Annotated in this window: 50 protein-coding genes and 2 tRNA genes; 1 reads left to right on the forward strand and 51 read right to left on the reverse strand. The window is 36.3% G+C overall.

The genetic code is table 11. The features are described 5' to 3' along the window. Nucleotides 1-319: 319 nt before the first annotated feature. The 42 genes from lysS to metG all read right to left on the reverse strand — a co-directional run bounded on the left by lysS (nt 320) and on the right by metG (nt 40,773). On the reverse strand, nt 320-1,819 hold the full coding sequence (gene lysS, locus DM800_RS18300; protein WP_000369672.1) for a lysine--tRNA ligase: 1,500 nt from the start codon (nt 1,817-1,819) through the stop codon (nt 320-322). A 159-nt stretch (nt 1,820-1,978) separates the two neighbouring features. Beyond that, nucleotides 1,979-2,977 (reverse strand): tRNA dihydrouridine synthase DusB, encoded by a 999-nt coding sequence (gene dusB / locus DM800_RS18305; protein ID WP_000912237.1) that lies wholly within the window; start codon nt 2,975-2,977, stop codon nt 1,979-1,981. A 23-nt stretch (nt 2,978-3,000) separates the two neighbouring features. After that, entirely contained in the window at nt 3,001-3,204 is a 204-nt protein-coding gene (locus DM800_RS18310) for a helix-turn-helix domain-containing protein (protein ID WP_000387029.1), read from the reverse strand. Continuing rightward, a complete protein-coding gene (gene folK, locus DM800_RS18315; RefSeq protein ID WP_001059453.1) occupies nt 3,156-3,671 on the reverse strand; it encodes a 2-amino-4-hydroxy-6-hydroxymethyldihydropteridine diphosphokinase in 516 nt (171 codons plus the stop codon). The genes DM800_RS18310 and folK overlap by 49 nt, the downstream gene beginning before the upstream one ends. Further along, nucleotides 3,668-4,030, reverse strand: coding sequence for a dihydroneopterin aldolase (folB, locus tag DM800_RS18320; RefSeq protein WP_000358076.1), 363 nt, complete (start codon nt 4,028-4,030; stop codon nt 3,668-3,670). The genes folK and folB overlap by 4 nt, the downstream gene beginning before the upstream one ends. Next, entirely contained in the window at nt 4,031-4,891 is an 861-nt protein-coding gene (folP, locus tag DM800_RS18325; protein ID WP_048542168.1) for a dihydropteroate synthase, read from the reverse strand. Then, on the reverse strand, nt 4,866-5,738 hold the full coding sequence (gene pabC / locus DM800_RS18330; RefSeq protein WP_147787312.1) for an aminodeoxychorismate lyase: 873 nt from the start codon (nt 5,736-5,738) through the stop codon (nt 4,866-4,868). The genes folP and pabC overlap by 26 nt, the downstream gene beginning before the upstream one ends. Continuing rightward, the gene (gene pabA, locus DM800_RS18335; protein ID WP_000602298.1) at nt 5,732-6,319 is read right to left on the reverse strand and encodes an aminodeoxychorismate/anthranilate synthase component II; all 588 of its coding nucleotides are present in this window, start codon (nt 6,317-6,319) and stop codon (nt 5,732-5,734) included. Before pabA ends, pabC begins: the two co-directional genes overlap by 7 nt. A 5-nt stretch (nt 6,320-6,324) precedes the next feature. Beyond that, nucleotides 6,325-7,722, reverse strand: a complete 1,398-nt coding sequence (pabB, locus tag DM800_RS18340) for an aminodeoxychorismate synthase component I (protein WP_001189683.1) — start codon at nt 7,720-7,722, stop codon at nt 6,325-6,327. Nucleotides 7,723-7,941: 219 nt separating this feature from the next. Then, entirely contained in the window at nt 7,942-8,865 is a 924-nt protein-coding gene (gene cysK, locus DM800_RS18345) for a cysteine synthase A (RefSeq protein ID WP_087983740.1), read from the reverse strand. Nucleotides 8,866-8,977: 112 nt separating this feature from the next. Next, the gene (gene hslO / locus DM800_RS18350; protein WP_147787313.1) at nt 8,978-9,853 is read right to left on the reverse strand and encodes a redox-regulated molecular chaperone HslO; all 876 of its coding nucleotides are present in this window, start codon (nt 9,851-9,853) and stop codon (nt 8,978-8,980) included. A gap of 6 nt (nt 9,854-9,859) precedes the next feature. Next, complete coding sequence (locus DM800_RS18355; RefSeq protein ID WP_000578367.1) at nt 9,860-10,648, reverse strand: type III pantothenate kinase; 789 nt, start codon at nt 10,646-10,648, stop codon at nt 9,860-9,862. Nucleotides 10,649-10,872: 224 nt separating this feature from the next. Then, nucleotides 10,873-12,774 carry an ATP-dependent zinc metalloprotease FtsH gene (gene ftsH, locus DM800_RS18360; RefSeq protein ID WP_001079657.1) on the reverse strand — a complete coding sequence of 634 codons (1,902 nt, stop codon included), beginning with the start codon at nt 12,772-12,774 and terminating at the stop codon, nt 10,873-10,875. An 85-nt stretch (nt 12,775-12,859) separates the two neighbouring features. Continuing rightward, entirely contained in the window at nt 12,860-13,402 is a 543-nt protein-coding gene (gene hpt, locus DM800_RS18365; protein WP_000981845.1) for a hypoxanthine phosphoribosyltransferase, read from the reverse strand. Then, the gene (tilS, locus tag DM800_RS18370; protein ID WP_000655443.1) at nt 13,399-14,829 is read right to left on the reverse strand and encodes a tRNA lysidine(34) synthetase TilS; all 1,431 of its coding nucleotides are present in this window, start codon (nt 14,827-14,829) and stop codon (nt 13,399-13,401) included. The genes hpt and tilS overlap by 4 nt, the downstream gene beginning before the upstream one ends. Before the next feature lie 233 nt (nt 14,830-15,062). Continuing rightward, on the reverse strand, nt 15,063-17,534 hold the full coding sequence (gene spoIIE, locus DM800_RS18375) for a stage II sporulation protein E (protein WP_147787314.1): 2,472 nt from the start codon (nt 17,532-17,534) through the stop codon (nt 15,063-15,065). A 260-nt stretch (nt 17,535-17,794) separates the two neighbouring features. Beyond that, nucleotides 17,795-17,866, reverse strand: a tRNA-Glu gene (locus DM800_RS18380). Between the two features lie 13 nt (nt 17,867-17,879). Further along, a tRNA-Met gene (locus DM800_RS18385) sits at nt 17,880-17,953 on the reverse strand. A 160-nt stretch (nt 17,954-18,113) separates the two neighbouring features. Then, on the reverse strand, nt 18,114-18,602 hold the full coding sequence (locus DM800_RS18390; protein WP_000021454.1) for a S1 domain-containing RNA-binding protein: 489 nt from the start codon (nt 18,600-18,602) through the stop codon (nt 18,114-18,116). A gap of 87 nt (nt 18,603-18,689) precedes the next feature. Next, nucleotides 18,690-19,049: a cell division protein DivIC gene (gene divIC, locus DM800_RS18395; protein ID WP_001208737.1), complete on the reverse strand. Its 360-nt coding sequence runs from the start codon at nt 19,047-19,049 to the stop codon at nt 18,690-18,692. Next, complete coding sequence (gene yabQ / locus DM800_RS18400; RefSeq protein ID WP_000059764.1) at nt 19,046-19,699, reverse strand: spore cortex biosynthesis protein YabQ; 654 nt, start codon at nt 19,697-19,699, stop codon at nt 19,046-19,048. The genes divIC and yabQ overlap by 4 nt, the downstream gene beginning before the upstream one ends. Beyond that, nucleotides 19,696-20,004: a sporulation protein YabP gene (gene yabP / locus DM800_RS18405; RefSeq protein ID WP_000368630.1), complete on the reverse strand. Its 309-nt coding sequence runs from the start codon at nt 20,002-20,004 to the stop codon at nt 19,696-19,698. The genes yabQ and yabP overlap by 4 nt, the downstream gene beginning before the upstream one ends. A 58-nt stretch (nt 20,005-20,062) precedes the next feature. Further along, nucleotides 20,063-20,338 (reverse strand): RNA-binding S4 domain-containing protein, encoded by a 276-nt coding sequence (locus DM800_RS18410; RefSeq protein WP_001234876.1) that lies wholly within the window; start codon nt 20,336-20,338, stop codon nt 20,063-20,065. A 14-nt stretch (nt 20,339-20,352) separates the two neighbouring features. After that, on the reverse strand, nt 20,353-21,813 hold the full coding sequence (gene yabN, locus DM800_RS18415; RefSeq protein ID WP_000014264.1) for a bifunctional methyltransferase/pyrophosphohydrolase YabN: 1,461 nt from the start codon (nt 21,811-21,813) through the stop codon (nt 20,353-20,355). Nucleotides 21,814-21,825: 12 nt separating this feature from the next. Further along, complete coding sequence (locus DM800_RS18420; protein WP_147787315.1) at nt 21,826-23,427, reverse strand: putative polysaccharide biosynthesis protein; 1,602 nt, start codon at nt 23,425-23,427, stop codon at nt 21,826-21,828. Between the two features lie 232 nt (nt 23,428-23,659). Continuing rightward, a complete protein-coding gene (spoVT, locus tag DM800_RS18425) occupies nt 23,660-24,196 on the reverse strand; it encodes a stage V sporulation protein T (RefSeq protein WP_000648313.1) in 537 nt (178 codons plus the stop codon). Nucleotides 24,197-24,332: 136 nt separating this feature from the next. Then, nucleotides 24,333-27,863, reverse strand: coding sequence for a transcription-repair coupling factor (mfd, locus tag DM800_RS18430; protein WP_000579706.1), 3,531 nt, complete (start codon nt 27,861-27,863; stop codon nt 24,333-24,335). 105 nt (nt 27,864-27,968) lie between these two features. Next, the gene (locus tag DM800_RS18435; RefSeq protein WP_000399441.1) at nt 27,969-28,193 is read right to left on the reverse strand and encodes an anti-sigma-F factor Fin family protein; all 225 of its coding nucleotides are present in this window, start codon (nt 28,191-28,193) and stop codon (nt 27,969-27,971) included. 70 nt (nt 28,194-28,263) lie between these two features. Then, complete coding sequence (pth, locus tag DM800_RS18440; protein WP_304488577.1) at nt 28,264-28,824, reverse strand: aminoacyl-tRNA hydrolase; 561 nt, start codon at nt 28,822-28,824, stop codon at nt 28,264-28,266. 72 nt (nt 28,825-28,896) lie between these two features. After that, entirely contained in the window at nt 28,897-29,850 is a 954-nt protein-coding gene (locus DM800_RS18445) for a ribose-phosphate diphosphokinase (RefSeq protein WP_000107420.1), read from the reverse strand. Between the two features lie 18 nt (nt 29,851-29,868). Then, nucleotides 29,869-31,248, reverse strand: a complete 1,380-nt coding sequence (gene glmU, locus DM800_RS18450) for a bifunctional UDP-N-acetylglucosamine diphosphorylase/glucosamine-1-phosphate N-acetyltransferase GlmU (protein ID WP_000071045.1) — start codon at nt 31,246-31,248, stop codon at nt 29,869-29,871. A gap of 324 nt (nt 31,249-31,572) precedes the next feature. Next, nucleotides 31,573-31,866 (reverse strand): septation regulator SpoVG, encoded by a 294-nt coding sequence (gene spoVG, locus DM800_RS18455; RefSeq protein ID WP_000454042.1) that lies wholly within the window; start codon nt 31,864-31,866, stop codon nt 31,573-31,575. 152 nt (nt 31,867-32,018) lie between these two features. Continuing rightward, complete coding sequence (locus DM800_RS18460; protein ID WP_000869826.1) at nt 32,019-32,393, reverse strand: RidA family protein; 375 nt, start codon at nt 32,391-32,393, stop codon at nt 32,019-32,021. A 124-nt stretch (nt 32,394-32,517) separates the two neighbouring features. Further along, nucleotides 32,518-33,366 (reverse strand): pur operon repressor, encoded by an 849-nt coding sequence (purR, locus tag DM800_RS18465; protein WP_000702481.1) that lies wholly within the window; start codon nt 33,364-33,366, stop codon nt 32,518-32,520. A 54-nt stretch (nt 33,367-33,420) separates the two neighbouring features. After that, nucleotides 33,421-34,290 (reverse strand): 4-(cytidine 5'-diphospho)-2-C-methyl-D-erythritol kinase, encoded by an 870-nt coding sequence (gene ispE / locus DM800_RS18470; protein ID WP_000772096.1) that lies wholly within the window; start codon nt 34,288-34,290, stop codon nt 33,421-33,423. A 196-nt stretch (nt 34,291-34,486) separates the two neighbouring features. Then, nucleotides 34,487-34,666, reverse strand: a complete 180-nt coding sequence (sspF, locus tag DM800_RS18475) for an acid-soluble spore protein SspF (RefSeq protein ID WP_001985066.1) — start codon at nt 34,664-34,666, stop codon at nt 34,487-34,489. A gap of 91 nt (nt 34,667-34,757) precedes the next feature. Beyond that, entirely contained in the window at nt 34,758-35,018 is a 261-nt protein-coding gene (gene veg / locus DM800_RS18480; RefSeq protein WP_000044349.1) for a biofilm formation stimulator Veg, read from the reverse strand. 238 nt (nt 35,019-35,256) lie between these two features. Further along, the gene (yabG, locus tag DM800_RS18485) at nt 35,257-36,120 is read right to left on the reverse strand and encodes a sporulation peptidase YabG (protein WP_001173738.1); all 864 of its coding nucleotides are present in this window, start codon (nt 36,118-36,120) and stop codon (nt 35,257-35,259) included. Nucleotides 36,121-36,230: 110 nt separating this feature from the next. Beyond that, complete coding sequence (gene rsmA, locus DM800_RS18490; protein WP_000651555.1) at nt 36,231-37,109, reverse strand: 16S rRNA (adenine(1518)-N(6)/adenine(1519)-N(6))-dimethyltransferase RsmA; 879 nt, start codon at nt 37,107-37,109, stop codon at nt 36,231-36,233. Next, nucleotides 37,106-37,663, reverse strand: a complete 558-nt coding sequence (gene rnmV, locus DM800_RS18495; protein WP_000692830.1) for a ribonuclease M5 — start codon at nt 37,661-37,663, stop codon at nt 37,106-37,108. The genes rsmA and rnmV overlap by 4 nt, the downstream gene beginning before the upstream one ends. A 194-nt stretch (nt 37,664-37,857) precedes the next feature. Beyond that, a complete protein-coding gene (locus tag DM800_RS18500) occupies nt 37,858-38,625 on the reverse strand; it encodes a TatD family hydrolase (protein WP_000895836.1) in 768 nt (255 codons plus the stop codon). 165 nt (nt 38,626-38,790) lie between these two features. Next, nucleotides 38,791-40,773 (reverse strand): methionine--tRNA ligase, encoded by a 1,983-nt coding sequence (gene metG, locus DM800_RS18505; RefSeq protein WP_048542191.1) that lies wholly within the window; start codon nt 40,771-40,773, stop codon nt 38,791-38,793. Between the two features lie 520 nt (nt 40,774-41,293). On the opposite strand from metG, the gene DM800_RS18510 reads away from it, so the two are divergent. Then, entirely contained in the window at nt 41,294-41,578 is a 285-nt protein-coding gene (locus tag DM800_RS18510) for an AbrB/MazE/SpoVT family DNA-binding domain-containing protein (protein ID WP_000843039.1), read from the forward strand. Nucleotides 41,579-41,598: 20 nt separating this feature from the next. Here DM800_RS18510 and rsmI read toward each other — a convergent pair whose 3' ends face one another. The 9 genes from rsmI to DM800_RS18555 form a co-directional block, all read right to left on the reverse strand. Further along, nucleotides 41,599-42,474, reverse strand: coding sequence for a 16S rRNA (cytidine(1402)-2'-O)-methyltransferase (rsmI, locus tag DM800_RS18515; RefSeq protein WP_098058793.1), 876 nt, complete (start codon nt 42,472-42,474; stop codon nt 41,599-41,601). Next, nucleotides 42,443-42,733, reverse strand: coding sequence for a GIY-YIG nuclease family protein (locus tag DM800_RS18520; RefSeq protein WP_000414343.1), 291 nt, complete (start codon nt 42,731-42,733; stop codon nt 42,443-42,445). Before DM800_RS18520 ends, rsmI begins: the two co-directional genes overlap by 32 nt. After that, complete coding sequence (locus DM800_RS18525) at nt 42,720-43,460, reverse strand: tRNA1(Val) (adenine(37)-N6)-methyltransferase (protein WP_060486369.1); 741 nt, start codon at nt 43,458-43,460, stop codon at nt 42,720-42,722. Before DM800_RS18525 ends, DM800_RS18520 begins: the two co-directional genes overlap by 14 nt. 121 nt (nt 43,461-43,581) lie before the next feature. Further along, nucleotides 43,582-43,935, reverse strand: a complete 354-nt coding sequence (yabA, locus tag DM800_RS18530; RefSeq protein ID WP_000412057.1) for a DNA replication initiation control protein YabA — start codon at nt 43,933-43,935, stop codon at nt 43,582-43,584. A 14-nt stretch (nt 43,936-43,949) separates the two neighbouring features. Next, on the reverse strand, nt 43,950-44,777 hold the full coding sequence (locus tag DM800_RS18535; RefSeq protein WP_000272429.1) for a PSP1 domain-containing protein: 828 nt from the start codon (nt 44,775-44,777) through the stop codon (nt 43,950-43,952). Between the two features lie 5 nt (nt 44,778-44,782). Further along, complete coding sequence (holB, locus tag DM800_RS18540; RefSeq protein ID WP_046954526.1) at nt 44,783-45,766, reverse strand: DNA polymerase III subunit delta'; 984 nt, start codon at nt 45,764-45,766, stop codon at nt 44,783-44,785. A gap of 35 nt (nt 45,767-45,801) precedes the next feature. Then, on the reverse strand, nt 45,802-46,428 hold the full coding sequence (tmk, locus tag DM800_RS18545; protein ID WP_000677225.1) for a dTMP kinase: 627 nt from the start codon (nt 46,426-46,428) through the stop codon (nt 45,802-45,804). A 1-nt stretch (nt 46,429) separates the two neighbouring features. Continuing rightward, on the reverse strand, nt 46,430-47,851 hold the full coding sequence (locus DM800_RS18550; RefSeq protein WP_147787317.1) for an aminotransferase class I/II-fold pyridoxal phosphate-dependent enzyme: 1,422 nt from the start codon (nt 47,849-47,851) through the stop codon (nt 46,430-46,432). 72 nt (nt 47,852-47,923) lie between these two features. Then, entirely contained in the window at nt 47,924-48,103 is a 180-nt protein-coding gene (locus DM800_RS18555) for a sigma factor G inhibitor Gin (RefSeq protein WP_000647291.1), read from the reverse strand. Between the last annotated feature and the right edge of the window lie 174 nt (nt 48,104-48,277).

Consider the following 48,277-nt stretch of genomic DNA (forward strand, 5'->3'; position numbering starts at 1 on the left):
CGTTCAGTTTTCAAAGAACTCATCTGCCGCTCAGAAGCGACTTTATTAATATAACATTTCGTTATATTTTCGTCAACAACTTTTTTCAATAAGTTGTTTTTCGTTTGTTTTGCTTGTTACCTTTCGTGGCAACGAATATAAATATACCAGTTTGATTATTAAAATGCAATAGTTTTTCTAATAAAATTTTTAACTTAGTAAAAAAGTATAAAAACAGCACATTTCTTCTATATAAATATAATTTCTCGCACCATCAAGAGCTACTATCCCTACGTAGCTCATACTCAAATAAAAAAAGCTTTGGAGAAATCTCCAAAGCTTAGTCTTGTTTATGACGCATAGCAGGGAATAATAATACATCACGAATAGATGGTGCATTCGTTAACAACATAACAAGACGATCAATACCAATCCCTAGCCCACCTGTAGGAGGCATACCGTACTCAAGAGCTTCAATATAATCATCATCCATCATGTGAGCTTCATCATTACCTTGTTCGCGCTCTTTTAATTGCGCTTCAAAGCGTTCTTTTTGATCAATCGGATCATTTAGCTCAGTGAATGCATTTGCATGTTCACGTGCAACGATAAATAATTCGAAACGATCTGTGAATCGTGGATCTTCGTCATTCTTTTTCGCAAGTGGCGAAATTTCTACTGGATGACCGTAAATAAATGTTGGTTGAATTAATTTATCTTCTACTTTTTGTTCGAAGAATTCGTTTATAATATGACCAACTTCCATCGTATCCTTAATACCTACATTATGTTCTTTTGCAAGTTCACGCGCTTCTTCTACACTCATTGGATTCCAGAAATCTGCTCCAGAATGTTCCTTGATTGCATCTACCATATGAAGACGTGTCCATTCTGGTTCTAGATTAATTTCATAATCACCATATTGGATTGTTGTTGTACCTAGTACTTGCTTCGCAATATGCGCAACCATATTTTCTGTTAGTTTCATAATATCTTTATAATCAGCATACGCTTCATATAATTCAATCATTGTAAACTCTGGATTATGACGAGTTGATACACCCTCATTACGGAATACACGACCGATTTCATAAACTTTTTCTAATCCACCCACAATAAGGCGTTTTAAATGAAGTTCAATTGCGATACGCATGTATAATTCCATATCTAACGCATTATGGTGCGTAATGAAAGGACGCGCAGAAGCTCCACCTGCAATTGCATGCATCATAGGTGTTTCCACTTCAAGATAACCATTGTCATCTAAGTATCTTCTCATTTCACGAATGATTTTACTGCGAGTAACGAATGTTTCACGGCTTTCCATACTTGTGATTAAGTCTAAGTAACGTTGACGGTAGCGTTGTTCAACATCTTTTAATCCATGATATTTATCCGGTAATGGACGAAGAGATTTCGTTAATAGTGTAAAGCCCGTTGCCTTCACCGAAAGTTCTCCAACGTTCGTTTTGAACACTTTACCTTCAATACCTACTAAATCACCTAAATCTGCTGTTTTAAATAATTCGTACTCTTCATCTCCAACAGCATCTTTACGAACATAAATTTGAACTTGTCCATGTAAATCTTGAATATGTGCAAATCCAGCTTTTCCTTTACCGCGTTTTGTCATAATACGACCAGCGATAGAAACAGAGATTTCTTTCTCTTCTAATTCTTCTTTAGAGAACTCTCCATATAAGCTTAATAAGTCATTTGTTGCATTTGTACGTTCAAATCGTTTACCAAACGGATCGATTCCTTGCTCACGTAAGTTATGTAACTTTTCACGACGAACAAGCAATTGGTCGTTTAATTCTTCGTGGTTCATGTTATCCATGGTATTGATATCACTCCAGCTCTATTAATTTTTACAATATATACAGTATAGCATTTTCTACTCAACTAGAAAAACTGCCAGCAACTAGCTGGCAGTTCTTCTTTCTTTCACGTAATTATAGGAAGTGTATAGAAGAATGTCAATCTTCCCTATCTATTATTAACCAACGTGAATTGTTTGTTGTTTCGCTTCTACTTCTTCTACAAATGCACCTAATACATTCGCAAGGTCCTCACGCGTATTACAAGCATTGATACCATTACGTACAGTTGCATTACCACGAACACCCTTTAAATACCAGGCTGCATGCTTTCTCATCTCTCTTACAGCGACATTTTCGTTCTTTAAATCGATAAGACGATCTAGATGCAACATACATACGTCAATTTTCTCACGCACTGTCGGTTCCGGCATTAATTCACCTGTTTCCAAATACTTTACCGTACGATAAATCATCCACGGGTCCCCAAGGGCAGCGCGACCAATCATAACACCGTCTACACCAATTTCATCAAGCATACGCTTTGCATCTTGTGGCGTTTCGACATCACCATTTCCGATAACCGGGATATTTACAGCTTGCTTTACTTGTTTAATAATATCCCAATCCGCTTTCCCTTCATACATTTGTACTCGTGTACGTCCATGAACCGCTACTGCTTGTCCGCCAGCACGCTCAACAGCTTTTGCATTCTCAATTGCAAAAATATGATCTGCATCCCAACCAATACGCATCTTAACTGTAACCGGCTTTTCAACAGCATCTACAACCGCCGCTACCATTTCATATATTTTATTTGGGTCTAAAAGCCACTTTGCTCCCGCGTCACACTTAATGATTTTCGGTACTGGGCAACCCATATTAATATCAATAATGTCTGCTGTCGTATATTTATCTACGTATTTCGCAGCATCTACAAGAGTTTCTTTCTCTCCACCAAAAATTTGTAAACTTAATGGCTTTTCTCTTTCATCAATATATAACATATCTAATGTTCTTTTGTTATTAAGTAATATCGCTTTATCACTTACCATTTCAGCACAAACTAAACCTGCACCAAATTCTTTTACTGTCAAACGGAATGCAGAGTTACACACTCCCGCCATCGGTGCTAATACAACCGGGTTTTTCATCTCAATATTTGCAATCTTTAACACTCGACTTACTCCTTCCTTCATAGTCACTTCGGCATTAATTCCTCCACTGAAACCTTTAATGCCTTAGCAACTTCCACTACAAAATCTTGGGAAGGCGATCGATTCCCTCTCTCAACTTCACCTAAAACAGATACAGATACCCCTAACTCTTTCGCAAAACCTTCTTGTGTATAACCTTTTAGCTTTCGAAAAGCACGAATGCGTCTTCCCCATTTTTCTGCTTCCATACCGTTACTCCCTCTCGCCTTTTCATTTCTTCTACTTGTGAACGTGAAATGTTTTGTTTTATATCTTGATTAATCTCTAACAACGGAACGATAACAAAAGCTCTTTCGAACATCCGCGGATGCGGAACAATAAGATTCTCTGCTTCAATATTTTCTTGATTATATAGTAAAATGTCAAGGTCGATGGTCCTCGGACCCCATCTAATTTCCCTTTTTCTTCCTAAATCATTCTCTACTCTTTGTGTAATTTTCAATAATTCTTGCGGTGATAAATTGGTAGAAATTTTTATAACTAAATTTAAAAAGCAACTTTGGTCAGTATAGCCAACTGGCTCTGTTTCATATACAGATGAAATATCGTTAACTTGGATATACGGGTTTTTGTTTAAAAACTGAATCGCTTCAGTTAAATACGTATAACGTTCTCCGATATTTGAACCTAATGCAATGTAAGCTATATTATTCATGGACGTTCTCTCGTAATTTCCACTGCTACAGCACGATAATGCCCAGGTATCGGCGGATCTGGTTTAATTACTTTAATTGTACAACGGAAAATACTCTCATATTGTTTTAATATATCTGCAGCAATATTTTCAGCGATACTCTCTACAAGCTTATACGTTCTATCTTCAACAACTTTTCTACATAACTCGAAAAGCTCTCCATAATTGACAGAATGCTCTAAGTCATCACTTTCTCCTGCCTGTTTCAAATCCAACTCCACCGTTAAGTCCACTTTAAATCTCTGACCCAATTTATTTTCCTCTGGGAATACACCATGATAACCGTAAAACTCCATATCATGAACATAAATTTTATCCAATTACTTTACCCCCTTACCAATCATCGCATCCATCATCTTAGCCATACGTGCCATTTCCTTCACATCATGAACACGAACAAACTCACAACCCTTTTCAATGCCGAGACAAACGGTAGCTCCTGTTCCCTCAAGACGTTCCTCTACCGGTAAATCTAACACATGTCCAATAAAGGACTTTCTTGAAGTACCTAAGAGAACTGGATAACCCAGTACGTTTAACTGTTCTAAATTACGCATCGCTTCTAAATTTTGTTCAGGTGTTTTAGCAAAACCGATGCCTGGGTCTAAAATGATATTCTCATCTCGCACGCCAGCATCTTTAGCAATTTTGATGCTTTCATATAAATCAGCAATCATATCAGCCATTAAATTGCGGTAATTCATGTTATCGCGATTATGCATCAAGATAATAGGTACATCGTAATGAGCTGCAACTTCAGCGATTTTCGGTTCCGCCTTCGCTCCCCAAACGTCATTAATAATATGAGCGCCAGCTTCGATTGCTTGTTTTGCAACTTCAGCTTTATACGTGTCGATAGAAATAGGCAATTCCACTTCTTTTGCAACCGCCTGAATCATCGGAACAACTCGCTTTATTTCTTCTTCCACCGATACTTTAGCAAAACCCGGGCGAGTAGATTCACCGCCGATATCAATAATATGAGCACCTTCATCTCGCATTTCTTTCGCATGGCGCACCGCAGCCTCTACCTCGTTGTAACTCCCACCATCAGAAAACGAATCTGGTGTTACATTTAAAATCCCCATAATTAAAGTTTTTTCATTTAAGTTCAATGTATATTCGCCGCAGCGCAAATCATAATCCCACTTCAAACTACACATCTCCTCTTCGCAATTCATTTCTGCTCCACAATTTCTCTCTCTGCATTTCATAAAGACTCATAAATCTTTTTGTAACCATACCTACTTTACCCGGGAAATCTCGTCCCTCTATATAATAAAGCGGGACAATTTCTTGAATCGAGTTTGTTACGAAGACTTCATCAGCTGAAAGTAATTCATCTTTTGTAAAGAAACCTTCCTTTACTTCGATGCCCAGCTCTTCAGCAACCTTTATAATAAACGCACGAGTGATACCATTTAAAATCCCTGTTTTTAGCGAAGGTGTATACAAAATAACACCTTTCACGAAAAAGAGATTCGAAACAATACCCTCTGCAACATAACCTGTTTCAGTAAGGAAAATACCTTCCTTGTTCACAACATTTCCAATTTCACGTTTTCCTAAAATGTTATTTAAATAATGATGAGACTTTAAGCGAGACGCACCCTCTGGTGTATTTCGCACTTGTTTTAAAACAACCCCTTCTTTTTCCACTACATCTTCGGGGGCTGCTAAAGGTTTTATAAAAACAATAACAGACGGCTCTTCATACATTTCCGTTTGCAATCCAATTTCATCTATACCCGCTGATACATTAAAACGTACATATGCATGCTCTAATTCATTCTTAACGAGTAAATTCTTCAAAATAAGCAGTACTTCATCTTTCGTCATTGTCCATTTAATTTGCAATGTATCCAGCGCATCTATTAAACGGTCATAATGATCATCCAATAAGAAAGGATGACCATTATAAATACGAAATGTCTCAAAAACTCCAAGACCATATAAATAACCATGATCATAAGGAGAAATTCTCGCTTCACTTGCTTCTACATACTCACCATTTACGTAAATTAACACGATGTCACACTTGGGCTGTATTTACGAATGAAATTCTGCAACAACTCTTTCCCATGGGAAGTCATAATTGATTCTGGATGGAACTGTACACCTTCAATCGGTAATGTTGTATGACGGAGCGCCATAATTTCCCCTTCTTCTGTCCAAGATGTTACCTCTAAGCAATCAGGTAACGTCTCTTTCTTAACGATAAGGGAATGATAACGTGTCGCAGTAAACGGATTAGGGATATCCGAAAAAATCGTCTTTCCGTCATGATGCATAAGCGACGTTTTCCCATGCATTAAGCGCTCCGCACGTATAACCTCTCCGCCAAACACTTGTGCAATGGATTGATGTCCAAGACAAACCCCAAAAATCGGAATCTTTCCAGCAAAGTATTGAATAACCTCCATACTAATACCTGCTTCATTAGGACTACACGGACCTGGCGAAATCATTAAAAAGTCTGGTTTCATATTCTCAATATCTGAAATAGTCACTTCATCGTTACGTTTAACAACAAGCTCTTGTCCAAGTTCTCCAAGAAACTGCACTAAATTAAATGTAAAAGAATCATAATTATCAATCATTAATATCATTTCTCTCACCTAACCGTTTCTTCGCTACGTTCTTTTGCACGCCATAAAGCAATCGCCTTTTTTAACGACTCTTTATATTCATTTTCCGGATTCGAATCAATTACAATTCCCGCTCCTGCTTGTACATGCGCTTTTCCATCTTTAGCAAGCAGTGTTCTAATTACAATATTCAATTCTGTATCTCCAGAATAACCGATCCACCCGATTGAACCTGTGTAAATCCCTCGGCGAACAGGTTCTAATTCTTCAATAATTTCCATCGTACGTATTTTCGGGGCACCAGTAATTGTTCCCCCAGGGAATACAGCCTTCACTAAATCAAAAGCATCTTTATCTTCTTCCACCTCACCACGCACATTAGAAACAATATGCATAACATGTGAGTATTTCTCAATTACCATAAATTCATCTACTTCTACAGTGCCATATTTACAAACACGCCCTAAATCATTTCGTTCTAAATCCACAAGCATGACGTGCTCTGCTCTTTCTTTTTCGTTCTCAATTAACTCTTTTGCTAATTCTTCATCCTCTTGCTCATTCGCCCCTCTAGATCTCGTTCCAGCAATCGGTCTTGTACTTACTTCGGTTCCCTCTTTCTTAATTAGCAACTCTGGCGATCCACTAACAATTTGAAAATCCCCGAGCTCCAAGTAACCCATATATGGAGATGGATTAATCTCACGAAGACTTGTATAGATTTCTAGTGGGTGTGTTTGTAACGTTCTTTCTTGCCTTGTCGACAAGTTTACTTGGAACACATCACCAGCCCCAATATATTCTTGAATACATTCAACTGCCTTCATAAAACTTTCTTCTGTAAAAGCAACTGTTTCACTTTTCTCTTCAGGGCATGCAAAAGGTATATTCACTTCTGGCGCTTCTGTCGCCCAAAGAATCTTCCATTCATTTAATCGCTCTTTTGCCTCTTCATGCTTATCTACATAATGTGTAATAATCCATAATACTTTTTCTTTTTGATCATAAACAAACACATCATCAAATAATAAAAAGAATATATCAGGTATATTAATGTCATCCTCCGCATGGGAAGGGAGTTTTTCAATATAACGGATGCAATCATAACTAAAGTAACCAATTGCACCACCTTGAAATGGAGGGTATTCCGGATTATAGTCCGTTTTCCATCGCTCCATATATTCCTGCATTAAATCTAATGGGTTTCCTTGTTTTATTGTTTCCTTACCACTTTCGCTTATATGTAACGTTTCACCCTTCCCTCGGATTACCGCTACTGGGTTCAACCCCACAATGTTATAACGACCGCCACGTCCACTCTCTAACAAAATATGTTGCGGTTTATCCTTAGAAAGAAATTTATACTGCTTAAAGAAATCTAACTGATATGGAATAGAAAGTGCTAAAGATTTTCTTCGTTGCATATCAACACCCCGTCTTCTTTTATCCCACCCTCTTAGATTAACCACCTCAAACTACATTCATTATATATATAAAGTGGTTATACTCGAAGGCTAGTGAAAATAAATTAATTATACTACCTCTTATTTTACATGAAGTTTTCTAGTCATTCACTCTTTTCCTATTTCCAATCCAAAAAGAAAAAGCATCCTTTTCAAGGATGCTTTTTCAATCACATATAATTAAGACTCAAATTGATAAAGCGGTGTACTTAAATAACGTTCACCGTTACTTGGGATAATAACAAGTACCTTTTTCCCTTTACCTAACTTTTTCGCAATTTCTGTTGCTGCATAAATAACTGCTCCAGAAGAGATACCCACTAAAATACCTTCCTCTTTAGCCACTCTTCTTGCATATTCAAATGCTTGCTCTGCTTTTACTTGAATAATTTCATCATATACCTCTACATCCAATGTCTCTGGGATGAATCCCGCACCGATTCCTTGTATTTTATGTGGACCCGGTTTCCCACCAGATAGTACTGGTGAATCCGCAGGTTCTACTGCATAAATTTTAATATCTTTATACGCTTCCTTCAGCACTTCACCAGCACCAGTAATCGTTCCACCTGTACCAATACCTGCAATAAACGCATCTAATTGGTCACCCATTTGTTCAACAATTTCTGGCCCTGTTGTTAAACGATGAATTTCTGGATTCGATTGGTTTTTGAACTGTTGTGGTATAAAGTAGCCATGCTCTTTTGCTAATTCAGTCGCTTGACGAATCGCTCCACCCATTCCTTCAGGCCCTGGAGTCAATACTAATTCCGCACCGTAAGCACGTAATAAATTACGACGCTCAATACTCATTGTTTCTGGCATTACTAAAATTGCCTTATATCCTTTAGCGGCCGCTACCATCGCTAAACCAATTCCTGTGTTACCACTTGTTGGCTCAATGATTGTATCGCCTTCTTTTAATAATCCTTTTTTTTCAGCATCTTCAATCATAGCTAATGCAATACGATCTTTAACACTGCTCCCTGGATTCATAAATTCTAATTTTAAGTATATATCTGCGCTGTTTGATTCTACGATGCGGTTCAACTTAACGATCGGCGTTTTCCCGATTAATTCTGAAACTGATTGTGCCACTCGCATTCCTGTCACTCCTAACACCGAGTATTTTTATTGGTTTTATCTATATTTAGATTTTGTCAGAAAATTCCCTGTTTGTCAATCTATTTAGAGGGTGGATTCCCTCACTTCCCTATTACAAACTCTCAATTAAATTTGTAATATCTTCTTTAGAGAACTTGTATCGCTCATTACAGAAATGACAATGAACTTCTGTCTCTTCTTCTTCTTCGCGAATTTGCTCTAACTCTGTTTTACCTAAACTAATTAACACACTCTCAATACGTTCGCGTGAGCATGTGCAATTAAATTGAACATCCATCGTTTCTAACACTTTCACTTTATCTTCTCCAAGAACTGCATACAGTAACTCTTCTGGAGAAAGCCCTTGTTCAATTAACGTTGATACAGGAGGAATCTTCTGCAAACGATCTTCAATGAATGAAATTGTTTCGTCCTGTGCACCTGGCATAATTTGAAGGATAAATCCACCTGCCGCTAATACGCTGTCATCTCCATTTACAAGAACGCCAACTCCTACAGAAGAAGGTGTTTGCTCAGAAACTGCAAAATAATACGTGAAGTCTTCCCCTAATTCTCCTGAAACAATTGGAGATTGACCAATAAACGGCTCACGCATACCAATATCTTTAATTACTGTTACAAATCCCTCAGTACCTACCGCTTGATATACACGTAATTTCCCTTGTTCCGTTCCTTCAAAATCAACATGTGGATTCGTTACATAACCACGTACATCCCCATTTGCATGAGCATCTACTAAGATAGGACCAATCGGACCATTACCTTCTACCTTAATCGTTAACTTTTGGTCACCTTTTAACATCGCGCCCATCATTGTACCTGCAGTTAAAGAACGACCAAGTGCCGCCGAAGCTGTTCTCCATGTATCATGACGTCTTTGCGCCTCACTTACTGTGTTTGTAGTACGCACACTATATGCACGCACTTCTCCATCAAATGCTAACGCTTTTACTAAATAATCTTTCATACTCATTTATTCACCTTTCTCATGCTGTAAATTTGCATTACGCTCGTATAACATATACAAACCTTTTAATGTTAAAAATGGATCTACAACGTCAATTACATTCGATTCTTCTGAAATTAATTTCGCCAATCCACCTGTTGCAATAACTTTCGGTTCTTGTTTAGCTTCCTCTTTCATACGCTTAACAATACCTTCCACTTGTCCAACATAACCATAAAGAATACCAGATTGCATTGCACTTACCGTATTCTTTCCAACAACACTGCTTGGTTTTGTAATTTCAATACGAGGAAGTTTTGCCGCTCTACTATATAAAGCCTCTGCTGAAATCATAATTCCCGGCGTAATAACTCCACCCATATAATGCTTTTCTTCGTTAATATAACAATATGTAGTAGCCGTACCGAAATCGACAATAATAAGCGGACTTCCATACAAGTGGATTCCTGCTACCGCATTTACAATTCGGTCCGCGCCTACTTCACGTGGATTTTCATATTTAATATTTAGCCCCGTTTTTATTCCAGGACCTACTACAAGCGGTTTAATTTTAAAATACTTTTCACACATGCGCTCTAATGCAAACATAATTGGTGGTACGACTGAAGACACGATAATACCTTTCACATCTTCAAACGAAAGACCTTCATGCTCAAGCAACTGCTTTACAAGCATTCCATATTCATCTTCTGTCTTATGACGATCTGTTTCCATGCGCCAATGTTGACGAAGTTCCCCCTCTTCAAACACGCCTAGCACAGCATTTGTGTTCCCTACATCCAATACAAAAATCATATTCTCACCACTTATCTTATTTAATCTATATTTGTGCAGTATGTATAAAACTTATAAAAACATCATATCACACATACTTATATAATCAGCTTTTCTATCCTCATCATTTTACAAAAAGATTACGCTCTATTTCAATTTTTAATACCAGATTTACTTAAATTTTTTTCTACTTCATTTCGTTCCACAAATAAAAAAAGGAGTGACCATCGTCACTCCTTCATCTCTTACTTATCTTCTGATTCTTCATCGTCCTTCTTCATATTGATGTTTACTTTCACATCATCTGAAGATGTTGGACGCTCTGGCAATCTGCCGTAATCATATAAATGATTGATTTGCTCTGCATCTAACGTTTCTACTTCAAGTAACGTTTTCGCAATAATATCTAGCTTATCACGTTTTTCAGTAAGAATTTGTTTCGCGCGAGCATAACATTCTTTTATAATAGTTTGCATTTCCACATCGATTTCATGTGCAATTGCATCACTGTAGTTTTGTTCTGAATGGAAGTCTCTTCCTAAGAACACTTGACCACCTTGTGAGCTACCGAATTGCATCGGTCCAAGCTTATCACTCATACCGAATTCCGTAACCATACGTCTTGCAATACCAGTCGCACGTTGGAAGTCGTTGTGAGCACCTGTACTTGCTTCACCAAACACAATCTCTTCAGCTACTCGACCACCAAGTAAACCAGTGATTTTATCAAGTAACTCTGGTTTTGTCATGAAGTAACGATCTTCTTTCGGAAGCATTACTGCATATCCACCAGCTTGACCACGAGGGACAATTGTTACTTTATGAACGATATCTGCTTCATCAAGGACAACACCAATTACAGTATGGCCAGCTTCATGGAATGCAACGATATTACGTTCTTTTTCAGAGATAACACGACTTTTCTTAGCTGGACCTGCAATAACACGATCCGTTGCTTCATCAATGTCACTCATATCAATTTTCTTCTTATCTTGACGCGCAGCCACTAAAGCAGCTTCGTTTAATAAGTTTTCAAGATCCGCACCAGAGAACCCTGGTGTACGAGTTGCAATTGCTCTTAAGTTGATATGATCATCAAGCGGTTTATTACGAGCATGTACTTTCAGCACAGCTTCCCGGCCATTTACATCTGGACGATCTACTGTAATTTGGCGGTCAAAACGACCTGGACGTAATAACGCTGGATCAAGAATATCAGGACGGTTTGTTGCAGCGATGATAATAATACCTTCGTTTGCACCGAATCCATCCATTTCAACAAGTAATTGGTTCAACGTTTGCTCACGCTCATCATGGCCACCACCAAGACCTGCGCCACGTTGACGTCCTACCGCATCAATTTCATCAATGAAAATGATACAAGGAGCATTTTTCTTTGCATTTTCGAATAAATCACGTACACGTGATGCACCGACACCGACGAACATCTCTACGAAATCAGAACCACTGATAGAGAAGAATGGAACGCCTGCCTCACCTGCAACGGCACGTGCTAGTAAAGTTTTACCTGTACCTGGAGGTCCTACTAATAGAACACCCTTCGGAATACGGGCACCAACTTCAGCGAACTTACGAGGATCTTTCAAGAATTCAACTACCTCAACAAGCTCTTGTTTCTCTTCATCCGCTCCAGCAACATCTCTGAAACGAACTTTTTTCTTTTCGTCATTATATAACTTCGCCTTACTTTTCCCGAAGTTCATAACACGGCTACCGCCGCCCTGAGCCTGGTTTAATAAGAAGAAGAATAAAATGAAGATAATGACGAACGGAATGATAGAAGTAAAGAACGTTACCCAAGCACTTGTTTCTTCTGCTGGTTGATACTTAACTTCAGCACCTTGCGCTTTGTCATTAATTTTCTTTTGTAATTCCTCAGTATTCGGTGCATAAGTAACAAATTGTTCTCCTTGGCTAGAGTTGTTAAATTGTCCTTTTACCTCAAATACACCATTTTTCGGTTGAAGTTGCACATTACGCACTTCACCTTTTTCTAGTTTAGTAATGAATTTATCGTAGCTAACTGATGTCGTTTTTTGTGTCGAACCATTAAAATAGCTCACGATTCCAATTACTACTAGGAATATCAGTAAATAAAAGATGGTATTACGGAAGATACGATTCATTCCTAACCTCCTCTCACGGCATAAACACTATAGTAAATCGTAACATAGAAAAACTTTCCTATACAATTGTGACGCCTGCATTTAATTAATTTGAGTAAACACTTGGTTTTAATACTCCTACATAAGGAAGATTACGGTACTGCTCTTTATAATCTAATCCATACCCTACAACAAATTCATGTGGAACAGTAAACCCAACATAATCCGCTTTCAAATCTACCTTACGGCCTGTCGGCTTATCTAATAACGTAACAATTTTTACAGACTTCGCTTTACGATATTTGAATAGGTCTACTAAGTAACTTAGCGTAAGACCGCTATCAATAATATCTTCAACGATTAAAATATCGCGACCCTCTACAGAAGTATCAAGGTCTTTTAAAATTTTCACTTCGCCTGTTGAAACAGTAGAGTGACCGTAACTAGATACAGCCATAAAATCCATTTCAAGATATGTATCTGTTCTCTTTAATAAATCTGCCATGAATGGCATTGCGCCCTTTAATACACCAATCGCAAGAGGTATTGTGTTTTTATAATCCTCTGCAATAACCGCACCTAATTCGCGCACCTTTTCTTGTATTTGTTCTTCAGAAATTAATACTTTTTCGATATCTTGATTCATCATTTCATTATCCTCCCGGAAGACTCCTTGCTTTTGTAGTGAATAATCATATATTTATCCTTCTTTGCCGCCTCTTTCGAGATAGCAAATGCAGATCGCTTCAACAAGGGTACCCAAATAATATTCCCACTTGCATCACAAACGACCGGCCATTCTTCTCTTTTTTCTCTTGGTACTTTTGCTTCGATAAAAATAGTTTTTATCTTTTTTGTGCCATTCATACCTTGTATTGACATGCGATCTCCATTTTCTCTAGAACGAATACGAAGTGGATATGATATATCATTATACTTAGCAACAAATACTGTTTCATTCATGTTACTTGGTATGTCTTCGCTCACCTCTGTTACAAGCTTATCCCCGTTCGATAGCGTAATTGTCCCGGGCACTGATAAATCTTGTAAAAAAGGAGAAACAATTTCTTGTTTAAATCCAAAGCTGCACTCCTCGTATGCGCGAACAATTTTTAAATCACCTGGGAAATCAAGTGAACCCGAAGGTTGTGTCCGCTTAAAAAACTCGATCACTTTGTCAATATGTATAGAGGAAAGAGAAGATGGAATCTTATATTCATAAAGATAGTTTAATATTAGTTGAATCCCTCTTCTTTGTAAAGGCATAGACATGGATTCAAAGGCAGGAATTGATAAGCTAATTTGTTTATCACTTTTTTTTGTAATTACTTTATTCATTTTCTCAAAAGCTAATTCCTGCAAATACGCCTCATCCTCTTGCATCTGCATGCTAAATTTTTGGAATTTCTCATGCACTTGTGAATTTTCTTCTTTCAAATGAGGAAGAACATATTTGCGTAATCGATTCCTTGTATATACTTCCTTTTTATTACTTGGATCTATACGGGGAATTATTTTTAGCTTATTACAGTAATCAACAATCTCTTCCTTCGTTACTCCAAGTAACGGCCTAATTAAATATCCATTATGAAAAGGACGCTTCACTGCAATTCCTGCATATCCTTTCGGAGTACTCCCTCGTACAAGGCGCATTAAAATCGTCTCTACTTGATCATCACCATGATGTCCAAGAGCTACATATCTCGCATCATATTTCTTCATTATTCTTTCCAAAAATGCATATCTGCATTCTCTAGCAGCAACCTGTGCATTCATTCCGTGTTGCTGTTGATATTGCGACACATTAATCCTTATCGTTTCGCAAATAACTCCCAGCCCTTTACAAAGGTCCTGCACAAACTGTAGGTCCTCATGAGATTCATCACCTCTAAACATATGGTCTACATGTGCCACTACAATTTCGAACTGTTTTGCTGCTCTTTTTTCTAACAAATAATATAGAAGAGCCAAAGAGTCAGGACCACCAGAAACCCCTACAACAATTGTTGAACGTTCCTTTAATACATCATGCTGCTTTACAAAGTCATCTACCTTTTCAACAAATGTATCTTTCAACTTCGTAATCACCTTTCATTAAACAAGAACAGCAACGTTAGTTACCTTGTTTATAATGGTACAACTTTTACAAACATTGTGCAAAAAAAAGATATACAAAAATTACATTTTTATCTTACATCATCCGTACATATTCACAAAAGTAATAACATTATCTTTTAAAGTAAAAAAACCTAGGCATCCACCTAGGTTTTTAGAAAGAAACAGTGATAAAGAAACATCACACTTAAAATTTATTGTGCCTGCATTCCTACAATTGGAATCGTAGCCCACTTCGGCATATTTTTCTTCACTTTCGCCACAACGATAGTCATATCATCATTTATATAACCATCACAAGAGCGAATCACCTCTTCCATAATGATATCAGCAATTTCTTGCGGATCTTCGGTTTGTAATTCTTTAATTTTTCGTTTCATCCATAGTTCATGATTTTCTACATGTTGCGCTCCCTCGAAAATCCCATCGCTCATCATAATAAGGATATCGCCCGTTTTTAATTGTTCACCTACTACATCAACTTCAACATCCTCAATAATGCCCATCGGCAAATTACTTGACTCAATTTTCAAAATATTGTTCGCGCGTTTAACAAAACTCGGCGTCGATCCAATCTTTAAAAATTTCGCACTCGCATCCCGCAAATCCACCATAGCTAAATCTAACGTCGTAAACATCTCTTCTGTTGTTCTTAAAGAAAGAATAGAATTGATAGATTTAATCGCTATTTCCTCATCAATGCCTGATTGAAGTATTTTTTGTAATAATTTTACCGTTTCTTTACTCTCCATATGAGCTCTTTGCCCATTTCCCATACCATCACTAATTGCAAGCGCATATTTACCAACACTTAAATCCATCATCGCATAAGAGTCACCAGAAACAAACCCACCGCCTTTTGCAGCTGTGGCCAACCCAGTATCAAGAGAATACGTTTTTGCCGAACCAAATGATATTAAGCTGTGGCCGTTCGGATAAGAAGATTTTTCTTCATGTTTAACAACAATATTTTCCTTTAGAATGTCAGAAAGCATCGGCGCAACTAACTTTTCACATTCTCCATGTTCATTAGATGCAACTGGAATCAACATTTCAATATCAATACTTCCTCTATCTAAACAATATATATCAACATGCTCTACTTCTACGCCAAAATCACGAAACGCTTGCATAATCTGTTCTTCCTGCACTTGATGATTTTCTCGTTCTCTTTGGATCTCCTTAGCAAAATCCTCCATAACTTTTGATACACCTAATAGTTGCTCCGCTACTATTCTACGGTTTTCTTTCATTTGTTTTCGTAATTTTTGTCCTTCATAGAAGTGATCTAATTCACCCGCTACTAAATCCGTCACTTTCTTCCCTCTCACACAATGCTTGTCCCATTCACGAACTAACTTCCGATTATGCTGCAACGTCCCCTCTTCCGTTTCACTCATTATTTGTTTCATATAATCGTACGTTTTGTCGAAATTAACTACCCAGCATTGGTCCTTTTTAAAGCATGTTTGACATGTTTTTGCAGTAATTGTACTTAAGAACAAATCCGCTTCTGTCTCTTTATCTTCCTCCTCCACATATCCATATACAGAAAAGCTATTAGATAAAGCAGCAAATACATTGGCAAATTGATTAATTTTATTCGCTGTAACATCACGCATCCTTCTTAAATACTGTTGTTGATCTTGCGAATGTTCCTGTGTGCCTGGCATGAATTTAGCAATACGATCCATAACAAGTTTCGGTGTTAATAAGAAGAACATAATCGCCACACCAGATTCAATTAAAGTTGTCACAATGTTTGTTTGCTTGTCTACATATAGCGTAATCAAGCTCGTCCCAATTAATAAACCTAAACTAACACCTAAACGCTTCCCTTCTTTTAACAAACCACCAAGCAACCCAGAAAAAGCAAGTAGACTAAGTTGAGACAAACTGGAGACATTGGCTAAACTTAATATTAATCCAGTGACGACCCCCACTGTAGATCCTGTAGCAGCCCCCGCAATAAATGCAAACACGAGCACTAAATACCTAGTAAAAATATGTTGAATAGAAGCGTCATATACAAACCAATCTGTTGTCCCTGTTAAAACAGATGCTAGTAATATAATTAAACAAACAATTTCTTCTGTCTCTAGCGCTTGTTGTTTACCTTTTCGTTCTACTAAAAGCGGAACACTTTGTAAAAATATCATAGTTAATACGAAGCTAAGCCCTGCCTCAATCGTACTAACGAGTAAATCGTACATGGTGACAGTTTGTTGCGCGAAATATACGACAACTAAATGTGCGGTTAATGCGGAGATAAATACTTGGAATGGAACAAGTCCAACAGTTTTACGTGTAAACCGACTAAAGAAGATATTATAAATGAAGAAAGTAAAAATAGATGCAAAGGTAAAGAATAAATTATCTATCGAAACTGAAAGTGCGCCCCCCATAAGAGCCAAGAACGCGAGCGGCATTTTATCCCGCTTCATAACATAAACAGCAGCAAAAAACGGCAGTGCAAACGGTAAAATGTTTGTTAATATATATGCTCGTCCCAAAAGAAAACCAATAACAACAATAATAAATCCCCATCTAAAGAAAACCTGTTCAAACTTCATTCGCAACTTACTCGTCCACTTTACTGCTCCAAGCTGACTCTCATTCATTGCCAATGCACTTGTATTCATAGTATTCCTTCCTGCTTTAGGCATATTTTTAACACCACCTGCATAGTTTAATTACTGTCATTATAAAAGATGATTATTGGGATTTTTGTCAAAACAACAGTTTTCACTTTTATAATCGTTCGACTTTTTATTCGAAATAACTCTACATATATACACGGTATGTAATTTATTCTCACTATTTTAATTGAACATTCAGAAAATATAGGGTGATTTTGTAGAAGTGTTGTATGTCTTAATTTATTTAACAAAAAAAGATCATGCAAATTTGCATGATCTTTTTAGGATGACCCGTACGGGATTCGAACCCGTGTTACCGCCGTGAAAGGGCGGTGTCTTAACCACTTGACCAACGGGCCGTTAAATTAAATATAGCGGCGGAGGGGATCGAACCCCCGACCTCACGGGTATGAACCGTACGCTCTAGCCAGCTGAGCTACACCGCCATGTCGTCTTATTTAACGGACAATTAGTATCTTACCTCAGATATATTTTAAAGTCAACACATCTTGAAAACTTTTTTAAAAATATATTTTCACATATAAAAAAGCACCCCGAGCAATCGCCCTGGGTACCTCTCTATATGCTAAGAATTAAACGTTCTTATTATCCGCGACGTGCGCCACGGCCACCACGTTTAGATTCTGTGTTACGCTTTAAAGAAGTTAAACGATCTTCACTGTCCTTTAAGAAACGTGCCATCTTTTGCTCGAATGTTTCTTTTGGAGCTCGTTCGTTACCGCCGCCACGGTTATCTCTGTTGAAAGAACGATTACGTTGTGGACGTCCAGAACGTTGTTGATCGCCACCGCCACCGCGTTGGTATTCACCACGTGGACGATCTCCTTCTGTTTTTTCACGCTCTTTCGCTTTTTTAATAGATAGACCGATCTTACCATCTTTTTCAACGTTAATAACTTTTACTTCTACTTGGTCGCCCACTTTTAAGTGATCGTTAATATCTTTCACATAATTATCAGCAACTTCACTAATATGAACAAGACCCGTTAAGCCTTCTGGCAGCTCCACAAAAGCCCCAAAATTTGTAATACCTGTTACTTTACCCTGTAACTTGCTGCCTACCTCGATTGACATAAAAAAAATGCTCCTCCTTAGTGGTTAAAAAGTCAAATTTTACTTTATTATATATAATCCTAAAATATAGTGTCAATAAGACATACTCTACTTAGAAACAGGAAAAATTATCTCCCCTTTTCCAGAGAAGAAATAATCCCTTCTAGCAATCTTTAATACGTACTCTTCATCATTCAACTTTTGAACTTCGTCTTTTAGACTCTTTTCTTTATTCGTTAATGAATCCAGTTCTTTTTTCATGTCCTTAACTTTTGCTTCTTTTGCTCTAATGGAACTGTTTTGTTGATAAAACGTTACACTAATACTCGCAATAATTGTAAAAGCAAAGACAAGAAAAACCGCTAAACGGCGATAAAGTCGCTTCCTGTTCTCATCCGTTTGTATTATATGCTCTTTAACAGGATTTGGACTCTGTTTTTCGATTGTTCTTTGTCTCAGTTCCCTCATTTCCGAGGTCCCCCTAACTTCTTTTTTATACGCCCCCATAATTGGAAGATGTGTCCCTTCAATTTTGCTATATATTGCAGGAACCCTACATGTTTCATTATAAAAAGTTTAACACGATTAGGGAGAAGTTTCCATATGAGCGAAGCAATAAATCGAACAGGCCAGAAAAAAACTTTCCATATGAAAAGTAATATCCAAATCACCATTTTCCATAACACATGTCCAATTGAAAGCAGTATACGAAATAAGAATAATATAAATGCAATAAATAGCTGCGCTATAATAATAACAGGTTTTATCATGAGTAGCTTTATAATTTGAACAAAAAAGTGTGTTGTTTGCATAAAAATATAGATGAGAAAATTTAACAGTCTCATGTATATTGCTTTCAATAAGCTTTGATATGCCGCAAAACCACATAATAATGCCAAAAATACATATATACGTAGTTCAGCTTCATTTACAAGAAGCAGTACATAAAAAACGAATAATGCTTGGACAATCCAAAATAGTATATCATGAATAAATACAAGCCAACGTTTACGTTCTTGCCGCTTTAAAAATCGTTGGTATGTATCTAAAGACGCTCCAATCCAAGCACCCATTCCGATCATTGAGAGCATCGTATACAACTGAATTGTTAGGCTCATTTAAACAACTTACTAAAGAATCCTTTAGTTTTCTCCCCTTGATTCTCATCAATATACAGCATCTCATGAACTTTCCCTTTAATCGATACAACACCTTTTTCTACATCTAAATTTTTCATTTGCAAATTTTGACCACGAATTGTTAAAAAACCCATTACGGTCTCAAGTAAAAACTCCTCGCTATCAAAACTCTCTACCTGCTTTACACCGGTAATATCAATTACACGCCTGCCACGCATAATAATATCATGCTCTACCGAAACATTTTGTTGATTAGAAGACATAGGTGAGTAACCATTATCCACGTAAATCCCCCCATAGATTTATACTAGCTAATAGTAATGTATGAAGGGATAATTGATTTTAGAACAAGCCTTCTTCAGCCTTTACTTTTTCTTCGCGAACTAAACTATACATATTTGCTGCATCTTCTTTTTTAGTCGTTTCTTTCAATTCGTTTATTTTTACAGTTACTATTTTTTGACCAAAACGTATTGTTAATTCATCAGCTACTTTTACATCTGAACTCGCTTTTGCCACTTGACCATTAATTGATATTCTTCCTTGATCAGCTACTTCTTTCGCTAATGTTCTTCTTTTAATTAAACGTGATACTTTCAAAAACTTATCTAGACGCATATCAAATCCCCCTATTAACGCTCTGTTTGTTTTGCCTCTTCCCATAAAACGTCTAACTGCTCTAATGATAAATCTTGCATCTCTTTATTCATTTCAGCTACCTTTGCTTCCATGTATAAGAAACGACCGACGAATTTCTCATTCGTTGAACGTAACGCCTCTTCGGGATCTATTTTATAATGACGAGCTATATTCACAAACGCAAATAGTAAATCGCCAAATTCACCTAACATTTTCGCCTCATCCATATTTGTAACTTCTTGTTGGAACTCTTGCCATTCTTCTAAGGCTTTCTCTATCATCGGTTGTACATCAACCCAATCGAAACCAACTTTGCCAGCTTTTTTCTGGATTTCATAGGCGCGTAGTAACTGTGGCAAACTTTTTGGAACCCCATTTAAAACAGATTCTTTCACGAATCCTTTTTCTTGTTTTTTAATTTCTTCCCAATTGGCAATTACTTCATCGGCATTATTTACATCCGTATTCCCAAATACATGCGGGTGGCGGCGAACCATTTTCTCAGATAAAGTTCGAATAATATCATCTATAGAGAACCAACCTTCATCCTCCCCGATTTGAGCATGCAACATAACTTGTAATAATATATCACCCAGTTCTTCTACTAAGTGATCATCATCCTCTTCATCAATTGCTTCCAACACTTCATAAGCTTCCTCAATTAAATACTTCTTTAAAGATTGATGTGTTTGCTTTTTATCCCACGGACAACCATTCGGTCCACGAAGGTCTGCAATAATTTCTCTAAGCACATCAAACTGTTGATACAAGGACGCACGTTCTTTAACTGGTGGTACATATACACTCGTTAAATTATTCAACTCTGTTTCATGATCTAACATGTACAACGGCACCTTTTTAACTTGTTCAAATGAAGTCCCTGCAGCTGTTACGATATACACTTCATAATCATCTGATAGCATCTCCATTAATGTTAATTTCACATCAGATGCAACGAATGCGTCATATACTTGGCAAAAGATTAAATGTTGACGTAATTCTAATTGTCCTCTTTCAAATGATGTGGCGTCAATTAATTGGAATCCTTCAATCGGATCAATCTTTAGACTCGCAAACATAGGATCAAGGAAACTTTGTCCACCTTCAATGCGCACTTCAACATTCGCTACTTCACCTTTTTCCAACAGTAGCTGAACCGTTCTTTCCGCTACAAGCGGATGCCCTGGCACGGCATAGATGATTTCTGTGCCTTCAGCTTGTTCTAACAATGTATTGGCGATTGTTTCATATACAATTTCAAATGTATCATGCGCTTCATATACACTGTCAAAGGCTGTATATTGTATACCTTCTTTCTCCAACTCTTCTATAACGGGATGTTCCTTCGTTCTAACAAACATGTGATCTGCTTCTTTTATTTTTCGATATACACCCATCGTTAACTGATCTAACTCACCAGCACCTAATCCTAAAATAGTAATGATTCCACTCACAACCTGCCACCTCTATCCACTCTTCTTCAATGAACCTTCTTTTTTCTCTTTTTTCATAACGGTTCCTATTTCCGCTTTTGTAAATACACGTAATTTTAAAATTAAAAACACATATGTTAATCCACCGATAGCTACACCTAACAATGCCTCAAGTGTTGCAATTCCTCTATGCCTTGTATCAATTACTAATCCAGACATTTGCATCAAACGTATAAATATTATTAATACAAACCCCATACCGATACCACTAATAACTACACCTAACATATTACGCTTATCGATAAGCGATTCGGATACAGCTTGCATAAGTAATGCACTATTTAGCACAGAAATTACAATTAACGCAACTAGTGTTGCAATTGCAGCTCCCTTCACACCAAAATACGGCATTAATGTATAATTTAAAGCTAACTTTAAACAACCCCCAAATATAACGAATATTGCTGGTTTTAATGTTTGTCCTAACCCTTGCAAAATAGAAGCAGTTGTAATCGACAATGAACTAAATAAAATAGATAAAGATAAAATGGATAAAACATCTGACCCATCACTATTTTCAAACAACATAATATTCGTAGGCTGAATAATACAAGTTAATCCAATGGCAGCTGCAAATCCAATAACAAATGTTATTTTCATTGCTAACTTTACCTTTTCTCGAATAAAGGAAAGATCTCCTCTTTCCTTCGCCGCTGTAATAATTGGAATAAGTGACAATGAGAAAGAAGTTGTCACGACAGTACCTAATTGCATAAGCGGGATACTTCTGTCGTAAACACCTTTTAATACCTTTGCACTTTCAGCTTGCTCTCCTGCCCCAATAAGTAAGGAATAGAAGGAAATGGAATCAGCCATTTGTATAAAAATAAGTACTAAGTTACTAACACAAATCGCCAATCCCTGCCAAAACAGAATTTTAATGATCCTCTTTTTTCCCTTAATTCTCTTTACACTCTTGAAAAATATAGAACGAAAGTCATGACGCATATAAAGTACAAGTACGATAATCCCAATTAGTCCGCCTGCGATTGAACCTAACATAGCACCTGCACCCACTGTATATAAATCAAATCCGCGAGCAATTAGGGATAGAGATAAAAATACAATAATAGAAACACGAATTGTTTGTTCTATCACTTGCGAAACAGCTGTTGGCATCATATTATTGAACCCCTGAAAATATCCTCTTGCTACAGATAAAAACGGCATCAATATGAATGAAAATGAAATAACACGTAATAACTTATCTAAGTGTATATCACCCATGGCTGCTGCAATTGTTTCGGCACCAAAAAACAATGTAAAAAAGCCTACGAAACCAATTCCTAATAAAAACCAAAAAGATACACAGATAATTTCTTCTGCTTCTTGTTGTTTCCCTCGCTCTAATCGTTCCGCAACCATTTTTGAAATTATAATGGGGAACCCATAAGTAGCTAAAATTAAACAAAATCCATAAAACGGATAAATTTGTTGGTAAATATAAAAACCAATATCACCCGCTATATTTTGATATGGAATACGGTAAAAAGCGCTTAATACCTTTGTAACAAAACTTGCGATTGTTAATATAATAGCCCCACGCCAAAAGGCTTGATACTTCTTCGATTCCATACAAGAAAACTCCTTTTTCTATTCTCACCCCTCGTATTATATCATAAAGAAAAGGACAAGCTTCCTTGCCTACACGAGTAATAATACGTTCGTGCAACGCTAGAAATGTTCAACGAAAAAAGGTAGCAAAGCGCTACCTTCATTCAATATACATATATCTCCAAATATTTGATTTCTCAAAAAGAAATATCATAATTAGGAAAGATTGCTACTTCTAAAATTCGATATAGCCTTACTGCTCCATTTGTTTCGCTAAAAAGCTTGCAGCTGTATTTACTGACTTATGCTCTACTTCACTTATAATATCCTCTTTAGAGAAGATAACAACAGCTCCAATTGGATCCCCATTCGCAACAATCGGGCCAATTGTATAGGAACTCACTTTTTCTGTTACTCCATCAATAATTGAAATTTCGCTTTCATCTGTCATAATTACAGACTTACGCTCTTCCATTGTCTTCTCAATTAAATCGCCAACACTTTTATTTAAGTATTCTTTTTTAGATACGCCTGCTACTGCGATAATAGAATCACGATCGCATACAAGCACATTATGTCCTAAGCTATCGTATAAAGCTTCCGTATATTCCTTTGCAAAATTACCTAGTTCACTAATTGGAGAATATTTTTTCAAAATCACTTCTCCATCGCGATCAACAAATATTTCTAGTGGGTCTCCTTCTCGAATACGTAAAGTTCTACGAATTTCCTTCGGGATTACTACCCTACCTAAATCATCAATTCGACGTACGATTCCAGTTGCTTTCATTCTAATGCTGCCTCACTTTCTACTGATGATCAAAGTGGTGAATTTACCTGTTCATGTAAAAATCACCAACTGTTAGACATAGTATTTTACACATTAGTTCTTCTATGCACGCCGAATTGTATTTTTTTATCTTATATTAGGCATTTATGACTTCTTTTTTTACATCTGGTAGGCCTTTTAATAAATTTTCAGCAATTGTTAACCACTTCGATGTCTCTAAACCATTTGTTTTCATAACGATTTTCAATTGCGATCCTTCCATTCCTAGACCAATCATACGTCCAAAACTATTTCCAAGCATGAATAATTTTCCGCCATCAATATTTTGACTTGCTTGTTCTGAGAACAGAATTGTCACTTCAAATTTATTTTGCTTAATTAACTCAATTTGTTCTTTCATTGCCAATACTTTAATATTTGCAATTTGCAATAAGTAACCAACTTCTTGCGGGTAATCACCAAATCTATCTATCATCTCTTCCTGCAACTCTTCAATATCCTCAATTGCAGAAACACCTCTAAACTGTTTATACATCATAATCTTTTGTTTACTATCTGAAATATAAGCATCTGGTAAATATGCATCTACTTCTAAATCAATTTCAACATTAACTGTATTTTCAACCCCATCTGTTCCTCTACGCTGTTCAATTGCATCTTTTAACATTTGAGAATATAGATCAAATCCGACAGAATCAATAAATCCATGCTGTTCGGCTCCTAACAAGTTACCTGCACCACGAATGGATAAGTCTCTCATCGCAATTTTGAAACCTGACCCAAGCTCTGTGAACTCTTTAATGGCTTGCAGACGCTTCTCTGCAACTTCTGATAACACTTTATCTCGTTTGTATGCAAAGTATGCATATGCAACACGATTAGAACGTCCAACACGACCACGAAGCTGATACAGCTGCGATAATCCCATACGATCTGCATCAAATACAATTAACGTATTTACATTCGGAATATCTACACCCGTCTCAATAATTGTTGTACTTACAAGAACATCATGCTGCCCTTCTAAAAACGATAGCATAACAGACTCTAATTCACCTTCGTTCATTTTCCCATGTGCATACGTTACACGCGCGTCTGGAACTAACATCGAAATTTCATCTGCTTTTCTTTCGATATCCTCCACACGATTATATAGGAAGTAAATTTGCCCACCTCTTGCAAGCTCTCGTTCTATCGCTTCTCGCATTAACGCTGGATTATACTCTACTACATACGTTTGGACTGGGAAACGATTTTCTGGTGGTGTCTCAATAACAGATAAGTCACGCACACCAAGCATAGACATATGGAGTGTACGCGGAATCGGAGTTGCCGTTAATGTTAACACGTCAACATTTGCTTTTAATTGTTTAATTTTTTCTTTATGCGTTACACCAAACCTTTGTTCTTCATCAATAATAAGAAGACCTAAATCTTTATAAGTAACGTCTTTAGATAAAATACGATGCGTTCCGATTACGATATCTACCGTACCATCTTTTAAGCCTTTAATTGTTTCATTTTGCTGTTTTCTCGTACGGAATCTACTTAATAATCCTATATTGATTGGATAATCTTGAAAACGCTCTCGAATTGTTTCATAGTGTTGTTGTGCAAGGATCGTTGTCGGCACTAAAATTGCAACTTGTTTTTCATCCATAATTGCCTTAAATGCCGCACGGATAGCTACTTCCGTCTTTCCATATCCTACATCACCACAAAGAAGCCTATCCATCGGACGTCCACGTTCCATATCTTTCTTAATCTCGTCAATAGAACGTAATTGATCCTCTGTCTCTTGATATGGGAAAGAAGATTCAAATTCTTGTTGTTCTGCCGTATCTGGTGTATATGCATAACCTTTTGAAGCTTCGCGCTCAGCATATAGTTTAATTAGGTCATCCGCAATGTCTTGTACAGATTTTTCAACTTTCGTTTTGACCTTTTTCCAATCATTTCCGCCCAATTTATAAACTTTAGGATCCTTACCTTCAGATCCTACATATTTCTGCACTTGGTCAATTTGTTCAATTGGAACGTATAACTTATCATTACCTTGATATTTAATATTCAAGTAATCTTTATGAACACCATTAATTTCTAGTGTCTCGATACCTAAGAATTTACCTATACCATGATTTACATGAACTACATAATCTCCAACTTTTAATTCCGAATAACTTTTAATACGTTCAGCATTAGATAACTTCTGCTTACGTTGTGATTTTTTAACTTTTTTATGAAAAAGCTCTTTTTCAGTAATAACAACAAGCTTTTGCATCGGCATTTCAAATCCTGCATGTAAATCACCTACAGCAATTTGCAACCTTCCAGGCAATAATATATCTGTGCCCTCTACGATATCTGCCTCAATATCATAATCACTTAAAATATGTTGTAGTTTTTTTACACGTTCATCATCTGTGCCGAGCACAACAGTCGTAAAATGCCCTTCGTTCCATCTATCAATTTCAGTTTTCAACAACTGCATCTGCCCATGGAAATCTTGCATTGTTTTACATGTCACATTCACAATATTTTGCGGATGTGTATGTGCTATATGACGTAAGAATAACGTTAAATATACAAAACTTCTTTTTTTATGATGAAGAAATTCCTCAAACGAGTGTGAGAAAGATAAATCTTGAATAATTGTTCCCTCACCAAGAAGTGATATATACCATTCCGCCTCTTCCGTTTCAAGATGTGATGCCGTTTCTTGAATACGAGAAATCTCATCCAAAACCACAATACCATCTTCAGGTAAATAATCTATCAGACTAGCAGGTTCTTTATAGAAAATAGATAAATATTTAAACATCTGTTCTATACTTTGCCCGTTTTTTAACATCTCAATTTCATGACTTACCGTTTCAAGCACTGTAGTCTTCAATTTATCATCGGAAAGTTTTTGCATCGTCTTAGTCAAGCCTTCCTCAAGATGCTCAATTCCCGACTTCAATTCTTCCTGTGAAAATAAAAACTCTGTTGCTGGACCAAATCTAACACTTTCTTTTTTATCTTGAGAGCGCTGTTCATCCACATCAAATAATCGAATAGAATCAACTTCTGTATCGAAAAATTCAATACGAAATGGTAACTCTTCAGTTAATGGGTAAATATCTAATATTCCCCCGCGCAAACTGAATTCCCCAGGAGCTTCTACCATCGACTTACGTTCATAACCAATATGATGTAAAGTATGCAAGAATGTATCTAAATCAATCTCTTGCCCTAGATTGATTTCGATTTGCCTTTGCTTCCACAACTCTTTCATTGGTAAAAATCTGCGTAGTCCTGCAACTGGCGCTACAATAATCCCGTTCTCTCCTGCCGCTAAACGATTCAATACTTCAATACGTTGCGCCTTCAATTCTGGGCTTGCAACACCAATTTCTGATGCTATCAATTCATTTACTGGGTATAACCACACATCTTTTTCACCAAGTAACGCCACTAAATCTTCATGCACTTTTTGTGCTTGATATAAATTATGCGTCACAATAAGTTGTGATTTTTTTGTTTTTTTATATAAGGCCGCCATTAATAACGAACGAGAAGAGGTTGCCATACCTGATACAAGTTGTTCTTTTAAACCATCTTCTAGTCCATTAATAACCGATTGGATCTCTTCATTTTTATAAAATTGCTCTAATAAACCTATCATTTTCAAAACCCCTCTCAACATAAAGAGCAAGCCACTATATTTTATGCAAATATTTTGGAAAAAGAAAACAGAAAAATGCTTTGGACATGCCAAAGCGACAACATTTTATTGCAGAAATTTTTCATATTCATAATACTCAGGATAAGATGCGAGCGTTTCTTGACACGATTCACAAATCGTTTTTATATATATATTTCCATTCTCATGAAAATGAATCATCTCTACTACTTCTTGCTCTGTTAGTTGAAATAAAACGTCGCTATACACTTTTTCTGCAGTAACGGAGCCTACATTACTCCCGCAATGTCTGCAATAATAATACCCTTCCATACTAGCCTCCTAAAAATCCAATTACTACTAGTATGGGTAAAAACAAGACAAAATATTCCCAATCATACCCTTAACTATTGAAGGTATTCATGATTTGAAGAAAAGGTTTATTTAACCATTCTTCACATGCATCCGCTGCTTTTTCAATAGAATGACTCACATCAGGAATTTCTTCCGATGTAAAACGTCCTAATACGTAATCTACTACCTTCATGCCATTTTTCGGACGATCAATTCCCATGCGGATACGTTGAAACCCTTGTGTTCCTAAATGTGAAATTGTTGATTTCACACCATTATGTCCACCAGCACTACCTTTCATACGAAGGCGTAATTTACCTACAGGGATGTCTAAATCATCGTACAGAACAACGAAGTCCTCAACATCAATTTTATAGTAATCCATGAGTGGTCGAATACTTTCCCCAGATAAATTCATATATGTAAGTGGCTTTAATAAGATTACTTTTTCTCCATTAACAAATCCTGCACCAAATACTCCTTTAAATTTTTGTTCATTCAAAGAAATATTCCAACGCTTTGCAAGTTCATCAATCGCCATAAATCCAATATTATGCCTTGTTAATTCATATTCTCTACCTGGGTTCCCAAGTCCTACTATCAATTTCATTCTTGTACCACTACTTTCTTTTTTCGATACGAAAAGACGTAACCAATCTTGGTTACGTCTCATTCTATCCAATTAATTGAATAATACACTTACAGATTCTTCTTCGTATACACGAATGATTGCTTCTCCGATTAGTGGAGCAACTGAAAGTTCATGTACTTTGTCGATTTTCTTCTCTTCTGGTAATACGATAGAGTTCGTTACAACTAACTCTTTAATATTTGAGTTTTGGATACGCTCAATTGCTGGACCAGATAATACTGGGTGTGTACAGCAAGCATATACTTCAGAAGCACCGTTCTCAACAAGAGCGTTTGCTGCTAATGTAATTGTACCAGCTGTATCAATGATGTCATCAATTAAAATTGCTGTTTTACCTTCAATATTACCGATAATGTTCATTACCTCGGATACGTTCGGACGAGGACGACGCTTATCAATAATAGCGATTGGTGCTTTTAGGCGATCTGCCATTTTTCTAGCACGAGTTACCCCACCGTGGTCTGGTGACACGATTACGATATCTTTAAGACCTTTTGTTTCAAAGTAATCTGAAAGAATCGGTACACCCATTAAGTGGTCGATTGGGATATCAAAGAACCCTTGAATTTGTGGAGCATGTAAATCTAGAGTGATTACACGAGTTGCACCTGCTGTTTCAAGCAAGTTTGCTACAAGTTTCGATGTAATTGGTTCACGAGAACGCGCTTTACGGTCTTGACGCGCATAACCATAGTAAGGAATAACAATATTAATTGTTTTTGCAGATGCACGTTTTAATGCATCGATCATAATAAGTAATTCCATGATATGTTCGTTTACTGGGAAGCTTGTAGATTGAATAATGAATACATCGCAACCACGGATACTTTCTTCAATGTTAATTTGAACTTCTCCATCACTAAAACGATCAACAGAACATTTTCCTAGTCCTACTCCAATGTGCTTTGCAATTTGCTCAGCAAGTTCCTTATTAGAGTTTAAAGAGAATACTTTCAAATTAGAATTTAGATATTGAGTCGACATCTAGATTAACCCTCCACATTATGATTTTTTCTTATTCAGCAATTGATCAACATAGTCTTCTTTGTTAACTTGACGTGCACGTGCTACAGATAATGCTTTTGATGGAACATTCTCTGTAATTGTAGAGCCTGCTGCCACATAAGCACCATCTTCAACTGTTACAGGAGCGACAAGGTTTGAATTACATCCAATAAATACCCCGTTACCAATCACAGTTTTGAATTTATTCTTACCGTCATAGTTCACCGTAATTGAACCACAACCAAGATTCACGTCTTCTCCAACTTGTGCATCCCCGATATAACTTAAGTGTGAAGCTTTACTTCTATTACCAAAAACAGTTTTTTTGATTTCCACGAAGTTTCCAACGCGTACTTCATCTCCAATAACTGAATCTGGGCGAATATGTGCAAATGGACCAACCGATACTTCTGTACCAAGTTTACTATCATGTACAGTAGATTGTCGAATTGTCGTACGATCTCCAATTTCACTATCGCGAATTACTGTGTGCGGTCCAATTTCACAATCAGAACCAATTACAGTATTCCCCTCAATAATTGTTCCTGGATGAAGAACTGTATCACTACCGATAATTGCATCAGCAGAAATATACGTGTTACTTGGATCAATAATTGTAACACCATTTACCATGTTTTTACGGTTGATACGGTTTTTCATAATAATTTCCGCTTGCGATAGAGCGACTCTGTCGTTAACACCTAACGTTTCATCGAAGTGCTCTGTTTGATAAGCCGATACGATATGACCTTCATTTTTTAAAATCTCAATAACATCTGGCAGGTAATATTCACCTTGTACGTTATCATTTGAAACTTTAGAAAGTGAGGCGAATAAAGCTTTATTATCAAAACAATACGTACCTGTATTGATTTCTTTAATAGCTAATTCTTTCTCATTTGCATCCTTATGCTCAACAATCTTTTCAACATGACCATTCTCATTACGAACGATACGACCATATCCAGCAGGTTCTTCTATGTAAGCTGTTAGCACCGTTGCCATTGCCCCTGCTTCTTTATGTTGCTGAAGCAATGCTTCCATCGTTTCAGCAGTTATTAGCGGCGTATCACCACAAATAACTAAAGTTGTTCCTTCTTCATTTGCAAGTACACTTGCAGCTTGATCGACAGCGTGTGCTGTACCAAGTTGTTCTGCTTGTAATGCAAACTCACTTACGTTTCCTAGCTGTTCTTGTACCATTTCAGCACCATGTCCTACGACTGTTACAAGTTTCTGCAATCCTAATTGCGTTACTTGATCGACAACATGTTGTACCATAGGTTTTCCACATACAGGATGAAGCACTTTGTATAGCTTAGACTTCATACGTGTGCCTTTGCCTGCAGCTAGAATCACTGCAAATCTGTTTGACATATAGACCCTCCATCGCAACCTATTTATCCATTAACGATATTATCCTAAATCATCATATATTTCAAGAAACACATTTTAACTATTAAATTTTACCATAATTCTTATACGATGTTTTACTCTTTAGTATCTTTTTTAAGAAATAAGCTATACTATTTAAAATGATTTTGAAAAAATTAGAAGTTTTCCTCTTCACTTTAATAAATTCAGAATTTTCCGTACGAAATAGATAAAACCAAACAAAAAAAAACAAACTCCTGTAAATGCTTACAGGAGTTTGTTGCAAAATTATAGGGATTTCTTTAAAAAGCCCTTTTCATTCGAATTTTACGAAGCACCCGCTTCTTCAAACTCAACCTCTTCTAACTCGCCTAAACGATGATACTCTGTTAAAACCGCATCTTGAATTTTAGAGCGTGTATTAGAATTAATTGGATGTGCAATGTCACGGAATTCTCCATCTGGAGTACGTTTACTTGGCATTGCTACAAATAATCCATTATTACCATCAATTACACGAATATCATGAACAACAAATTCATGGTCTAGAGTAATAGAGGCAATTGCTCTCATGCGGCCTTCTGTGTTTACGCGGCGTAATCTTACGTCAGTCACTTCCATCTTGTGTTCACCACCCTTTTCTAAATAAGCGATATATTTGTATAAATTCCACAAAATTTCTATTTTCCCTTTAATTTTTTAAAAATTTTTAAGATAAAAATTTTTAATGTAATTGAATATAGAGATTAGTGGAGGTTATCGCTTACAAAAGATTACTTAACTAGGGCAATTACTTCGATTTCAATTGAAACATCTTTCGGTAATTTTGCTACTTGTACACAAGAACGAGCTGGCTTATGAGTAGAGAAATAAGAGCCGTATACTTCATTAACAGCATTAAAATCATCCATATCTTTTAAGAATACTGTTGTTTTTACTACTGTATCAAATGAAGCACCTGCTTCTTCTAATACCGCTTGTAAATTTTGAAATACTTGCTCTGTTTGTACTGTCACGTCTCCTGCTACAAGCTCTCCACTTGCAGTTAACGGAATTTGTCCTGAACTGTAAAACATATTATTTACAATAATCCCTTGTGAATATGGTCCAATTGCTTGTGGTGCATTGCTTGTTTGAACAACTTTCATATTTTTTCACCCTTTTATTATTTATTTTTACTCTTTAAAAATAGTGCACGAAAAGCAGTTTGTCCATCTATTTTATAATTTATAAATAGAATAAAAAAAAGATAAAGCGATCTGCTTTACCTTTTTACTCAGCCTCTACAAGCCCTTCATCAAATGGTGCCAGTGAATAATTTCCCTTTTCCACTTGAATCGCTTTTTCTTTCACATCAACTTCTGATAGACGAATTAATGATACAAAATTATTAATTAGTCGTTCTTCAATATCCGTGGATTCTACTAATACACCAATACCAACAACATTAGCCTTAAACTCTTCTAACATACTCATCATACCTTGAATTGTCCCGCCAGCTTTCATGAAGTCATCAATAATTAAAACATTTGATCCCTCTGGAAGGCTACGCTTTGCTAACGTCATTGTTTGAATTCGCTTAGAAGAACCTGATACATAGTTAATACTAACAGTTGGGCCTTCTGTTACCTTATTATCTTTCCTTGCAATTACTACCGGTACATCTAAGTAATTTGCCACCGCATAAGCAAGTGGAATCCCCTTCGTTGCCACCGTCATAACCGCATCAATTGGTTGCCTAGCAAAAACAGAAGCAAACAAACGACCTGCGCCATTAATATGGCGAGGATTACTTAAAAGATCTGTCATATATAAGTAACCACCAGGCAAAATACGATCTGGATTTTCAAATAAGCTACAAAGCTCACCAATAATTAGATCTGCCTCTTCCTCACTTATATATGGTATATATTTCACTCCTCCTGCTGCTCCTGGTACCGTTTGCAATGTGCCGACCCCTTGTTGTTCAAACGTTTGCTTAATAATAACTAAATCTTCACTAATGGAAGACTTAGCTGATTGATACCTTTCAGCAAAAAAAGTGAGAGAAACTAGCTGACGAGGGTTTTGTAACAAGTAATACGTCATATCGACTAATCTTGTACTTCGTCTAATTTTCATACTCTCACCTCAAATCACGAATATTCTAAACAAATCATAACGTATTATACGTCTTTATTCAAGCGTTTCTCGCTCTCCTAATAAACGTACTGCGTATACTTGTTCACAAAATCCTTTTAATCCGTTATATATACGATGCATTCGCGAATCATGGTGCACAAGACCAAATACGGTTGGGCCACTTCCACTCATTAATACGGCATCCGCACCAAATCGCTTCATCTGTGCCTTAATACGTGCAACTTCAGGATGCATCGCAAACGTTACATCTTCTAAAACATTACCAACAGTATCACAAATCCCTTTGTAGTCCCCAGCATTTATGACGTTAACCATTTTATCTACATTTGGATGTGTAACTCGATTTAACTTTAAATTTCCATACACATCAGCAGTAGATACACCAATATGGGGTTTTGCCAAAATAACCCAACAAGAAGGTGGAGTTTTTATGTGCTCAATTTGCTCTCCTCTTCCAGTGGCAATTGCTGTCCCACCATATACACAAAACGATACATCTGATCCGATTTTTGCGCCAAGCTCTGCTAACTGATCAATTGTAAGCCCTAAATTCCATAATTTATTAAGGCCACGTAATGTCGCTGCTGCATCACTACTTCCACCTGCTAATCCAGCTGCTACTGGAATCGTTTTTTCAATAGTAATAGATACGCCTTTTTTCACATTAAACTTCTCTTTTAATAATTTCGCTGCTTGATAAGCTAAGTTTCTTTGGTCGTCTGGGACATACCGATTATGGGATAAAATTTCAATACGGTCTTCTGCTAATTCCATTAGTTCTAAACGATCCGCTAAATCAATTGTTGTCATAATCATTTTCACTTCATGATATCCGTCTTGTCTTTTTCCCAGTACATCTAACGACAGATTAATCTTTGCTGGTGCTTTCACTAGTAGCTTCAATCTATTCACCCACTCTATGTACTCAATCTTTTATCGTTTATTTTACCATAAATTTATAGTAAGACGATGACACTTCCCTAATTATAACGAAAAGCATTCAGAATGAAACTACTTATGTAAAATGATGGCACCTTTTCGAGTACAAAAAGCCGAGGAATCACTCCTCGGCTACCGTAGCATAGAAAGTATCTTACAACTACTGGTTTTGTTTCATTAATTGCTGTTCTGCAATTTCTATAGCACGTTTCACCATGTTACCAGCATCTTTCGCACGAATTCCGCCCCAGCCTTCTTTCTGAACAACATCATAAAAGCCTAGCTCTTTTGCAAGCTCTTCTTTAAATTGATTTGACATGACACCTCTTCGTCTACTCAATGCAGAGTCCCTCCTTATTTTGCTACGGTATAATTAGTATGCAAAATAATATAGCTTTTCATTTGTGGGAATATATGTAACGATACATGAATTATAAAATCACTTCATTATGAGGTTCACCATAAAACGTTAACTCTACTGTCTCTGTTAAAACATCCGCATAGCTATATGATACACGTTGCAACGCATCTTCTTGCTGATCCAATTGTACAACAAAAACAGAACGGTACGTTTCTGCAAGTACACCTGATTGTTCTACTGTTTTTCTTCTCCCACTATTTGCCTTTAACATCAGTCTCTGTCCAAGATGGTGATCTAATTCGCTTTTAATTTCATCTAAACGTTTTGACATATACTTCGTTACACCTCGCTGTAATTTAGATTGAACACTTAAAACACGATATATCTATCCCAATTATTAACCGCAACTCACAGACAATATCATTATAAAAGCATCATGCGTTCAAATAGATAGAAGAAATACTATATTGTAAAAGTATCATTATGTAGTCTGCGCGTTCTTGTCTCTTTTTATCCAAGCTGATTTAAATCCTTCCCATACAAAAAAGCAAGATACATATGTACCTTGCTTATTCTTCATAATGTTGAAAGGGTAATCCAGTTCGTAAAATCCCCCTCGTCTCAATCCCGCCAAGTCCCTTTTCGCCGGTAATCGTATTACGTACAACATCCCATACATTTACTCTTTCCATAAATGACGTAAAACTAATTTTACCAACCACATATACAGGATCTAGTGCGTGAATATTAATTCTAGATGGTGAACTAGCAAAGTTAGCACCCGCTCGAATTAATGCTTCAAAGTGTGATTGGCATGCCCCAGCAAAAATAACGAGTTGATCCAATGATGGATATTTTTTTCTCACTTCTCGAACAGCCTGTACAAAATGCCTTGAATGCCTATATGCTGCTAAATCTCCCTTTACCCCTTTTGATTTTGTATATGCATCGTGCCCCGTAATAACTAAAATGTCTGGACGAAAATGATCTATTAAATCTACTACCTTTTCATGCATCTCTGTTTCTTTACAATGAATACCTTGTACAGGAACACCAATTTTATTATATAAGTCTAAGCACTTGCGCAAATATAACGGGTCCCCATCTATATGCAATACACGTCCTGGCATTTGAAAATAATTCACCTCACTTGTATATCCACCCGTTGAAGTGTGTTCATGCCTTTGTTTCATTAATACATAATCTTGTTGAAACAAACGATACGTACGCTCCATCGTTTCTTTCTCACGCTTCGCTCTTTTTTTATGCTCTCGTTGATCTATACTAATTAAATCTTCAAGTGGCGCATCTGCCACCAGTCTAATTTCCTCTCCAAATAATATAGCTATCTCGCCTTTTATTTCTATAATACGAAAAAGGATATCCCTATTATGAGAATATCGTTCCACTAATTCTCCAACATGTAAAGCCATTCTCCTACCTCCAAACTCGTTAGGCCATCTTACCTGTTTTTAAAGTATGAATGTAGGAGAGGAAAGGTGACAAAAGGGACAGTTCAAGTTGAACTGTCCCTTTTCTATTCTTATGACAATTTATGAAGAACTAATGCATTACTTAATGTTGCAAACTCCTCGATAGATAGCGTTTCGCCTCTTCGTTTTGGATCAATTCCCACTTCTGTTAAAATTCGATCCAACAGCTCTTTATCTTTCGGGAAACCATTTAAATTATTTGATAAATTATTCATTAAAGTTTTACGACGCTGTGCAAAACTTGCTCGTACTACTTCAAAGAAGAATGTCTCATCTGTTACTTCTACAACTGGTTTCGGGCGCTTTAGGAGACGAATAATCGCAGAATCAACATTTGGTTGTGGCACAAACACTGTACGTGGTACAGTCATAACTGTTTCCACCTCTGTATAATACTGAATAGCAATGGATAAAGAACCATACTCTTTCGTTCCAGGTTTAGCAGCTAAACGATCTCCAACTTCTTTTTGCATCATAACAACAAATCCACGAACCGGTAATTTCTCTTCCAACAATTTAAATAAAATTGGCGTTGTAATATAGTACGGTAAGTTCGCTACTACCATTACATCTTGCCCTTCCTCAAATTGCTCACTAAACACCTCATGTACATCTGCCTTTAGTACGTCTTTATTTATAACTGTAACGTTGCTATATGGAGCTAACGTCTCATCTAAAATCGGTAATAACCTCTGATCAATTTCAAAAGCTACTACTTTTTTAGCACGCTTCGCTAATTGTTCTGTTAACGCACCGATACCTGGTCCAATTTCAATTGCACCACTTTCTGAACCAATTTCAGCGTGATCGACAATACGATTTAATACATTCGTATCAATTAAAAAATTTTGTCCTAAACTTTTTTTGAATGAAAATCCATACTTTTCAACAATGTCTTTCGTACGATTTGGCGTTGCGATATCCTTCATTTTCTTTCCTCCTGTATGACTTGCTTATAAGCTTCTGCAAAAGATTCTTTTGAAACTTGAAACATTTGTAAACGTTTATGTAACTGTTTTGCGTTTGTATAACCAATCTTTAATAGCTTACCCATTCTTTCTCTGCGACTCTTTGCCATTTCTCCGCCCACTAAGCCTGCATCGACTAAATCGCTCCAACTAATTTCACTTGTGTAAGCTTCCATTTCTTCATGTATATTCTCTAAAGCACGGCGAATTGATTCATTAGAAGCATGTTCAATCCCGACACCCTTTTTCCTTTTGGCAAGTGCTTCTTCCTTCGGTAAAAAAGCATGTTTACATCCAGGCACCTTATCAGAAATAATTTTTCGAATACGCTCTCCAGGATAATCCGGATCTGTGAAAATAATAACGCCCCGTTTTTGCAGCGCTAATTTAACTTGCTCAATAACATGATCACCGATTGCTGAACCGTTCGTTTCAATTGTATCCGCATCAACAGCACGCTTAATCGCAACTGTATCATCTTTACCTTCTACAACGATAATCTCTTTAATTTTCATGCTTGCCTCCACACTCGTTTCGTCTCTACTTAGTAAAACAAAAAAATGACGACTTTTCCATTATTATTTTCCCCATTCTTACATTTTAAAAAATAGAATGTCCAAAACTTTGTTCTCTCTCCTTATTGTAACACTTCCTCATTCGCCCTTATTTTTTCACAAAAATAAAAAAGAATGGGTTCTCCCACTCCTTTTTATTCAACACCAAATAAAGCTTTTGCATTTTTTGTTGTTATTTCTGCTACTTCCTCATAAGAAATTCCTTTTAAATTCGCAATTTCTTCTGCTACGAGTTTTACATAACTCGGTTCATTTCGTTTTCCTCGAAATGGATGTGGTGTTAAATATGGACAATCTGTCTCTATTAACAATTTCTCTAATGGAATCTCCACAGCAACTTCTTTCGGCTTCTTAGCATTTTTAAATGTAACTGGTCCGCCTAATGAAATTAAAAAGTTCATATCAACACATCGCTCTGCTACTTCTACGCTGCCGCTAAAGCAATGCATAATGCCTCCCACTTCAGCTGCATTCTCTTCTTCTAGAATATCAACAATATCTTGAGTTGCATCGCGGTTATGTATAATAATCGGCAATTTCACTTTTTTAGCTAATGCAATTTGTTTACGGAATACTTCCTTCTGTATTTCTTTTGGAGACTTATCCCAATGATAATCTAATCCCATCTCTCCAAGTGCAACGACTTTAGGATGAGAAGCAAGTTCTTCTAACCAAGCTAGATGTTCTTCTGTCATGTCAATTGCATCAACTGGATGCCATCCAACCGCAGCGTAAATAAAATCATAAGTTTCAGCTAATTCAATCGCCTTTTTTATCGTTACTTCATCAAAACCAACAACAACTGTATAGGTAACTCCCGCTTCTTTCATTCGTGCAATAACCTCTTGCAAATCTTCTTCAAATTGCTCTGCATTCAAATGTGAATGTGTATCAAACAACATAATACATAACTCCTTTTATATTGAAATCAAGTTTATTCTAAAAAATAAGCTCTTTAATAACTTAACGATAACAATACTATAATTTTAATGCAAAAATAGAGAGTGTAAAAAGAAAAAAGACGCTTCACACATGTTACACGTGAAACATCTCTTTTCTTGTCTTAATTACTTGATTTTTGTACCGTTTGGTAGATTTTGGTCGATTGACGCTAATGACAATACGCCATTCTCTTCACCCGCTAAAATCATACCTTGTGATAATTCACCGCGTAATTTTACAGGTTTTAAGTTTGTTACACAAATAACCTTTTTACCTTTTAGGTCTTCCGGCGAATAGAATTTTGCAATTCCTGAAACAACTTGACGCTTTTCTGTACCTAAATCCAGCTGAATTTTTAACAACTTATCTGCTTTTTTCACAGGTTCAGCTGATAGTACTTCAGCTACGCGTAATTCTACTTTAAAGAAATCATCAATTGTAATTTCTTCTGCTTTCGGTTCTTCTTCTTTTTTCTCTTCTACTTTAGGAGCAGAGCTTTTCATTTGTTCTTTAATGTACCCTACTTCTACTTCCATTTCTAAACGCGGGAAAATCGGGTTTCCTTTTTCTACTTTTGTTCCAGCTGGAATACAGCCAATTGTAGATAGGCTTTCCCAAGATTTATGTGCCTCTTCAGTAAGTCCAAGCTGAGCAAACATCTTACTTGGTGCTACTGTTAGGAACGGCATAAGCATAATACCTGTTTGACGAAGCACCTCTGCTAAGTGAGCCATTACAGAAGCTAATTTTTCACGATCATTCTCATCTTTCGCTAATACCCACGGTTGTGTTTCATCAATATATTTATTTGCACGGCTAACCAATTGCCAAATTGAGCTTAGCGCTACAGAGAATTCCATATTCTCCATTGCCTCTTCTACTTTTTTCAATGTATCTTTTGCAAACGTTACTAACGTTTCATCGAATTCCGTTACATTTTCTTTAAATGCAGGGATTTCTCCGTTAAAGTACTTATCAATCATAGCTACTGTACGATTTAATAAGTTACCTAAGTCATTTGCTAAATCGAAATTAATGCGCTCCACAAATCCTTCTGGTGTGAATACGCCATCAGATCCGAATGGAACTTCACGAAGTAAGTAATAACGTAATGCATCTAATCCGTAACGATCGATTAAAGTAACTGGATCTACTACGTTTCCTTTTGACTTACTCATCTTTCCATCCTTCATTAAAATCCAACCATGAGCAAAGATTTTTTTCGGAAGAGGTAAATCTAATGCCATTAAAATGATTGGCCAATAAATTGTATGGAAACGAACGATTTCTTTTCCAACTAAATGTACATCAGCTGGCCAGAATTTCTTATACATCTCTTCATTTTCTGTTCCATAACCTAATGCTGTAATGTAGTTAGATAATGCGTCAACCCATACGTAAATAACGTGTTTCGGGTTACCTGGAACACGAACTCCCCAGTCAAATGAAGTACGAGAAACAGCTAAATCTTCTAGGCCTGGTTTAATGAAGTTATTAATCATCTCATTCTTACGAGACTCTGGCTGAATGAAATGTGGATTATCTTCATAGAATTTTAATAGTCTGTCGACATATTTACCCATTCTAAAGAAATACGATTCTTCACGAACAAGTTCTACATCATGACCACTATCTGGGCTTTTTCCTCCAACTACTTTTTCACCTTCCATAATTGGATCTACTAATTGATGCTCTGTATAGAATGTCTCATCTTGTACAGAATACCAACCTTCATATTCATCAAGATAAATATCACCTTGATCTACTAGTTGCTTGAAGATTTTTTCAACAACATCTTTATGACGATCTTCAGTTGTACGAATAAAATCATCATAAGATATATCCATTTTCTCCCAAAGTTCTTTAATTCCTGCAACAATGTTATCCACATATGCTTGTGGTGTAACATTTAATTCTTCTGCTTTCTTTTGGATCTTCTGTCCATGCTCATCAGTTCCTGTTAAATAATGAACATTGTATCCTTGCATACGCTTATATCGTGCCATCGCATCTCCTGCTACTGTTGTATAAGCATGTCCAATGTGTAATTTTCCACTTGGATAATAAATTGGGGTAGTAATATAAAAGGACTTATTTTCCTCTGTCATTGTTTTGGACCTCCCGGATAACCTCATATGTATTTATAAATAGTATATCAAAAACTTATATATAAAGTGAAACTTTAATCTGTGTGGGGGTGTTCACCCCTGCGGATTATTAGCCCGCACCAATCAGGCTTTTACGAGCAATCCGACTCCAACTTAACTTCTTTGCTCCACCCAAATTTTAAATTTAGAATCTTACTGCTTGGCAAATAGCGGGATAAAAATGAGTTAATACTTAATATCTTTATCATCTATTGCTCATATTTCAAGAAAATATACAGTCCTTACTTACAATCTATAATTTTTTCTGAAAATAAAGTTAAATAATAGTAGAAATTACTCTCATTCTATTATATATAAGAAGTAAGAAATCTATAAATCTTTTTAAAAAATATAGAATTAAAGAATTGACGGAAATGTAAATGATTGGTATCATATGTCCATAGGGTATTTTGTCGAAAAATGACGAATCTAGAAAATAGACTCGAAACTTATAAACTATTTCTTTAGGAGGAAAAGAATTATGAAATCTACTGGTATCGTTCGTAAAGTTGATGAATTAGGTCGTGTAGTAATTCCAATCGAATTACGCCGTACTTTAGGTATTGCAGAAAAGGATGCTCTTGAAATCTACGTTGATGACGAGAAAATCATCTTAAAAAAATATAAGCCAAACATGACTTGCCAAGTAACTGGTGAAGTATCTGATGGTAACCTATCTCTAGCTGAAGGTAAAATTATCTTAAGCAAAGAAGGCGCTGAGCGAATCTTAAACGAACTTCAAGATTATATCGAAACAGCAAAATAAGCTTCTCAATTATGAGAAGCTTATTTTTTATCGACATGATAGATTTGATATACATCGCGTTTCGACAAATCTCGATCTTTAGCGACTGTTTTTATTGCCTCTTTTGAATTCATACCTTTTTCGTTTATATAATGTTCAATATGATCATATACCGAAATAGATTCCCACCATTTTTCTTCTGGGGTAGGTTCTTCCGTTGAACCAGCTACTAAAATACAAAACTCGCCACGAACTTCATTTTGTTTCGTCCACTCAATTGCTTCCTCAACTGTTCCACGAATAAATTCCTCAAATTTTTTCGTTAACTCTCGACATAATACAATTTCTCTATTTCCCAACACTTCTTGCATCGAGATTAAAGTATCATCTAAACGATGGGGCGCTTCATAAAACATCATTGTAGTTTGTACATAACGAAGCTTCTCTAACTCCATTTTTCTTTCTTTTTTATTTCTTTGTAAAAATCCATAGAAATAAAATTGTTTTGTTTCAAGACCTGATGCAATTAATGCTGTAAGGGCTGCATTTGCCCCAGGAAGCGGGATTACATGATACTGTTCTGCTACAGCCTCTACAACAATATCGTAACCTGGATCGGAAATACAAGGCATACCAGCATCACTAACAAGTGCTACAGTCTTTCCTTCGTCTAACTTCCCTAATATTTTCTTACCACTTACTTCCTTATTATGCTCATGGTAACTCATAACGGGGGTTTCAATTTCGAAATAATTACAAAGTTTTTTCGTTTGTCTCGTATCTTCAGCAGCAATTAAATCAGCTTCTTTTAAAATTCGGATTGCACGAAATGTCATATCTTCTAAATTTCCAATAGGAGTTGGTACTAAATATAAAACTCCCTTTTCATTTTGTTGAAAGCTTTTTTGTTGCCACATAGCGTTCTCCTTTTTGCATATATTCTTCTTTTTGTTTTCTATTTAACTGCTTAAAATAATACTCTGCTTGCATAGCTGTACGCTTATCTTCATGAAATTCTATGTATTTTAAAACAACAGGAAGTCTAGCACGCGTATACCTAGCCCCTTTTCCACTATTATGGGTCTGAATCCGCTTCTCTATATGATTTGTATATCCTGCATAATAACTTCCGTCAGAGCACTCTACTACATAAAAACAATGCTTATTCTTCTCCATATAAAATTGAACGAATCTCCTTTGTATATTCATTATTTTCTTCATATACAAAAAGGGGTGGCAATATTTTCAAATCTGCGTTTCCATCCTTAATCCCTTCAATTAACAATGTATTCGCTTCTTTCCCTGCCTTAGGATAAACAAATCGTACACGCTTTGGTTCAATTTTGTATTTACGCATTAATGTAACAATATCTAGCAAACGACCTGGACGATGTACAAATGCTACTTTCCCGCCTTGCTTTACTAATTGACTACTTGCAGATACAACATCCTCTAATGTACACATAATTTCATGACGAGCTATCGCTAAATGTTCATTCATATTTTTCTCAGAAGTTGCAGGTGTTTGAAAATAAGGGGGATTACATGTAACTACATCATATTGATGACGTCCAAGTTTCTCCGGCATATCTTTCAAATCCCCATGTATTAAGTGAATTCTTTCTTCTAACTTATTGTATTGAACGCTTCTGATTCCCATATCATATAAACGTTCTTGAATTTCTACACCTGTAATGTTTCCCTTAGTTCTTGTACTTAATAAAAGGGGGACAACTGCGTTACCTGTACACAGATCAAGTACATTACCTTTTTGAATCGGCACCCAAGCAAAGTCTGCAAGTAAAACAGCATCTAACGAGAAATTGAATACTGATGGGCTTTGTACAATCTTCATATCTTGCGCTAATAAGTAATCTAAACGTTCATCTTCATATAAATTCATATGTTACTCCTTTTCTTACACTTAACCTACCCTATTTCTTCTTCTACTAATAAAAAAACATATTTCATTCTACTCTCATGTATAAAAAATTACCTTTCCAATTATCATTGGAAAGGTAATTTCACTTTTTATTTAAAAATGACAGGCAGAATAAACAATCTCCCTCTTTACGTACACTTCCATAATGCAGATTACAAATATGAAAACCTTCTTGATATAGCCTTGCTAAATTATCGTAGCCTTCGCCAATATCAGTTGTCTTCGGCTTCACTTCTTTACGTTTTTGAGTTTTTTGTTTTTCCTTAATCTGCACTTCTTCAAAGCGGTGTCGCAAATTTTCATTTTCCATTTTTATATGTTGGTTCTCTTCCAACAACTCTGCAAGATGTTGTTTTAATTCTCCCAACTGTTTGTATAAATGTCCAATTTGCTCTTCCATACTAGAAACCGATGCAAAAATATCTTTTTTCTCCACAAGCACCCACCTCATTAATCTGTGGTTTGACTCGAAACGACCCCTTTATTCACTAACTCATCTAACGTATATTCTACTATCCGTTCCTTGTCTACTAGTTCCACTTGAATTAATCTTTCTAAAATATTTAATCCGATAACACGGCCAGTACCATGCGGGGTTTGTATACGTTGATCTAAATCAGGAAGTTGTTCCTTTGCTGCCTCATATTCATCATTCTCATATTTTAAGCAACACATTAAGCGACCACATAAACCAGAGATTTTTGCAGGATTTAATGATAAATTTTGATCCTTTGCCATCTTAATGGATACAGGTTCAAAATCTCCTAAAAAAGTAGAACAACAAAGCATACGACCACACGGACCAATACCACCAAGCATCTTCGCTTCATCACGAACACCAATTTGTCTTAGTTCAATTCTTGTCCTAAAAATTGCCGCTAAGTCCTTCACTAGTTCGCGGAAATCAATCCGACCATCCGCAGTAAAGTAGAAAATAATCTTATTGCGATCGAACGTATACTCTACATCTACAAGTTTCATATCAAGATTATGCTCTACTACCTTTTGCTGACAAACTTGATATGCTTCTTTCGCAGCATGTTTGTTCTCTTCAACAATGGTACGATCATTTTCATTTGCAATACGAATAACCTTTTTTAGCGGTAATACAACGTCGTTTTCATCAACTTGCTTTTTGGTAATAACTACTTTTCCGTACTCAATACCTCTTACTGTTTCTACAATTACAAACTCATTTTCAGAGATATCGAACTGATTCGGATCGAAGTAATACACCTTTCCGGCCTTCTTAAAGCGAACACCTACTACATCATACAAAACGGTCATCCCTCCTGCAACCGCAACACTAACTGTTCGAACACAAGCTGCGCATTTACATTAGCGTTGATTCTATTTTTTGCCTCTAATATATTAAAGAGAGCTGATACAATGCGCTTCTGAGCATAGGAGAAAGATTCAAACATCTCTTTCTGCTCATGAAAAACAAGACGATCTTCTTCTCCAAGTTGAACATATAATAAATCCTTATAAATAAGGAGCAACATATCTAAACCTTGCTGTAATTGTTCTTTCTCTCTAAAGTGTTTCCCCCATTTTTCTTGTACAAAAAAAATAGAGGCTTTATCCTTTTCGAGCGCTTCACATAATTTTATCACTAAAGCTCGTGCTTGTGCAAACCATTCATCACTACATAAAGCTAAAGCTTCATCAAAACTATTCGTGAGTTGCGCAGCAAGTGTCGATAAAGATGCCGTAATACCTTCATCCTGTAATCTTCTAATTAAAGATTCCGTAGGTAACGGTCTAAATGTAACAACTTGACAGCGAGATAAAATCGTATTTAAAATTTGATGACTTTGTTCAGTAAGTAAAATAGCTGTTGTATCACTACTTGGTTCTTCTAAAAATTTTAAAAGTGTATTCGCTGCATTTGCTGTCATACGATCTGCGTGCTCAATAATATATACTTTTTTATTTGCTTCTAATCCTGTTTTTGAAAACTCTTCTTGTAAATCATGAATTTGCTGCTTCTTAATAGATAATCCGTCTGGTTTTACAATATGTAAGTTAGGGTGGTTACCTGAATCAATTCGCTTACAATTTGTACATACGTGACAAGGCTCTACCCCATTCCGCCCAGAACAGAGGAAACTCTTTGCCATTTGAATTGCCGTTGCAAACTTTCCAGTCCCTTTCCCTCCCTCTAACAAGTAAGCGTGGGATATACGCTCTTTTGCAATGCTATTCATCAACATTTTTACACCGATGGGTTGTATAGCAGAAAGCTGCTCCCACGTCTTCGTCATAATGCATACCTCACTTATTTCATTCTTTCCTTCTATTATAACAATTTATCTTCTATAATCTGAACAACTTCTTCTATAAGTTTTTCCATTGGTTGATCAGCATTTACCAATACAATACGATCTGAGAAACGTTCTACAACTTGTAAATATCCTTCACGGACACGTTTATGGAAAGAGATATCTTCCATATCTAATCGATTCACTTCACGTCCTGCATCTTTTTCAATGCGAGCTAAACCAATCTCTGGTTCAATGTCTAGGTAAATCGTTAAACTAGGCATACAGTCCTCTGTTGCGAAACGATTTATTTCAAATACTTTATCCATACCTAATCCTCTTGCATATCCTTGATACGCTAAAGAGCTATCTATAAAACGATCACATAATACAAGGTAGTCCTCGTTAAGTGCCGGCATAACCTTTTCCACCAAATGTTGTCTACGTGCAGCAGCATACAGAAGCGCCTCTGTACGGGCCTCCATCATCGTATATTCTTGTTTATGTAAAATTGTTCTAATATCCTCTGAAATTGCAATGCCACCTGGTTCTCTCGTCGCCATTACCTTTTGTTCTTTTTGTTCAAAGTACGGCAATAAACTTTTAATTAACGTTGTTTTACCCGAACCTTCTGGACCTTCAATTGTTACAAATAATCCCTTCATTCTAAAACCTACTTTCTATATCATACACTTTCATATATTTCGTGTTACCTTGAAAACGAGCGCCTGATTGCTCTAAATACATAATTTGCTCTTTATGTTCTGAAGTAATTCTTTCTCCATACATAATCAATGGAATTCCAGGTGGGTACGGAATTACCATTTCTGCCGCTATCATCCCAACTGCTTCTTCTACAGATACTACTTTTGTTTCATATCCTTCCAGTTGTTTATATGTATACGGTAAAGGAGAAAATTCTCCTTTATAAGTATAACGAATAGATTCCTTCTTGTCTTTCACCTCATAATATTGCAATGCCTCTCGGATCATCTCTATAGCCTTCATATACTCCTTATTTACTTGCAAGGGCAAAATAAATAGGACATTATATGGATCCGCCATTTCTGTATATATACCGACCTTTTCAAATACAGACTGTAATTCGTATCCTGATAACTGACAACGTGTCTGTACAGTAACCTTTAACTCGTCTTGTAATGGATATTGTAAAATAGCTATTTGTGGAATAGAACACAATTCGTCTTTAAATCCCCGTAAAAACTCGACAATTTCATCATGTCCCTTTTCTTTTATACGTGCTATTGTAAAGCGTGCAATATCAAGAGAAGTCATAATTGGATACGATGGACTACTAGATTGTAGCATACTTAAATAGGTAGAAACTTTTTCTTCTTTCACTAAGCGACTATTTATATGTAAATAGGACCCCATTGTCATCGCGGGTAATGTTTTATGTGCAGAATGAACTACAATATCTGCACCATATGCTAATGCTGACTTTGGAAATGCTCCCCCTAAACAAAAATGGGCTCCATGTGCTTCATCTACTAAAACAGGGATTTTATGTGCATGTGCATAAGCGATGCTTGCCTCTAGATCCATCCCCATACCATAATAATTAGGATGCGTTAAAATGAGTGCTTTAGCATTTGGATATTTTTCAATTGCTTCCTTAATAATTTCCTCATGAATTCCCACTGGTACATTATAAGCTTCATCAATCCATGGATCTAAAAAAATTGGATTTGCGCCCGCTAATTTTAAACCATTAATAATTGATTTATGACAATTTCTTTGTACAAGAACAATATCATGTTCTCCACAACAAGACAAAATCATTGCTAGGTTCCCTACCGTTGAACCATTAATTAAAAAATAACTTTTGTTCACTCCATATACATCAGCTAATAACTGTTGTGCCTCATCTATACATTCAAACGGACTATGTAAATCATCTAACCCTGACAACTCAGTTACATCGATAGATAGTATATCTTTAAACTCCCCTACAGCTTCCTGAGGGAAGTTTAAACCATTTTTATGACCTGGAACATGAAAGGATAACGGCTCTCTTTCTTTAAACCCTGTTAATGCCTCATATAAAGGTATGCGATTTTGATTCATCTATATCTCTTCCTTATTAGTTCATTCTTCCTCTATTATACAGAACAAAAAAAATAATAGGCATATGCCTATTTAAAAATATGATACTTCTAATTTCCGAAGCTGTTTTAAATAATATATATACTTCGGATCATTTGTCTCCGTATTCACCATATCCTTTTCACATTCATAACATATTAAATTATTATAAACATATATCCCTTCTTTTCTTTCTGTCTCACAAACAATACAAACTTCATTTTGTGCTTTCATAACCTTCCCTCCCTATTTAAATGGACATATTTTATACTTCTATTCCTTAACAATTTACAGAAAAATATACATCCATCTCTTATATAATATGATTAACCCTTGGGCAACGTGTTTGTATTACCATTACTTCTTTTTTCGTACTGTTTGAAAACAGAAAAAAACACAAGTCAAAAG

The organism is Bacillus sp. AY18-3, from assembly GCF_008042305.1.
Lineage (GTDB): Bacteria > Bacillota > Bacilli > Bacillales > Bacillaceae_G > Bacillus_A > Bacillus_A wiedmannii.

Excerpts from the sequence above, each read along its gene's own strand:
- yabG (WP_001173738.1), bottom strand. The coding sequence starts at position 36,120 with ATGGCTTTACATGTTGGAGAATTAGTGGAACGATATTCTCATAATAGG.
- spoVG (WP_000454042.1), bottom strand. The coding sequence starts at position 31,866 with ATGGAAGTGACTGACGTAAGATTACGCCGCGTAAACACAGAAGGCCGC.
- metG (WP_048542191.1), bottom strand. The coding sequence starts at position 40,773 with ATGACAGAGGAAAATAAGTCCTTTTATATTACTACCCCAATTTATTAT.
- veg (WP_000044349.1), bottom strand. The coding sequence starts at position 35,018 with ATGTCAAAACGTTTAGATGAAATTAAAAGCGAATTAGATCACCATCTT.
- DM800_RS18310 (WP_000387029.1), bottom strand. The coding sequence starts at position 3,204 with ATGGAAGCAGAAAAATGGGGAAGACGCATTCGTGCTTTTCGAAAGCTA.
- DM800_RS18500 (WP_000895836.1), bottom strand. The coding sequence starts at position 38,625 with ATGTTGTTTGATACACATTCACATTTGAATGCAGAGCAATTTGAAGAA.
- hslO (WP_147787313.1), bottom strand. The coding sequence starts at position 9,853 with ATGAAAGATTATTTAGTAAAAGCGTTAGCATTTGATGGAGAAGTGCGT.
- purR (WP_000702481.1), bottom strand. The coding sequence starts at position 33,366 with ATGAAAATTAGACGAAGTACAAGATTAGTCGATATGACGTATTACTTG.
- DM800_RS18445 (WP_000107420.1), bottom strand. The coding sequence starts at position 29,850 with ATGTCGACTCAATATCTAAATTCTAATTTGAAAGTATTCTCTTTAAAC.
- holB (WP_046954526.1), bottom strand. The coding sequence starts at position 45,766 with ATGACGAAGACGTGGGAGCAGCTTTCTGCTATACAACCCATCGGTGTA.
- pabA (WP_000602298.1), bottom strand. The coding sequence starts at position 6,319 with ATGATATTAATGATTGATAATTATGATTCTTTTACATTTAATTTAGTG.
- rsmA (WP_000651555.1), bottom strand. The coding sequence starts at position 37,109 with ATGAAGGATATCGCAACGCCAAATCGTACGAAAGACATTGTTGAAAAG.
- DM800_RS18550 (WP_147787317.1), bottom strand. The coding sequence starts at position 47,851 with ATGAATCAAAATCGCATACCTTTATATGAGGCATTAACAGGGTTTAAA.
- hpt (WP_000981845.1), bottom strand. The coding sequence starts at position 13,402 with ATGATGAATCAAGATATCGAAAAAGTATTAATTTCTGAAGAACAAATA.
- rnmV (WP_000692830.1), bottom strand. The coding sequence starts at position 37,663 with ATGAAAATTAAAGAGATTATCGTTGTAGAAGGTAAAGATGATACAGTT.
- DM800_RS18355 (WP_000578367.1), bottom strand. The coding sequence starts at position 10,648 with ATGATTTTTGTATTGGATGTAGGGAACACAAATGCTGTGCTAGGCGTG.
- yabQ (WP_000059764.1), bottom strand. The coding sequence starts at position 19,699 with ATGAGCCTAACAATTCAGTTGTATACGATGCTCTCAATGATCGGAATG.
- glmU (WP_000071045.1), bottom strand. The coding sequence starts at position 31,248 with ATGTCAAACAGATTTGCAGTGATTCTAGCTGCAGGCAAAGGCACACGT.
- pth (WP_304488577.1), bottom strand. The coding sequence starts at position 28,824 with ATGAAATTGATAGTAGGACTTGGGAACCCAGGTAGAGAATATGAATTA.
- lysS (WP_000369672.1), bottom strand. The coding sequence starts at position 1,819 with ATGGATAACATGAACCACGAAGAATTAAACGACCAATTGCTTGTTCGT.
- pabB (WP_001189683.1), bottom strand. The coding sequence starts at position 7,722 with ATGCAACGAAGAAAATCTTTAGCACTTTCTATTCCATATCAGTTAGAT.
- divIC (WP_001208737.1), bottom strand. The coding sequence starts at position 19,049 with ATGAGGGAACTGAGACAAAGAACAATCGAAAAACAGAGTCCAAATCCT.
- rsmI (WP_098058793.1), bottom strand. The coding sequence starts at position 42,474 with ATGTGGCAACAAAAAAGCTTTCAACAAAATGAAAAGGGAGTTTTATAT.
- DM800_RS18460 (WP_000869826.1), bottom strand. The coding sequence starts at position 32,393 with ATGAAAGTTGTTCAAACAAGCAATGCACCACAAGCAATTGGACCATAT.
- DM800_RS18510 (WP_000843039.1), top strand. The coding sequence starts at position 41,294 with ATGAAATCTACTGGTATCGTTCGTAAAGTTGATGAATTAGGTCGTGTA.
- tmk (WP_000677225.1), bottom strand. The coding sequence starts at position 46,428 with ATGAAGGGATTATTTGTAACAATTGAAGGTCCAGAAGGTTCGGGTAAA.
- mfd (WP_000579706.1), bottom strand. The coding sequence starts at position 27,863 with ATGATAGGTTTATTAGAGCAATTTTATAAAAATGAAGAGATCCAATCG.
- DM800_RS18410 (WP_001234876.1), bottom strand. The coding sequence starts at position 20,338 with ATGCGTCTAGATAAGTTTTTGAAAGTATCACGTTTAATTAAAAGAAGA.
- DM800_RS18435 (WP_000399441.1), bottom strand. The coding sequence starts at position 28,193 with ATGGAAGGGTATTATTATTGCAGACATTGCGGGAGTAATGTAGGCTCC.
- ftsH (WP_001079657.1), bottom strand. The coding sequence starts at position 12,774 with ATGAATCGTATCTTCCGTAATACCATCTTTTATTTACTGATATTCCTA.
- folP (WP_048542168.1), bottom strand. The coding sequence starts at position 4,891 with ATGAATTGCGAAGAGGAGATGTGTAGTTTGAAGTGGGATTATGATTTG.
- DM800_RS18525 (WP_060486369.1), bottom strand. The coding sequence starts at position 43,460 with ATGAATTTATATGAAGATGAACGTTTAGATTACTTATTAGCGCAAGAT.
- spoIIE (WP_147787314.1), bottom strand. The coding sequence starts at position 17,534 with ATGCCTAAAGCAGGAAGGAATACTATGAATACAAGTGCATTGGCAATG.
- DM800_RS18555 (WP_000647291.1), bottom strand. The coding sequence starts at position 48,103 with ATGAAAGCACAAAATGAAGTTTGTATTGTTTGTGAGACAGAAAGAAAA.
- cysK (WP_087983740.1), bottom strand. The coding sequence starts at position 8,865 with ATGCGAGTGGCACAATCAGTTTCAGAATTAATCGGGAAAACGCCGATC.
- DM800_RS18420 (WP_147787315.1), bottom strand. The coding sequence starts at position 23,427 with ATGGAATCGAAGAAGTATCAAGCCTTTTGGCGTGGGGCTATTATATTA.
- folK (WP_001059453.1), bottom strand. The coding sequence starts at position 3,671 with ATGAATAATATAGCTTACATTGCATTAGGTTCAAATATCGGAGAACGT.
- DM800_RS18520 (WP_000414343.1), bottom strand. The coding sequence starts at position 42,733 with ATGGAGAAGAATAAGCATTGTTTTTATGTAGTAGAGTGCTCTGACGGA.
- spoVT (WP_000648313.1), bottom strand. The coding sequence starts at position 24,196 with ATGAAAGCAACTGGAATCGTACGTCGAATTGATGATTTAGGTAGGGTA.
- DM800_RS18390 (WP_000021454.1), bottom strand. The coding sequence starts at position 18,602 with ATGTCAATCGAGGTAGGCAGCAAGTTACAGGGTAAAGTAACAGGTATT.